44 protein-coding genes and 4 pseudogenes (2 of these 48 cut by a window edge) are annotated in these 57,671 nt (G+C 58.5%); 39 read left to right on the forward strand and 9 right to left on the reverse strand.

The features are described from left to right. From EN851_RS32020 to EN851_RS32060, 10 genes and pseudogenes are all read left to right on the forward strand, one after another. Positions 1-253 carry the final stretch of an ABC transporter permease gene (locus EN851_RS32020; protein WP_189521979.1) on the forward strand. It extends 686 nt beyond the left edge of the window, so only the last 253 of its 939 coding nucleotides appear in the window; its start codon lies off the left edge, out of view; its stop codon occupies positions 251-253. A 15-nt stretch (positions 254-268) separates the two neighbouring features. Further along, positions 269-2,329 carry a hydantoinase/oxoprolinase family protein gene (locus EN851_RS32025; protein ID WP_135930816.1) on the forward strand — a complete coding sequence of 687 codons (2,061 nt, stop codon included), beginning with the start codon at positions 269-271 and terminating at the stop codon, positions 2,327-2,329. 361 nt (positions 2,330-2,690) lie between these two features. After that, positions 2,691-3,437: a 3-oxoacyl-ACP reductase family protein gene (locus EN851_RS32030; RefSeq protein WP_135930817.1), complete on the forward strand. Its 747-nt coding sequence runs from the start codon at positions 2,691-2,693 to the stop codon at positions 3,435-3,437. A gap of 489 nt (positions 3,438-3,926) precedes the next feature. Beyond that, entirely contained in the window at positions 3,927-5,426 is a 1,500-nt protein-coding gene (locus EN851_RS32035; protein WP_135930818.1) for a malonyl-CoA synthase, read from the forward strand. Between the two features lie 115 nt (positions 5,427-5,541). Further along, positions 5,542-6,972 (forward strand): amidase family protein, encoded by a 1,431-nt coding sequence (locus EN851_RS32040; protein WP_245520852.1) that lies wholly within the window; start codon positions 5,542-5,544, stop codon positions 6,970-6,972. Positions 6,973-7,104: 132 nt separating this feature from the next. Then, positions 7,105-7,406, forward strand: a pseudogene (locus EN851_RS37440) (IS21 family transposase); the annotation flags it as partial. A gap of 193 nt (positions 7,407-7,599) precedes the next feature. Continuing rightward, the gene (locus EN851_RS32045) at positions 7,600-7,953 is read left to right on the forward strand and encodes a transposase (protein WP_135930819.1); all 354 of its coding nucleotides are present in this window, start codon (positions 7,600-7,602) and stop codon (positions 7,951-7,953) included. A gap of 29 nt (positions 7,954-7,982) precedes the next feature. Beyond that, positions 7,983-8,297 (forward strand): IS66 family insertion sequence element accessory protein TnpB, encoded by a 315-nt coding sequence (gene tnpB, locus EN851_RS32050; protein WP_348630746.1) that lies wholly within the window; start codon positions 7,983-7,985, stop codon positions 8,295-8,297. Positions 8,298-8,361: 64 nt separating this feature from the next. Next, positions 8,362-10,037 (forward strand): IS66 family transposase gene (locus EN851_RS32055; RefSeq protein ID WP_135930821.1). Its coding sequence is split into 2 segments (ribosomal slippage): positions 8,362-9,766 and positions 9,766-10,037, totalling 1,677 coding nucleotides; the frame shifts between segments, so codons are not numbered across the junction. After that, positions 9,989-10,273 carry a hypothetical protein gene (locus EN851_RS32060; protein ID WP_245520853.1) on the forward strand — a complete coding sequence of 95 codons (285 nt, stop codon included), beginning with the start codon at positions 9,989-9,991 and terminating at the stop codon, positions 10,271-10,273. The genes EN851_RS32055 and EN851_RS32060 overlap by 49 nt, the downstream gene beginning before the upstream one ends. 153 nt (positions 10,274-10,426) lie before the next feature. Here the strand turns inward: EN851_RS32060 and EN851_RS32065 are convergent, their stop codons facing one another. Both EN851_RS32065 and EN851_RS32070 read right to left on the reverse strand, forming a co-directional pair. Continuing rightward, positions 10,427-12,217, reverse strand: a complete 1,791-nt coding sequence (locus EN851_RS32065) for a CocE/NonD family hydrolase (RefSeq protein ID WP_245520854.1) — start codon at positions 12,215-12,217, stop codon at positions 10,427-10,429. Between the two features lie 262 nt (positions 12,218-12,479). After that, positions 12,480-13,634, reverse strand: a complete 1,155-nt coding sequence (locus tag EN851_RS32070; RefSeq protein WP_135930822.1) for a serine hydrolase domain-containing protein — start codon at positions 13,632-13,634, stop codon at positions 12,480-12,482. Positions 13,635-14,029: 395 nt separating this feature from the next. On the opposite strand from EN851_RS32070, the gene EN851_RS32075 reads away from it, so the two are divergent. The 14 genes from EN851_RS32075 to EN851_RS32135 all read left to right on the forward strand — a co-directional run bounded on the left by EN851_RS32075 (position 14,030) and on the right by EN851_RS32135 (position 29,109). Further along, positions 14,030-15,715, forward strand: a complete 1,686-nt coding sequence (locus tag EN851_RS32075; RefSeq protein WP_135930823.1) for an ABC transporter substrate-binding protein — start codon at positions 14,030-14,032, stop codon at positions 15,713-15,715. Then, the gene (locus tag EN851_RS32080; RefSeq protein ID WP_135930824.1) at positions 15,712-16,701 is read left to right on the forward strand and encodes an ABC transporter permease; all 990 of its coding nucleotides are present in this window, start codon (positions 15,712-15,714) and stop codon (positions 16,699-16,701) included. Before EN851_RS32075 ends, EN851_RS32080 begins: the two co-directional genes overlap by 4 nt. Beyond that, a complete protein-coding gene (locus EN851_RS32085; protein WP_135930825.1) occupies positions 16,698-17,630 on the forward strand; it encodes an ABC transporter permease in 933 nt (310 codons plus the stop codon). The genes EN851_RS32080 and EN851_RS32085 overlap by 4 nt, the downstream gene beginning before the upstream one ends. Continuing rightward, positions 17,627-18,634, forward strand: a complete 1,008-nt coding sequence (locus EN851_RS32090) for an ABC transporter ATP-binding protein (RefSeq protein ID WP_135930826.1) — start codon at positions 17,627-17,629, stop codon at positions 18,632-18,634. Before EN851_RS32085 ends, EN851_RS32090 begins: the two co-directional genes overlap by 4 nt. After that, positions 18,627-19,628 (forward strand): ABC transporter ATP-binding protein, encoded by a 1,002-nt coding sequence (locus tag EN851_RS32095; protein ID WP_135930827.1) that lies wholly within the window; start codon positions 18,627-18,629, stop codon positions 19,626-19,628. Before EN851_RS32090 ends, EN851_RS32095 begins: the two co-directional genes overlap by 8 nt. A gap of 515 nt (positions 19,629-20,143) precedes the next feature. Next, on the forward strand, positions 20,144-20,392 hold the full coding sequence (locus EN851_RS36560; RefSeq protein WP_189521980.1) for a hypothetical protein: 249 nt from the start codon (positions 20,144-20,146) through the stop codon (positions 20,390-20,392). Then, positions 20,358-21,320 (forward strand): serine hydrolase, encoded by a 963-nt coding sequence (locus tag EN851_RS32100; protein WP_189521981.1) that lies wholly within the window; start codon positions 20,358-20,360, stop codon positions 21,318-21,320. Before EN851_RS36560 ends, EN851_RS32100 begins: the two co-directional genes overlap by 35 nt. Further along, positions 21,317-22,876 (forward strand): ABC transporter substrate-binding protein, encoded by a 1,560-nt coding sequence (locus tag EN851_RS32105; protein ID WP_135930829.1) that lies wholly within the window; start codon positions 21,317-21,319, stop codon positions 22,874-22,876. Before EN851_RS32100 ends, EN851_RS32105 begins: the two co-directional genes overlap by 4 nt. Positions 22,877-22,919: 43 nt before the next feature. Then, positions 22,920-23,936, forward strand: coding sequence for an ABC transporter permease (locus EN851_RS32110; RefSeq protein WP_135930830.1), 1,017 nt, complete (start codon positions 22,920-22,922; stop codon positions 23,934-23,936). Positions 23,937-23,947: 11 nt separating this feature from the next. After that, positions 23,948-24,817, forward strand: a complete 870-nt coding sequence (locus EN851_RS32115) for an ABC transporter permease (protein WP_245520855.1) — start codon at positions 23,948-23,950, stop codon at positions 24,815-24,817. Beyond that, a complete protein-coding gene (locus EN851_RS32120; protein WP_135930832.1) occupies positions 24,814-25,803 on the forward strand; it encodes an ABC transporter ATP-binding protein in 990 nt (329 codons plus the stop codon). Before EN851_RS32115 ends, EN851_RS32120 begins: the two co-directional genes overlap by 4 nt. Further along, positions 25,800-26,783 (forward strand): ABC transporter ATP-binding protein, encoded by a 984-nt coding sequence (locus EN851_RS32125; protein WP_135930833.1) that lies wholly within the window; start codon positions 25,800-25,802, stop codon positions 26,781-26,783. Before EN851_RS32120 ends, EN851_RS32125 begins: the two co-directional genes overlap by 4 nt. Before the next feature lie 112 nt (positions 26,784-26,895). Then, complete coding sequence (locus EN851_RS32130) at positions 26,896-28,047, forward strand: serine hydrolase (protein WP_189521982.1); 1,152 nt, start codon at positions 26,896-26,898, stop codon at positions 28,045-28,047. Between the two features lie 90 nt (positions 28,048-28,137). Beyond that, on the forward strand, positions 28,138-29,109 hold the full coding sequence (locus EN851_RS32135; protein WP_210234947.1) for a polysaccharide deacetylase: 972 nt from the start codon (positions 28,138-28,140) through the stop codon (positions 29,107-29,109). Between the two features lie 381 nt (positions 29,110-29,490). On the opposite strand, the pseudogene EN851_RS32140 reads toward EN851_RS32135, so the two are convergent. Further along, positions 29,491-30,432, reverse strand: a pseudogene (locus EN851_RS32140) (IS110 family transposase). Between EN851_RS32140 and EN851_RS37445 the strand changes: the two are divergent. Together EN851_RS37445 and EN851_RS37770 are read left to right on the forward strand one after the other, a co-directional pair. Then, positions 30,352-30,549 (forward strand): hypothetical protein, encoded by a 198-nt coding sequence (locus tag EN851_RS37445; RefSeq protein ID WP_245520862.1) that lies wholly within the window; start codon positions 30,352-30,354, stop codon positions 30,547-30,549. The pseudogene EN851_RS32140 and the gene EN851_RS37445 overlap by 81 nt on opposite strands. A gap of 544 nt (positions 30,550-31,093) precedes the next feature. After that, positions 31,094-31,219, forward strand: coding sequence for a hypothetical protein (locus EN851_RS37770; RefSeq protein ID WP_281041109.1), 126 nt, complete (start codon positions 31,094-31,096; stop codon positions 31,217-31,219). A 127-nt stretch (positions 31,220-31,346) separates the two neighbouring features. On the opposite strand, the gene EN851_RS32145 is transcribed toward EN851_RS37770, so the two are convergent. Continuing rightward, positions 31,347-33,137, reverse strand: a complete 1,791-nt coding sequence (locus EN851_RS32145) for a CocE/NonD family hydrolase (RefSeq protein WP_135930836.1) — start codon at positions 33,135-33,137, stop codon at positions 31,347-31,349. 540 nt (positions 33,138-33,677) lie between these two features. Here EN851_RS32145 and EN851_RS32150 point away from each other — a divergent pair. The 4 genes and pseudogenes from EN851_RS32150 to EN851_RS32165 all read left to right on the forward strand — a co-directional run. Continuing rightward, complete coding sequence (locus EN851_RS32150; protein WP_135930837.1) at positions 33,678-35,345, forward strand: hydantoinase B/oxoprolinase family protein; 1,668 nt, start codon at positions 33,678-33,680, stop codon at positions 35,343-35,345. 68 nt (positions 35,346-35,413) lie between these two features. Continuing rightward, positions 35,414-36,790 (forward strand): aminotransferase, encoded by a 1,377-nt coding sequence (locus tag EN851_RS32155; protein WP_135930838.1) that lies wholly within the window; start codon positions 35,414-35,416, stop codon positions 36,788-36,790. Further along, a complete protein-coding gene (locus EN851_RS32160; RefSeq protein WP_135930839.1) occupies positions 36,783-38,267 on the forward strand; it encodes an aldehyde dehydrogenase family protein in 1,485 nt (494 codons plus the stop codon). The genes EN851_RS32155 and EN851_RS32160 overlap by 8 nt, the downstream gene beginning before the upstream one ends. A 308-nt stretch (positions 38,268-38,575) precedes the next feature. Further along, positions 38,576-39,498: pseudogene (locus EN851_RS32165) on the forward strand (IS110 family transposase); the annotation flags it as partial. A 75-nt stretch (positions 39,499-39,573) separates the two neighbouring features. On the opposite strand, the pseudogene EN851_RS32170 reads toward EN851_RS32165, so the two are convergent. The 5 genes and pseudogenes from EN851_RS32170 to EN851_RS32185 form a co-directional block, all read right to left on the reverse strand. Continuing rightward, positions 39,574-40,490 (reverse strand): annotated as a pseudogene (locus tag EN851_RS32170) (tyrosine-type recombinase/integrase). After that, on the reverse strand, positions 40,487-40,717 hold the full coding sequence (locus tag EN851_RS37775) for a tyrosine-type recombinase/integrase (protein WP_281041111.1): 231 nt from the start codon (positions 40,715-40,717) through the stop codon (positions 40,487-40,489). The pseudogene EN851_RS32170 and the gene EN851_RS37775 overlap by 4 nt, the downstream one beginning before the upstream one ends. Beyond that, positions 40,714-41,418, reverse strand: coding sequence for a tyrosine-type recombinase/integrase (locus EN851_RS37780; RefSeq protein ID WP_281041112.1), 705 nt, complete (start codon positions 41,416-41,418; stop codon positions 40,714-40,716). The genes EN851_RS37775 and EN851_RS37780 overlap by 4 nt, the downstream gene beginning before the upstream one ends. Positions 41,419-42,114: 696 nt before the next feature. After that, positions 42,115-43,260, reverse strand: coding sequence for a M20 family metallopeptidase (locus EN851_RS32180; protein ID WP_135930840.1), 1,146 nt, complete (start codon positions 43,258-43,260; stop codon positions 42,115-42,117). A 38-nt stretch (positions 43,261-43,298) separates the two neighbouring features. Further along, entirely contained in the window at positions 43,299-44,489 is a 1,191-nt protein-coding gene (locus EN851_RS32185) for an aminotransferase class V-fold PLP-dependent enzyme (RefSeq protein WP_245520856.1), read from the reverse strand. A gap of 283 nt (positions 44,490-44,772) precedes the next feature. Between EN851_RS32185 and EN851_RS32190 the strand changes: the two genes are divergently transcribed. From EN851_RS32190 to EN851_RS32230, 9 genes are all read left to right on the forward strand, one after another. Then, positions 44,773-45,234: an Lrp/AsnC family transcriptional regulator gene (locus EN851_RS32190; protein ID WP_126057703.1), complete on the forward strand. Its 462-nt coding sequence runs from the start codon at positions 44,773-44,775 to the stop codon at positions 45,232-45,234. Positions 45,235-46,016: 782 nt separating this feature from the next. Continuing rightward, the gene (locus tag EN851_RS32195; RefSeq protein ID WP_135930841.1) at positions 46,017-47,411 is read left to right on the forward strand and encodes an MmgE/PrpD family protein; all 1,395 of its coding nucleotides are present in this window, start codon (positions 46,017-46,019) and stop codon (positions 47,409-47,411) included. Between the two features lie 54 nt (positions 47,412-47,465). Further along, on the forward strand, positions 47,466-48,860 hold the full coding sequence (locus tag EN851_RS32200; protein ID WP_135930842.1) for an MmgE/PrpD family protein: 1,395 nt from the start codon (positions 47,466-47,468) through the stop codon (positions 48,858-48,860). A 376-nt stretch (positions 48,861-49,236) separates the two neighbouring features. Then, a complete protein-coding gene (locus tag EN851_RS32205) occupies positions 49,237-50,820 on the forward strand; it encodes an ABC transporter substrate-binding protein (RefSeq protein WP_135930843.1) in 1,584 nt (527 codons plus the stop codon). Between the two features lie 673 nt (positions 50,821-51,493). Beyond that, the gene (locus EN851_RS32210; RefSeq protein WP_135930844.1) at positions 51,494-52,606 is read left to right on the forward strand and encodes a succinylglutamate desuccinylase/aspartoacylase family protein; all 1,113 of its coding nucleotides are present in this window, start codon (positions 51,494-51,496) and stop codon (positions 52,604-52,606) included. Between the two features lie 564 nt (positions 52,607-53,170). Next, on the forward strand, positions 53,171-54,754 hold the full coding sequence (locus EN851_RS32215; RefSeq protein ID WP_135930845.1) for an ABC transporter substrate-binding protein: 1,584 nt from the start codon (positions 53,171-53,173) through the stop codon (positions 54,752-54,754). A gap of 11 nt (positions 54,755-54,765) precedes the next feature. Then, complete coding sequence (locus EN851_RS32220; protein WP_135930859.1) at positions 54,766-55,725, forward strand: ABC transporter permease; 960 nt, start codon at positions 54,766-54,768, stop codon at positions 55,723-55,725. Between the two features lie 9 nt (positions 55,726-55,734). Then, entirely contained in the window at positions 55,735-56,559 is an 825-nt protein-coding gene (locus EN851_RS32225; RefSeq protein ID WP_135930846.1) for an ABC transporter permease, read from the forward strand. Further along, on the forward strand, positions 56,556-57,671 hold the 5' portion of the coding sequence (locus EN851_RS32230; RefSeq protein WP_135930847.1) for an ABC transporter ATP-binding protein. Its footprint extends 555 nt past the window's final position; only the first 1,116 of its 1,671 coding nucleotides appear in the window; it begins with the start codon at positions 56,556-56,558; its stop codon lies beyond the right edge, outside the window. The genes EN851_RS32225 and EN851_RS32230 overlap by 4 nt, the downstream gene beginning before the upstream one ends.

The following is a 57,671-nucleotide window of genomic DNA, read 5'->3' on the forward strand; positions in this document are numbered from 1 at the left end:
AAAGGTTTCCACCGGCATACCCAACAGCGGTTCCGGGATCGAGCTGCAGGCTATCGCCGCGGTTGTTCTCGGAGGGACCTCGATTGGTGGCGGCGCGGGCGCCATCTGGCGCACGGTGGTCGGCGTGTTTCTGTTGGCGATCGTCAACAACGCCTTCAACATTATGAACCTCGAACCATATCTCCGGGAGATAGTAACCGGAACCATCATCATTCTAGCGGTGATTGCAAATACGCTCACCGGTCGCAAGTAATCCGAGGCAGGCTAAATGACTAAAATCAGCATCAATGTCAAAAAAGGCCGGTACAGGATTGCCGCCGACATAGGCGGAACTTTTACGGATGTAGTCGTTCAAAATACGAGTACAGGTGAAGTACTTGCGGCAAAATATCCGACCACGCCCAGTGATCTATCGGACGGAATATTGCGTGCTTTCGGCCAGGTCATCGACGATTTCGCCGAGGTCGAGTTTGCTGTACACGGGACGACGCAAGGATTGAACGCGCTGCTATCTCACTCTGGCGGCAGGATTATGCTCTTGACGACCACCGGCGCTCGCGACAGCTTCTTCATCATGCGGGGATCGCGACCGCGAAGGGAAATGTACAACAACAAGTTCCAGCGTCCCGAACAGTTCGTGCGCCGGCGGGATACATTGGAGATAGGGGGTCGCCTTGACTACGAAGGCAACGAAATAGCGGAAATAAATTTGGACGACCTGCAAGCCGCGGCCGAACACGCTAGGCTGAACGGGATCCAATCGGTGGCGGTCTGCTTCCTGTTCAGTTACAAAAATCCCGAGCACGAGATTGCCGCTCGCGAATTTCTGGAGCGGAACGTCCCAGAAATTTCGGTGTCACTTTCGCACGAAGTCGCACGTGAGTGGCGCGAGGCGGAGCGAGCGGCGTCGACCGTGGCGGATGCCTATATCAGCCCTCTGGTTCGGCAATATCTTGGGGTCGTAGAATCGCGCCTGAAAAAAAGAGGACTTACAGTACCGCTTTATGTAACGCGGTCCAGCGGCGGCCTGATGTCTGTCAAACAGGCGAGTAAACAGCCTATTCAAACCCTCTTTTCTGGCCCGGTCGGCGGCATCATAGGAGCGGCGGAGATGACAAAGCTTTTCCGCACGGATAACGTCATTTGCGCGGATGTTGGAGGGACCAGCTTCGATGTCAGTCTCGTAGTTAACGGTAAGCCTCGGGTCGTCAATCAGACGACGCTCTCTGGCATGGACATTATCATGCCGGTTGTTGAAATTGAATCAATTGGTGCTGGCGCCGGTTCTTTGGCCTATATCGAAGCGGGCGGCCTTCGCGTGGGCCCTGAGAGTGCAGGAGCCGAACCGGGGCCGGCATGTTACGGGAAGGGCGGCACAGCACCCACGGTTACCGACGCACAAGTGTTTTTGAATCGCTTCTTGCCACGAGCAGAGCTGGGCGGAACAGTTCGGATCCACCGTGCAAAGGCGGAGGCCGCGCTAACGAAGGTAGCAAAGTCGCTTGGAATAAATACGGAAACGCTTGCAGAAGGCATACTGGACATCACGAATGCCAAAATGGCCGATGCTATCCGTAGGATTACCGTCGAACAGGGTATCGAACCGCGGGACTTCTCTATCGTCGCGTTTGGTGGCGCCGGCGCTATGCACGCCGCCTTTCTGGCAGAAGCGTTGGAAATAACTGAGGTCGTAGTGCCCCCCCACGCGGGCGTATTCTCCGCCTGGGGGATGCTGCATTCGCCCATGCGCCACGATATCGCGATTCCATTCAACAAATTTATAAACGACGTGGAGGAATGCGAGATTTCTCGCAGATTTGAAAAACAGTCAGAATCGGCAAAAGCGCATTTGGACTCCGAAACGGGCGGTAACGCCGAGATACACTTTCAGTACCTTCTCGATCTGCGATATGACGGGCAGGAATATACTGTCACGGTGGAACTCCCGCAGAACAGGACGTCCGTTCACCAAATTTCCGAGATTTTCCATCAAGCCTATAACCAGCGTTACGGTCTTTCCCATCCTGATGCGTCGATAGAGATCGTCGCATTGCGCTTGGTGGCGACCGCTCCGATGGGAAATGGCGTTGCCCCGGACACATCCAGCACGCGAACGACAGAACTGGAATTTTCCGAACGCGATGTGATGTTCGGCGGCAAGTGGCTGAAAACACGGATCTTCAACAGCGAAGACCTGTACCAAGGGGACGAGCTGGATGGCCCGCTTATTGTCGACGCCGGTCTTTCCACCACTGTCGTTCCTCCCGGATCGCGTCTCGTTATCGAAGCGCGGAAGGTTATGCGCATCGTTGTAGGCTCGATGCGTTGAGTGTCGTCCGCCACGTGCCTGTGCCTTGAAGGTATCCTCAAGCCTCCATGGTAGGTCGGTATGTCCGTTCGAACGGAGGCAGTTCGCCATATCAATTTCGAGGTGGCTGCTGAAGGTTTGATATTAGCGTGTTTTGGGACCAGTGCTAAGCTCAAGGAAAATATAATGGATCTAAGGCAGAGGGGCGAAGATCGCACGGCGTAGTTAACGTGATCGGCGCCAATATCTGGAAGGCATGGAACAGTTGCTCGCGAATTACTGTGTCCACATTGATGCGATTCCAGGTGTTTGCCTAACAGCTAAACACGGCGTCCGCCGGCCTTGCCGACGCCTACCATCAGCAAGAAGTGGGAGAAGACCCATGCAACGTAGGCTGGCGGGCAAGACGGCCGTCGTAACGGGAGGTGCAAACGGCATCGGGCGAGCGTGCTGCGAACGGCTGGCCGTTGAAGGTGCGAACATTGTGATTGCCGATATTGCCGCAGCAGATGAGACTATTTTCGATGTGGAGCGCGCGGGCGGCAAAGCCGTCGCCCAACGCTGCGATCTATCGTCAGCCGAGAACGTTGCGCGGCTGCGGGAAAAGGTGGACGAAAGATTCGGCGGCTGCGACGTCCTTGTCCACAATGCCGGGATCTATCCGAATACGCCCGTCGAGGAGATTGCGTTTGACGAGTGGCGAAAAGTCCTGACTATCAACCTCGACTCCATGTTTCACCTTACCAAGGCCTTCTTGCCGAACATGAAGTCGAAGGCCTGGGGGCGCATCATCGCCATGTCGTCCGCGGTCTTCCATTCCGGCATCCCCGGCTACTGCCACTATTCGGCAAGTAAGGCGGGGCTTATCGGCTTCGTGCGGTCTCTAGCGTCTGAGGTCGGCCAGTTCGGAATAACCGCCAATGCCATTGCGCCGGGTCTGGTGCGCACCGGGACCACTGAGGCCGGCCTCGAAACCCGATGGTTCGACCAGACAGTCGAGCAGCAGGCGATTAAGCGCACAGGGGAGCCGGCCGATCTTGTGGGGCCGCTCGCCTTCCTCGCTTCGGACGACGCAGCGTTCGTCACTGGGCAAACGCTCCTCGTCGATGGCGGGTGGCGTTTCGTATAAGCACGGTTGGCGGGCCACGGAATTATGGCGCAAAACATAGCCGAGAAAAGCAGACCCCGTCACCCGCGCCACAATTCCTCATGCTCTCCGGTAAGGAGAACGATAGCCGATCGGCCGAGTCATTCGAATGGCATCAAGTGGTCCGAGAAAATCGTGCCTGCGGACATGAAGGCCGCACCCGAAGTTAATACCCCCGAGCAGTTCAAGGCAGCCGGTTCGTTCAGCACCGCCTGTCCGGCGGACGTGCAGAACACTCCATACCAAGATTTGGACAGATTTGCTGAAGTTAGTGGCTGCGGCGAGCTGGCATTCAGGTGGGGCGCGCCAGCTTATTCCCAATGTTGCGTCGGAAGTCGGCGACATTGTGGCAATCCTGTTCGAATGCCGCACATACCACTGGTAGATCCGGCGATCCCCACAGCCATTACGACCTCTGCCGGATAACATCGAAATCTCCCCTAATACTATCCATGTCGCTAGAGAGTCCTTATGAGTAACCTTTTCGACGCTTTCAGGCTAACGGATCGAGCGGAACGCGTTGCTCTCGTCCTTCAGAAGGACACCAATGTTACATATGTCGATCTGGCTACGCTTGCCGGACGAATCGCCCGCCGTCTTGATGACATAGGGGTAGCGCCCGGTGACCGGATCGTGGTTCAGGTCGACAAGTCACACTTCGCCCTCGCCCTCTTTCTCGCGTGCCTCCAACGCGGGGCCGTCTTCGTGCCGTTGAATACCGGGTACACCCTGCAGGAAGTCAGCTATTTCATCGAAGACGCCCAACCAAGACTGGTTGTCTGCCATCCGGAAAGACTCGGGGCCATTACGACCGCAGCAGTGTCTCTGGGCACCACAGTGCTGACGCTCGACAGCGACGGCAGCGGCTCCCTAACAGATCGGCTCAGCACGCCGACGTTCGATGTCGTTTCGCGAGACCCAGACGATTTGGCGGCCATCCTCTACACCTCCGGCACCACCGGCAAACCCAAGGGGGCAATGCTGAGCCACGCCAATCTCAGCTCGAATGCTCACGTTCTGAAGGATCGGTGGCGCTTCACGCACGAAGACCTCCTGCTCCATGCTCTGCCCATCTACCATGCTCATGGACTTTTCGTCGCCTGCAACGTGCTGCTTCTTGCCGGTGGGTGTATGATTTTCCTGCCCAAGTTCGAGATCGAGAACGTGCTCGAAGCCCTGCCCAACGCAACGACGATGATGGGAATTCCCACCTTCTATACGCGGCTTCTGGCGGAGGATCGTCTGACGCCCGATCTCGTCCGCCATATGCGCCTGTTCACATCTGGTTCTGCCCCGCTGCTGGCCGAGACACACATCGCGTGGCAGCGACGCACCGGCCACGTCCTCCTTGAACGATACGGCATGACGGAAACCGGCATGATTACATCGAATCCCTATAATGGCGACCGCATAGCCGGCACGGTGGGCATCGCTTTACCAGGAACGGAGTTGCGTGTGGTCGATCACGAGAGCGGCACTGAGCTGCCGCGCGGCAAAATCGGCATGGTTGAAGTAAGGGGCGATAATGTCTTCAAGGGATACTGGCGATTGCCAGAAAAAACCGCGACAGAATTTAAGGGCGACGCCTTCTTCATAACCGGCGACTTGGGAACCATTGATGACCGGGGATATGTGCGCATTGTTGGCCGCGGTAAAGACCTAATCATATCCGGCGGCCTCAACGTCAACCCAAAGGAGGTGGAGACGGAAATCGATTCTCTCGACGGTGTCGTCGAAAGCGCGGTCTTCGGCGTTCCCCACCCGGATTTTGGAGAGGCCGTCACAGCAGTCGTCGTAACCGAAAAAGACTTCTCCATGAGCCAGGCAGAGATGCTCAAGGTGTTGGCGAGTCGCCTTGCAAAGTTCAAGCTGCCGAAACACATTCTCGTTGTTCCAGAACTACCCCGGAACGCGATGGGCAAGGTGCAGAAAGCCGAACTTCGCCAACAGTATCGAGGCCTTCACGGTTAGCAACTGCCAAAGTGGAGGTAGATCTCCCGAACCACCTGAATTTGAGGCTCGGCGGATCGGCGGAAATCCCGTCGGTGATGTGGCCAAGCGCTACGGAGAAATTGGAGAAACTAAAGTGAGCCAACAGGAATTGATCCGGGAAAGTGCCTGCGGAATCGTCATGAAGCTAACACGCGGTGAGGTGACGCCACTCGACCTGCTAGATGTGTTGGAGAAGCGGATCTCGGACGTCGACGGCGAAGTCAATGCTTTACCGATCCTATGCTTCGACCGGGCGCGGCAGTCAGCAACGCAACTCATGAAAAAGCCCATAGCCGAGCGCGGCCATTTGGCGGGGCTGCCGGTGCCCATTAAGGATCTCACGGACGTCTCTGGCGTGCGAAACACCTTAGGCTCACCGATCTTCCAGGACAACATTCCGGCGCGATCAGATATCTTGGTCGAGCGTCTGGAGGAAAATGGCGCTTTGATTTATGCCAAATCGAACACGCCAGAATTCGGTTCCGGCGCCAATACTTTCAATGAGGTGTTCGGCGCAACACTGAACCCCTGGAATACATCACGTTCCGCTGCCGGGTCCTCCGGCGGTGCGGCAGTAGCGCTCGCCACTGGCATGGCATGGCTTGCACATGGCTCAGATATGGGGGGCTCGTTGCGGAATCCTGCTAGTTTTTGCGGGGTAGTGGGTCTGCGGCCTAGCATTGGTCGGGTGGCGCGTACGCCAATGGGTAAGGTCGACGCTACACTTGGCTTGCCCGGACCGATGGCGCGCAACGTTGAAGATGTTGCTTTGATGCTTGATGCAATGAGCGGCCAGCACCCCGGTGACCCACTGTCGCTACCGAAGCTGGCCGACTCGTTCCTTTCGGCCGCACGCTCAGATAAAAAGCCCAAACGCGTCGCCTATTCGCCTGATCTGGGGATCACGCCTGTTGCCCCGCAAGTCGCTGCAATCACACGCGCGGCAGCAGAGCGATTTGGAGAGGCCGGCGCGATCGTCGAGGAAGCGCATCCGGATTTTAGCGAAGCGCATGAATGCTTCCACGTACTGCGAGCGTTCGACTACGCGATGAGCATGGGAGCGCTGTTGCGTAAGCATCGCGAACTAATGAAACCAGAGGTCATCTGGAACATCGAGGAGGGTTTGAGGCTCACTGTCGAACAGGTTGAGCGGGCCGAGATGCAGCGTGTGGCTATGACTGCGCGTGCGGTGCAATTTTTCGAGACATACGATTTGCTCCTGACGCCCGCCACCATCGTCGAGCCGTTTCCTTTACAAAATCGGTATGTTAGCGAATGTGCCGGCAAAACGTTTGATAACTACGTGCAATGGCTCGGCATCGCCTATGCGATTACGCTGGCCTGCTGTCCGGCGCTGTCGTTGCCGTGCGGCTTCACTGAGTCTGGCCTGCCCGTCGGATTACAAATCGTGGCCTCGCCTGGTTGCGAGGCTCAGTTACTTGCTGGCGCCAAAGTTCTGGAGGATGTTCTGGACGTGAGCCGTACGACACCGATCGATCCGCGGGGGACCGAATCTGGTTACTGAAGCGGTCTCAGTTTTGCTCTCTCAGCTTCGACTTTCTTTCGCAAGACAGCTACGGGGCACCGAGGGTAGGACGAGGAAGCGCCTGCAATTTACATTGGATGAATGGCCAGTTCTTGGCCCGACGATTCCGGTGGCGTCGGCTACGTGAAGAAGAACGCGGTCGCCGACCGACGTGCGAAAATGATGCCGGACAGTGATTCCGAAACTCGCGGGCCCCGCGCCGTTCGAGCAGTTGCGCGATCTGGTTTGTCGGGTCCAAGCCGACTGCGCTATCGATTTCGACACCAACAGCCACCCGATGCCCTGACGGCTGATCTGCGAGACAGTGGGTTGCCGATCTGCGCAGGTCACATCGTCATCCGCCACGCCGACGAGGTCGTCGCCGACCATGAGGTCTGCCCGGCCGCCGTCAGCGCATCACCGATCGGACCCATCTTGCCGGCGAGGCGGAGTTGAGGAAATTCGCGAGCGGCTTCGGCGCGCCCTTGCTGTCCACCACCGGCAGACTTCCGCACGTAACGTTCGTTTTCCCGTACGCCTCCGGCGAGGGCCGCCTTGCGCGAGCATGTTACGATAGCGAGGCTGCGCTCTTAAGGTCGTCCTTACGAGCGTAGTTAGCAGCACAGCATGAGCCATGTGACGTTATTGACCGGGCCGGAGCGGCGGCGTCGTTGGAGTGAAGCGGATCAGCGCCGGATACTGGCCGCGGCATTCGCGCCCGGGGCCACAGTGGTGGCGGTGGCGCGTCAGTACGATGTCGCGACCAGCCTGATCTATAAGTGGCGCCGCGCGGTGAGAGCCCGCGAGACGGGCTTTGCCGAAGTTGTCGTGGCTCCCGATGAGCCTGTCGCCGTTTCGCGACCGCCGGCATCCCCAGCGGTGATCGAGCTGGAGATCGCCGGCAAGGTGCGGTTGCGGATTCCACTGAGCACACCGCCGACACTGGCGGCGGCGATGGTGAAGGCGCTGGGCGTTTCATGATCCCGGTTCCGAGCCAGATGCGGATCTGGTTGGCGGTCGGCCGGACCGATATGCGTCGCGGGATGCAAGGCCTCGCTCTGCAGGTTCAGGAGACGCTGGGCCGGGATCCGCATGCCGGCGATCTTTATGTCTTCCGCGGCCGCAGCGGCAATCTGATCAAGATTATCTGGCATGATGGGCTCGGCATGTCGCTGTATGCGAAACGGCTCGAGAAGGGCCGGTTTCTATGGCCGTCGCCGGCGGACGGTACGGTTTCCATATCACCGGCGCAGCTCGCCTACCTGCTCGACGGCATCGATTGGCGCAACCCGCGTCACACGTTCCGCCCCCAGCGCGCGGGCTGAGTTTTTCTTTGAGTTTGCCATTTTTCGCGAGTCAGCGGACGCATTTTATGATTCACTCCAGGGCATGGTTGCCACCGCCCAGGATGCTGTTCCGGACGATATCGGCGCGCTGAGAGCAGCGCTGACCGCGGCGTTGGCCAGAGCCGAAGACGAGGCGGCGCGCGCTGCGCTGGTCGAGGCCGAACTGGCGGTCGCCAGGGCCAAGGCATCGGATGATGCGGCGCTGATCGCGCATCAGCATCTGACGATCCGGAAGCTGCAGCGGGCGCTGCATGGTCAGAGTTCTGAACGCTCAGCCCGCCTGCACGACCAAATGGAGCTCACCTTCGAGGAGCTCGAGAGCACGGCGACGGAAGACGAGATCGCCGCCGAACAGGCCGCGGCCCGCACCACCGAGGTGGCGCCTTATGTGCGCAAACGACCGGCGCGCCAGCCATTTCCCGAGCATCTGCCGCGCGAACGCGTGGTCGAGCCGGCGCCGACCGCTTGCCACTGCTGCGGCGGTCATCGGCTGCGCAAGCTGGGTGAGGACATCACCGAGACGCTGGAGGTGGTGCCGCGGCAATGGAAGGTGATCCAACATGTGCGGGAGAAGTTCACCTGCCGCGACTGCGAGGCGATCAGCCAGGCTCCGGCGCCGTTCCACGCCACCCCGCGCGGCTGGGCCGGTCCCGGCCTGCTGGCGATGATCCTGTTCGAGAAGTTCGGACAGCATCAGCCGCTCAACCGCCAGGCCGAACGCTATGCCCGCGAAGGTGTGCCGCTCAGCCTGTCGACGCTCGCCGACGAGGTCGGCGCCGGCGCCGCGGCGCTGATGCCGCTGTTCAAGCGGCTCGAAGCCCATGTGCTGGCCGCTTCACGTCTGCACGGCGACGACACGACGGTGCCGGTCCTGGCCACGGGCAAGACCGATACCGGCCGATTATGGACGTATGTGCGCGATGACCGACCGTTCGGCGGCGCCGATCCGCCGGCGGCGGTGTTCTACTATTCCCGCGATCGTCGAGGCGAACATCCCGCGGCGCATCTCGCCGGCTGGAGCGGCATTCTGCAGGCCGATGCCTTTGGCGGTTATGGCGAGCTCTATGCGACGGGTCGTCAGCCGACGCCTGTTCTGGAAGCCAGCTGTTGGGCTCACAGCCGGCGCAAAGTGCTCGAGCTGGCTGATATCGAAGCGGCGGCGCGCAAGAAGGCGCGCGGCGACAAGCCCAACCTGGTCTACCCGCTAGCGGTTGAAGCCGTGAAGCGCATCGATGCCCTGTTCGATATCGAGCGCGCGATCAACGGCCTGTCGCCGGCCCAACGCCACGCCGTGCGCCAGGAGCGGAGCGCGCCGCTGGTCACCGAGCTCGAGCGCTGGATGATCGAGACGCGCGACAAGCTCTCGCGCGGGCACGACCTGACCAAGGCCTTCAACTACATGCTGCGCCGCTGGTCATCCTTCACCCGGTTCCTCGACGATGGCCGGATTGCCTATCGAACAATGCAGCCGAGCGAGCCCTGCGCGGCATCGCTCTCGGAAGAAAGTCCTGGCTGTTCTGCGGTTCCGATTGCGGCGGACAGCGCGCTGCCATTCTCTACAGCCTGATCGTCAGCGCCAAGATGAACGATATCGACCCGCAGGCCTGGCTCGCCGACGTCCTCGCCCGACTGCCCGCCTATCCGGCCCATCGGATCGATGATTTGCTGCCGTGGAATTGGAGATCCGCAAAACTTCGGCCCCAACCAGCTGCGGCCTGATCATGCAGCGCAATAAGGTGCATCACGTCTACACCGTCGAACCTGTCGCCAGGGACCTCGGCGTCAGCGAAGCGCTCATCCAGGAACTGACCCTCGGTCTCGAGCCCGAGGACGGCGTCATCTGGGTGTACGGCGCCAATGATGACGATGGGATCTTGGCCTTCACCGATGAAGGCATCGAGGAGGTCAAACTCCTCCTCGAAGAATATCATCGCGTCTCCCCATCAAAAACTTGACGCCAGCACTCCGGTGCTCAGGTGCTCATGGCCGCCGGATACGCACGTCTGCGATCTTCACCGGACGCGTACGTTTTCCCATACCATCTTGCCTACTATCTCCCTGGTTGGCGTGGCCTACCGGATGGGTGCCAGACTGCATCTCAGTTGGAGCTACCGAATCGGCATTCCTCCGGGCACAAACTCAGTTTGCTTTCGAGAAGGCTGCCCTCGCAGCGTGAGAGGTTCAGGCGCGGGCGCTTGGGCCACTGCCCCCGGAAGAACGGGGAGCAGGATTTTCGAAGGATACTTCTTCGAGTGATAGACTCTGTTGATGGACGGGCCACCGGCTGGGATGCTGCCGTAATGGTTGTGCGGATATCGATCGGGGGCCGATGTCCCGTCCAGAACAGGATTGGGAGCGCCGATGGTTAGTTCGAGGCGGTGCCCTTGCCGGACGACGTGCGCGATCGGGTTCAGCAACGACATCCGTATCTCGTAGATTTCACCCGGTACGAGCTTTTCACTTTTGCGGAATGAATGAACCACCTCGTCAGCATATGTCCGCGCTTCATCGACCGCTCGGAGCGAAGCCCTCAGCAAGCCTCCCTGTACAAAGAGTACATTGCCTTCGGCATCGACGTCTTTGAGTGTTAATCCGAGGTCGGCGTCATCTCCATGGTCAATACTCAGATAGAGTGTAACTTCAGGATTCCCAAGCAGTACAATATCCGAACCGGCCGAGGCCGTTCGGTAATTCAACACGCCTCCGGAATATGGCTGGACTGCGAACTGCTGAGTGCTGCCGACAAGTTCTGTCCCCGTGGGATAAAGGTAGGCGCGAACGCCTTCGGCTGGACCAACTGGCTCGCCAGGGGAGAGCACAGAGTCCGCCGTGAGGTAGAAGGGACGACGCTCAATGGTTGGTTCTGGCCAAGTCTCGTGCTTTGTAGTCCAACCAGCAACAGCCTTCTTGGCGTCCCCATCAGGCACCCGAACGTCCCAAAACACGGTGACCGGCGATGTGTCTTCCACTCCATTCTTGACGCCCTTCACCCAACGGTCCAGAAACTTCATCTCCTCAGTATCTACAAAGCCATAGCTTCGTGCATCGGGACCGGCGATATTGTGATCCCCGTTCATCAGGAAAAGTTTCTTGTGCTTCACACCTGTGAGTTGTTGAGTAAATAGCCGGGTGCTCAGCCTCGCGGCGCCGCCGAATTCGTCATGCCACGCGGCAACAAGCATCGTGGGCACGTTGACCTTGCCGGCAACCTCATCGCGATCCAAATGGACTGAATCCCACCATTCATCCTTGAGGGGACGCTCTCTCACCTCATCGAGAAATGAACGTTTGACGACCTGCCTCTCGCTCCCACGGATTGCGGCGCACTGGTTATCGCCCGCGCTTATCCGCCATTCTGCACCGGCTGCCTGCGAGGCCTCAGTCGTAAGCGCCCACGCCGCGGTGCCCATTTGGAACATTCCGCCAACGTTCCAACAATTTTCGTAACCATCCTCCACGCCGCTCGCGACGATGGCTCTTAAGTGAGGAGGTCGTTCTGATGCAACCCAGAATTGAATCGAGCCGGGAGTTGAATTACCGATCATTCCAACATTGCCGTCACTCCAGGACTGTTGGGCAATCCATTCGACCACTTCGGCACCGTAAATTCCTTCCTTGCGGTCGTACCAATATTCGATGAGACCTTCCGAGCAACCCGTTGCCGGAAAGTTGGCACCAACGAAAGCGTAGCCGGCTTCCAGAAATTGCTTTGCCATTTCAAAAGGAGCGGCACTTGCTTCATAATGGCAATACCAAAACACGGTTGGATAGCGGCCACATTTCAAGCGATATGAAATATAAGCGATGCGTGTTCCGTCCTTCATAGGTACGTAGCCGATATCGCGTACGACGTCAGCTTCGGCGAGAGGGGTTTTAATTGCGTTCATCTTGACCTCCATGTCGAAATTTCCACGCTGCGACACGCGTTGCACAAAACAGGAATGAGCCACAGCATCCCGCCTGGCGAAAAGCGGCAAACAACCAATGGGAACGCCTGACACCGCCATGATGCGATCAGCTACTTGAGCCCCCGGAACATCTTTATACTTTTGAATAGAACCCAGCGTGATCAGAAGGATGCGCGTATGAAGTGCAGCAGGTTCAACGCAACGTTGACCAGAATTGGTAGTAGAGCGACCATACTGCCGGACAACGGGCTCCTCATTCCGCAGCGAGCTCGGCCATCATCTTCACCAGAGGAACTAGAAAGTTGGGGTCGGGGTCGGGGTCGCCCGTGTTCTCGAGCACGCCGAAGTAGACGACGGTGATGCCGGTGTCAGGGTTCGCGAGCATGAACTGGCCGCCGTAGCCGCTGTGGCCCAGCCAGGCGCCGTCGGTCTCCATCTGGTGGATATAATGGTAGCGCATCAAGTCACGCGTATCTTCGAAGGGAAGGCCCGGGTTGCGGCGCGTTTGTTCGATGAAGGCGGCATCGCCGACGTGGCGGCCATCGATGCCCTCGCCCTTGCGCGCGAACAGCAGCCCGTAGCGCGCGAGATCGCGGGCAGAGAGGCACGCGCCGCCATCGATCAGCGGCACCCCCTCGCGGTCGCAGGTGATATGGAAGCATCCCTCGAGGCCCGCCGCCTCGATGATCTCGATCAGCCAGTCGCGTAGAGGCCGGCCGCTGACGCGCTCGATGATCCAGCCAAGGACATCGCTATTGGTCGACTTGTAGAGCGCATAGCCAGTGCGATTTACCAGGTCGCAGCCAGTAATGTCGCAGACGAAGGAGCGGGTCGTCTCCTCCTTCTGATCCTTCTGACCCTCCGGCGGCAGGCGCCAGCCGACGGCCGCCTCCATGGCAAACCACGACGCGTTGGGGTTGGTGTAGTCTTCGCTGAAGTCGTTGTCGACGTTCATGTCGGCGACGTCCTTGATGGTCGCCTGGGCGTAGCCCGTCCCGATCTCCGGCAGATAAGTGCCTACTCGCTCATCAAGATTGATGAGGCCATCAGCGACGCAGCGGCCGAGCATCAGGTTGAGTGTCGTCTTGGTGATAGACATGATGGGATGCGGCCTGTCGGGCCCGAAGTCCGGCGCATAGCGCTCGTAGAGGATGCGTTCGCCGCATACCACGACGAAGGCCGAGAAATGCGGCATGGCAAGGAAGCGTGCGACGTCGGGCCGGTCCCCGATGGTCCAGTCGATCTGCTTCCTGAGCGGCAGGACGCGGGGGGCGCGCAACGACATGGCATAGCGCATCGTAGTGTGGAGGTTGTGGAAGCCGCGGCGGCGGTAGTCGGGCAGGTTCCAGCGCGGTTGGTTGGCGAACAGGATGTCGAGGTCGGGATTGGCGATCGAGGGGATCGTCATGCGTCGGGCCTTCCAAGGATGGGTTTCTTCGTAACGTGCAGCTAATTGGGAGCGCTCTGTGACGCGTGCGCTCGCAGCTTTCCATGTTGGCAATTCCGAATTGGTTGATTGCCGATTTGTAGCATTAAAAGACCAGAACCGGGGCGGGACGGCTCATATCAATTTTACTGGGGCTACCAAAACTTTGGTATTAGGGAACCTTGGGGCTACGGCTATCGTCAGCGTGCCGTTGCAAGTCATCCGCTGCGGAAGAGATGAACGCGATGCCGTTGCCGCAGCTTGCGCCGGTATTTAGCAACTGGGAACTGAGCTTCGCATCACGGCGCTTCGCATTACGGCACTGCCGGGTTGGGATTGCAGAAAAAAACGAAACCTAGCTTAGAAGGGAGGATAGAATGAACAAGTGGACGCTCAGTCGCCGTGCGGTAATGAAGGGGATGCTGCTAGGGTCGGCTGCACCTTGGGTCATGACCTCCAGGGCGTTCGCCTCGTCGTCGTGCGACGATCACATCGTGCGTCTTGGCTCCATCATCGCTCCCGACTCGATGAACCCGTTTGTCACCTGGGGCTCGTTCTGGCCGATCACCTTCACCTATGACCTTCTAGTCGGCCCGGATGCGCTGCGCCACCCCGACTGGAAGGCGTCGTTTGCCAAAGGGTGGTCCGTTGCTCACGACAACGTCACATGGACCTTCAAGATCTGGCCTGGCATGAAGTGGTCGGACGGCCAGCCCGCTACAGCCAGAGATGCCGCATTCACCTACAACTACCTGCTTGGCTCCATAGGCAAGCCCGACGAACTTAACATCGGCTTTAACAACACGGGCGGCTTTGAACGGTTCAAGTCCATCACGGCCCTCGACGACGAGACCTTGCAGATCGTGACCAAGGCCCCTACCCGCCTGCCGCTTCACAAGAATGTAATGATTGTTCCTGAGCATATCTGGAAGGACATCAGCTACGCCGATGCGCGCAGCACCTTCCGCAACGACCCGCCGCTGGTGGGCACGGGCCCGATGATCGTTGCGGAGTTTCAGCAGGGCCAGTTTGCCCGTCTCGTGCCGAACGAATATTTCCGCACGGGAAAGCCGAAGACGTCCGGCATAATCATACGCTTCTTCGATTCGGCAGATCCCCTAGCACAGGGCCTAAAGAGCGGAAGCCTCGATTACGGCAGCCCCCCGACGGCTGCCCAATGGGCCGACCTCTCGAAGGATCCGAACATCGTGGTCGGTGAAGTGCGCGTCGAGCAGCGGAATTACCTGGCCTTCAACACCCTGACCGGTGACGGGGCAGGCAGCACGAAGGCCCTGCAGGATCCGGCGTTTCGCGATGCGATCGGCTATGCGATTGACCAGAAGACGATCGTCGATCGTGCCTTCCGTGGGCATGCCGATCCCGGAGTGGGATTGGTCATGCCGTTGGCCGCCGACTACTACTCGGACCTTGGGGACATCAGACGCCATTTCGATCTCGCAGAGGCCGGCCGCAGGCTCGATGCCGCGGGGTATCGGGACACGAACGGCGACGGTGTTCGCGAGGATAAGGAGGGAAAACGCTTCCAGCTCGAGCTGATCACTGGAACCGACTCAGGTGAACTCGAAATACCGATCGCGGCCGTGCAACTCGTCGCAGGCTGGTTGGGACAAATCGGCATTCCCGTATCGGTGACCCAGTTCGATTCCGGTGCGCTCGGCGCCCGCACGGCAGCGCCAGCGAATGGCGGCGGAGGCTGGGATCTGCTCGTTCGTGGGGGCTGGTTGTCTCCCTCGCCTCACGACCTACTCGCCTTGGGCGACAGCAAACGCATTGGCATCGACAACACCTCCTACTGGAAGAATGATAAGTTCGAAGAGCTCGTGTCGGAGGTCGACGTCACCGTCGATCGTAAAAAGAGCCAGGAACTAGTCGATCAGGCGGCACGCCTCATCTACACAGAAGCGCCCTATATCGTGCTGTGTTACCCCTTTATGCTTGACGCTCATCGCAAGGATTGTTTCGAGGGCTGGGGATCGCCGGACAGTATAGCCGCGTGGAGCTACTTTCCGCTTGATCGCCTGAAGCCGGTGCCAGCCCCATGAATAGAGGCGGGACAACCCGACACATCGCCCGTATTCTCATCAGGGCCATTATAACCCTCCTGATGGTGGCCACGCTGAACTTCATCCTGTTCCGGGTCATTCCAGGCGACCCTGCATCGCTTTTGCTCGGCGGGGCACGCGCCAGCGTGACCGCTGAGCAGATCGAGGCCCAGCGCCAGAACTGGGGGCTTGACCGGCCACTGTTCCCGGACCAGATGGTCGACTACTTGTCGGCAACTCTCCACGGCGATCTGGGCTACAGCTTCAAGTTCAGGGGCAGGCGTGTCGATGACCTCATTTTGGAGCGGTTGCCGGCCACCATCGCCCTAGTTGGTCTAGCCCAATTCATCGCCATTCTATGCGGGGTTATGCTTGGCCTATACGCGGGTTGGCGCAGAGGAGGAGCCATCGACCATATCGCCACTGGAGCCTCCCTTGCGCTCTATTCGACGCCTTCTTTCTGGCTGGCCATGATCCTGGTTGTGATTTTCAGCACAGCGTTGGGTTGGTTTCCGGGCTACGGTGCATACTCTCCCGGCGCGATCCCCGGCTCCCTTAATTCGTTGCTCGATTACTTGCGGCATCTCGCGCTTCCGGTTACCGCGGTGGCACTTGGGCTAATCGGACAATACGTCGTGGTCGCTCGGGCAGCGATGAGCGACGTTGTCACCGAGGATTACATGGTGACCGCACGGGCCAAGGGACTCACCAATGGTCAGATGCTCATGCGTCATGCATTTCGCAATGCGATGCTGCCGGTCGTGACCTTGATTACCCTCAATCTTGGCTATGTGGTGGCAGGCGCTATCACGGTCGAGGCCGTATTCGCCTGGCCAGGCATCGGCGGCCTGACGGTGGAGGCCCTCAACGCTCGGGACTATCCAGTCCTTCAAGGAATATTCCTGTTGCTTGGTGCCTCGATAGTTGCCGCAAACCTCGTAGCCGATCTTGCCTATGGCCTTCTCGATCCAAGAGTTCGACAATGAGCGAAAGTATTGTTCAATATCTCCCGCGACGCCGTGCGCGCGCGATAAAAGTCTTTCTGCGTCAATTTCTCAGCTCCGGCGGTGCTCAGGCGGGCCTCGTATGTCTGGTGTTCTTTGTTGTTGTGGCAGCAGTCCCAAATATTCTGGTGGGGCCGCTCCAGACTGCGATCAATGCTATGGGCGATTTCCTCGCGCCACCATCAAGCCAGCATCTGCTGGGGACCGATGAGGTGGGGAGGGACGTCCTCAATCTCGTCGTTCATGGTGCCCGGATATCGCTAACGATCGCGCTGCTGGCGACTGTGATCAGCCTCGTCGTCGGCACTACGGTTGGCATAACCTCAGGCTACTTTGGTGGTTGGGTGGACGTCTGGCTGATGCGCCTGACGGATTTCTTTTTTGTTATGCCGTCCTTCGTGTTGGCACTGGTCATTACACCCGTGGTCCTTGAGGTGATGGGGCGGGGCGGAGAGATCCTCGGCTTCCGTCCTTCTCTTTTCGTGATCATTGTCGTCATCGGCCTGACGAGCTGGTCTTTTGTCGCACGTATCGTTCGCAGCCAGACACTGTCGCTTAAAGAGCGAACATTCATTGATCGTGCGCGCGTTGCGGGTAGCAGTAATTTCAGCATCATGGTGCGGCACATCCTGCCCAATCTCGTGCCGCAAATCGCAGCGAACGGTGCGCTGGTCGTAGCCGGGGCAATCTATGTCGAGACATCGCTCTCGTTCCTTGGGCTTGGCGATCCGTTGCAGCCTTCATGGGGCACTTTGCTGTCGCTCGCTCAACGCGCTGGAGCCGCTAGCGCCGGAGCCTGGTGGTACCTTGGCGCACCCGGAGTGTGCGTGCTCACGGTCTCGCTTAGCTTTGTCCTAATTGGCAATGCCCTCGACGACACTTTCAATCCGCGGCGGAGGGTGATCCCATGACAAACTCCTCCCAAGACAAGGCTCCGCTGCTGGAAATCAACCTGCTCTCTGTCGACTATGGACTCAAGGGCATTTCATCGCGCGCGCTCGACAGCGTAAGTTTCGCGCTCCGGGCCGGAGAGGCCGTTGGCCTCGTCGGAGAATCAGGCAGCGGGAAGACCACGACCGCAATGGCGATCGCGGGTTTGCTATCACCCAACGCACGTGTCAGCAGCGGCGAGGTGCGTTATCGCGGTAACCGACTGCCGATCGACGACGATGCGGCGATGCGGTCACATCGCTGGAGCGAGACGTCCGTTGTCTTCCAGGGGGCGATGAATGCGCTTAATCCTGTTCACCGCATCATCAACCAGATCGCCGAGCCATGCATGCTGAAGCTCGGCATGTCGCGTGGCGAGGCGACGGGGCGGGCAAGGGAGCTGCTCGAGCTCGTCGGCATTCCGGCTGATCGCGGCACTGCCTATCCGCACGAGTTGTCGGGCGGCATGCGTCAAAGGGTGATGATTGCCATGGCGCTCGCATGTCGCCCCTCGATCGTAATTGGCGATGAGCCGACCACGGCGCTCGATGTCATCACACAGGCTCAGATCCTCAAGCTGCTGGGTGAATTGCGATCGAGGCTTAGCCTTGCCCTCATTTTGATCACCCACGACCTTTCAGTAGTGGCTGAGTGTTGTGATCGCGTCATGATCATGTACGCGGGCCGAATCGTCGAGGATGGCACTGTCGCCGACATCTTCACTCAGCCTAAGCACCCGTACACGAGACTGCTGATTGACTCGATTCCGAACCCGGCGAGTGGGAAACGGATCATTAGGCCCATCCCTGGTGATCCGCCCAACCTGGTGAATCGACCCTCAGGCTGTGCCTTCCATCCACGTTGCCCGTCGGCCATGGCGGTTTGCGCGACCGAAGTTCCCAGCCTCGATCAGTTCGGTCTGGGCCGAGTCGCCTGTCACCTTCACCGGTCCCCGCAAGAAGACAGGGTTGCAGCTCATGCCTGACACCTCCCATATCCTGCGCCTTGAGAGCCTGCAGGTCCTTTTTCCTATCCAGGGCGGGCTTTTCGATCGTGTACTGGGCCGCCCTGCCGGCGCCATGCGCGCGGTGGACGGCATCGACCTCAACGTTGGACGGGGCGAGATCGTCGCCCTAGTTGGGGAATCGGGAAGCGGCAAAACCACTGTAGGTCGCGTCATCACCAAGCTTGCCCAGCCCACCGGCGGCAGGTTGTTGTTCGAGGGTCGCGACATGACCTCGGAGCGAGGCTCCTCGGCCCTGCGTCCTTACCGGCATCGCGTGCAGATGATCTTCCAGGACGCTTATCAGGCACTCAACCCGCGACACACAATCTTTGATATCGTGGCGGAGCCCTTGCGGTCACTGCGGCTGGTCGACAACGCCACCCAACTCGCCGAACGGGTCGGTGAAGCGCTTGCGTCCGCCGGGCTCAATCCTCCCGGCGATTTCTTCTCCCGCTTTCCACATGAACTGTCTGGGGGGCAGCGCCAGCGGGTTGTGATTGCCGGAGCCCTTGCCGTGAAGCCGGAGCTCATCGTCGCCGACGAACCTGTGTCGATGCTCGATGTCTCCATACGCGCACAGATTCTCCAAGTCCTGGTTGACCTGCGCTCCAAGCACAACATGGCGCTGCTGTTTATCACCCACGACTTGCCTCTCGCCTGGTTGATCGCCGACAGAATTGCCGTCCTGTATCTCGGAAAATTGGTCGAGATCGGCACCGCCGACGAGATCACATTCAACCCCCGCCATCCGTACACCGTCGCCTTGCGCAACGCCACACCGCAGGTTGACGCCAATGCAGGTCGCGCCGAGTTGCCGGCCCTGCAGGGCGAGGTTCCAAGTGCCGCCCGTGTGCCGAAAGGCTGCCGTTTCCATACGCGTTGCCCACTGGCCTTCGACCGCTGCCGGCAATACGAGCCGCCGGCCGTCGAAGTCGGGCCGCAGCACATGTCCGCATGCTGGTTGGCGAAGTGAAGGCGGAGATTGTTTTGCGACTGCTGGGGTCGTCAGACTGCGGCCCAGGTCGTCGCATTGACGAGCATCGGAATGTGTGAATCAGCGGCCTGAACCAACCGAATCGATTTGGGTGAAAATGCAGGCAGTTCCTCATATCAGTTTCGAGGTGGCCACCGAAGATTTGATATTAGCCGGTTTCGGGACCATCGCTATGCTAAGAAATTATGGATCTAAGGACGGATCCCGAAGCAGGGGCGAAATCAATCACGACGTAGTCACGTGATTGACGCCAATATCTGCAAGGCTCGAACGGCGTGGTCGCGGAATGCTGCATCTACATGGATGCGCTAGCCTTGCCGACGCCAGCCATCAGGCACAAGTTGCAGATATCGATGGAACGTAGAACGGAAGGCAAGACGGCCATCGCAGCGGGAAGCGCAACGGTTGTGAACGGCCGCCGTAAAAGGTGCCAACGTAATGAGGGCCGAGTCGTGAGTCCCACGAAAGGATCCGAACTTGGAAATGTCCGCCGCATGAAGATCCCCTCGATCGCCAATCCTGACCTCGTTACCGTGGCCGACAACAGGCCACGCTGGAACCAGGCCGACCACCGGCGCCTCGGCTTTCACAACTTTCACACCACGGCGCGCTATGCCATGTCGCTGTGCGCGCCCCGAGTCCTGCTGCTCAGGAAGCAGATTGACTGGACCATCGGCGAGCGGCCCGAGGTCGCACCGCTACCTCGCCATGCCGCATTTCTCGGCCTTCGTCGTGGTGCGTGATGAACGTATCCTCTACGAGCGCTATGCGCCGGACTTCGGGCCCGACAGGCCGCAGCCCATCATGTCTATCACGAAGACAACACTCAGCTTGATGCTTGGCCGTGCGGTGGCCGACGGCCTCGTAAATCTGCCGGAGATCGGTACAGGCTACGCCGAGGCGACCGTCAGCGCGGTCGCCGACATGGACAACAACGATATCTTTGACCCCTTTTTCTTGTCCGTGTCCCGCTATGACGAGGAGGCCGTCACGGGCTGGCGCCTGCCGCGGGAGGGTGCAAAGGAGAGGACTTACCGCTCTTTCGTCTGCGGCATCACCGGCGGCGACCTGACTAATCGCACCGGCTATGCGCTCTACAAGACAGGCAACCCCGATGTCATCGGCTGGATTATCGAGCGCGCCAGCGGTCGGGCGCTGCGCGACTGGCTGATTGAGATCGTCGAGGCCGCGGGCCTCGAGGGATGCTTCCACATCATCTTCGACCGCGAGGGCGTGCCGCTGGTCGGCGACGGCGCCTGCCTCACCGCCCGGGATCTCGCGCGCCACGGCCTGCTCTTCGCGCGCAAGGGCGAGGGCATAGACGGCCGCCGCGTCGGCGATGTCACCTTTATCGCAGACACCCGCCGCAATCTCGGCCCCTCCATGCCGGAGCCGCGCGACTGGATGCGCTATAGCCGCATGGTGAAGACCGATGGCACTTGGCTCGGTCACGGCGGCTACGGTGGCCAGTACATGCTCGCGAATCCTCATACCGGCACCGTTGTCGTCTACTTCGGCGTGATGGAGAACACGAGCGCACCTGACCCCGATCCCAAGTTCCAAGGTCCACTGGTGAAGTGGCCGAGCTTGCCGCGGAAGTTTGAGCGGGTTGTCGGCCTGCTGGAGCATTTACCTAGAAACGAACAACAAAGCAAAGGGGAAATACAATGACCATGAATCGACGTGATATTCTCAAGGGTGCCGCAGGTTCGTCCGTTGCCATTGCTGGACTGAGCTGGTCCAGCCTACAGGCGGTCGCGCAGCAGGCGACTCAGAACACGCTTACCTGGATTTGGGACATAGCGTACCAGAACATGAACCCAGCCATTGCCAATGCGGCCGAACTCTATGTGCTAGGCAGCGTTTACGAGACCCTCTTTGCCTACAAGGATGGGAAGGTCCTGCCGAAACTGGCGACCGCTTGGGAGGGCGCGGACGGTGGCAAGGCCTGGACCGTCAAATTGCGCGAAGGGGTAAAGTTTCACGACGGCTCGCCGCTGAATTCGGGGGCTGTCAAGAAGTCGTTCGAATATACGCGTGATCTTGGGAAGGGCGCGAGCTACCTGTATGCGGGCTTGGAACATGTAGAGACGCCGGACGAACATACCGTCGTTTTCCGGTTCAAAGACGCCATCGCCTTCGATCTCGTGGCCGGTGCACAATCCGGTGGCTACGTGATCGGCCGGGCAGGCATCGACAAGGGCGACGAATGGCTGAACCAAGGCAATGCGATCGGCACTGGGCCCTATAAGTTGACAGAGTTCCAGCAGGCGAAGCTAATCGTCCTCGACAAATTCGAAGATTACTGGGGCGGATGGAAAAGCGGCCAGATCGACCGTGTCCTTCATCCTTATGTGGCCGAAGTGTCGACGCGCATTCAGATGATCCGCTCCGGCGAAGCAAACATGTGCCCTCGTATTCCCGCTTCGCAGATCGAGAGCCTCAAGGCGCTGCAAAATGTTTCCGTCGCGGATATTCCGAGCTGGCGCACACAATTCTATATGATTAACACCCAAAAATATCCCACCGACAATCTGAAATTCCGGCAAGCTCTGTTGTCTCTTTGGGATCACGAGTCGGTACTGAAGGACATCTTTCATGGCACCGCCAAAAAGCCGGTGGGTCCCGTCGTTTCGACTTTGTGGGGTCACGGATCATACGACGTGGGCACGTATGATCCACAAAAGGCGCTGTCACTCCTTGAAGGATCAGGCATTCCTAAGAAGGATTGGAAGATAAAGGCGCTGTACTACGCCGGCAATCAAGAGCAGATTGATGCAATAGAGCTGTTCCGGGCCAACGCCGAGGCTGTCGGTCTTGAGGTCGAGCTTGAGCTTGAGGCGGTTGCCACCACCTACAACACCAAGGCGCGGTCTCCTGAAACCACCGGTAACCTGAACGCTATGGTAAATTGGCCAGGTTATCCCTCTCCACAGGACTTTTTGGGAATCTTTAAGAGCGAAGAGAAACCTGTCTGGAACTTTTCCTATTACCACGATGAAGAGTACGACCGCCTAGTGGGGGAGGGCTTCAAATTGGAGGGTGTCGACAAGGACGCTGCGGCCAAGGCCTATATCGCCGCCCAGGACAGGGTGATGCAGAACGCCGTCGCCATCTTCTATGCCGATGTTGACCGGGTCCTCGCCTATTCTTCCGATATCAAAGGAATGGAACAAGCCAACAATCCCGCCTACGAATGGATCTCCCTTTACAGCCTGAGCAGATAAGAGACCTTGCTTAGGCGGAAAATAACGGGAGGATATTACGGATATGGCAGTGCACTTGGCTCAGCGACTGTTGATGATCATTGGCGTCGTACTTGGCGTCGTCACTATAATGTTCGTCCTGAGCCGAGTGCTTGCCCCCTCGCCGGCAGAGCTGATGCTGGGGCAGCGGCCTTCCGCTGAGATGACCGCCAAGATGAACGACGAACTGGGACTCAATAGGCCGCTCGCGGTTCAATATCTGAGTTTCATTGGCAATGTGCTGCGTGGAGAGTTGGGCAATAGCCTGCTAACCAAACGGCCCGTGCTGTTGGAGGTACGCGAGCGGTTTGGCGCGACGCTCGAACTCACCACCTTGGCGATGGTGCTCGTTCTGCTCATTGGCATTCCGATCGGAATTCTTTCCGCTGTAAGGCAGAACTCGATCGTGGATAATGTCGTCCGGACCGTCTCGGTTGCCGGGGTCGCCATACCCTCTTTCATCCTGGCGATGTCACTGCAGCTCCTCTTTTACGGCGCGCTCGGATGGCTACCGCTCCAGGGTCGCGTGGATACTTCAATCCTTTTGGGTGACCCGATCAGGCCGATCACCGGCCTGTTCCTTATCGATGCCCCTCTTACCGGCAATTGGGAGGGTTTCACGAGCGCTCTAGCACACATCGCCCTACCACTTCTCACCTTGACCATCCTGCTACTTGCTACCGTGACACGCATCACGCGCAACATGATGATTGAGGTTCTGAAGGAGGAATATATTCGGACGGCGTTTGCCTATGGTCTGCCGAAGTCCGTGATCTATTATCGATATGCGTTGAAGGCCACACTCATACCAATCCTGACGGTCGTAGGGTTGACCTATGGATACCTTCTGGGCGGAGCCGTTGTGGTCGAGTCTGTCTTCGACTGGCCAGGGCTGGGTGCCTTTGTGGTTTCATCGATCGCGCAGAACGACTACCCCGCCTCGCTCGGCGCCACACTCTTTCTTGCCGGCACATACCTTCTGGTCAATCTGATTGTCGACCTCCTGTATGCGGTTGTCGATCCCCGCCTCAAAACAGCGTGATGGAGACGATGATGCAAACCGACGTCATCGAGTGGCCCGACCGGCTGATCCGCGCAAGAGCATTCTTCGGACAGCACCGGCTGTTCGTTTTTGGCGTGGCCATCCTCTTGGTGGTGGCTTCAGGTGCCGTGCTGGCCACCTGGATTGCGCCCTATGAGCCGACCAAGATCATGATGTCGGAGCGGCTTTCACCACCCAGTACCGAACACCTGATGGGCACGGATCGGTTCGGCAGGGACATCTTCGCCAGGGTGCTTCATGGAGGAAGGGTATCGCTGCTCGTCGGTCTTTGCGTTGTCCTTCTCGCCTTAGTCATCGGCGTTCCCATCGGACTTGTGGCCGGGTATTTCGGTGGCAGGACCGACCTTCTTTTGATGCGTGTAGCAGATGTCTTCTTGGCTTTTCCGCCGCTGCTTCTGCCGATCGCCATCATTGCTGCACTTGGTCCGGGCATCTGGAGCGCTGTGATCGCGCTCGGCGTCTCATGGTTCCCAGGAACCGCGCGCATCATGCGCGGCGCGGTTCTGCGGGTCCGCGAAGAACTTTACATCGGCGCCGCGCGAACGATCGGTTTGGGGCATCCGAGCATTCTGGTTCGCCACGTCCTGCCAAACTCGCTGACGCCGGTGATCGTTGCGGCCTCGGCGGATTTTGGCTACGCGATCCTGGCCGGGGCATCGCTGAGCTTTATCGGCTTGGGCGCAAGGGCTCCGGCTGTCGAGTGGGGACTGATGGCGGCTGATTCCCGGGTCGACTTCCTCGATCACTGGTGGACTGCGCTGTTTCCGGGTCTTTCCATCTTCGTGACAGTACTTGCGCTCAATCTCGTTGGCGACGGCCTCCGCGATATTCTGGACCCAAAGCAGGGCCGACGGGAATGAGCGACGCGGTTCTTCAGGTGAGCGGCCTCGGAGTGACTTTTCCCGGCCTTTTCCGATCGACTTCGATCCTGCGCGGCGTTGATTTCGAAGTTGCTGCAGGCGAAGTGCTCGGCTTGGTGGGCGAGTCGGGCTGCGGGAAGTCCATGACCGCGAGCGCTTGTCTTGGCATGGTGCCGCCGCCCGGCTGCGTCACCGGCAGCATCAGGATCGACGGGCAGGAGGTCATTGGGCGGCCCGAGTCCGAACTGCGTGCGATGCGCGGCAGCCGCGTTGCGATGATCTTCCAAAATCCGATGCGTTCCATGAACCCGTTCTTCACGCTTGGGCGGCAGATGATCGATGTCATCTGTTGCCACCGACCGGTCGGCCGGCTGGAAGCGCGTTCCGTGGCCGTGAGCGAGCTCAAGGCCGTGCGCATCCCTGACCCGGAGCTTGCACTTGAGAAGTACCCGCACCAGCTTTCGGGCGGGCAGATCCAGCGTGCCCTGATCGCGCTCGCTCTCGCCTGCCAGCCGCGCCTTTTGATCGCCGATGAGCCGACGACGGCGCTCGACGTGACCATCCAGGCACAAATCGTCTGGCTCCTGCGGCGCCTGGCCGATGAGAAGGGCCTTGCCGTCGTGTTCATCACTCACGATCTTGGCATCGTTTCGCATCTTTGCGACCGCGTGGCCGTCATGTATGCGGGCCGGATCGTTGAGATGGGCAGCGTGGAGGCGGTGATGGACCAGCCTCGCCATCCCTACACGGCAAAGCTGCTAGGTACGGTTCCCGCAGTTGGCCGCGGTACCCGCGATCTCGTCTCAATACCCGGCCATGTGCCCGATCCTGGCGTGATACCGACGGGCTGCGCGTTTCACGACCGGTGCGACCGGGCGACTGGCATCTGCGCAGAGGCGGATCCGCCGGCCCGGACCTTTGGCGAGGACCACCTGGCGCTATGCCATCATGCCGTTCGCCAGCAGCAGGTCACGGAGGCACCATGAACGCCGCACTGCCAGTTCGCCTGGTCTCCGTGGAGGGCCTGTGCAAAGTCTATCCCACGCGACACGGCGCCATAAAGGCCTTGGACAACATCAGCTTTCAGATCGCGCCGGGCGAGACGCTAGCACTCGTCGGCGAGTCGGGCTGCGGCAAGAGCACGCTCGCCTCCGCACTCCTGGGGCTTGTGGAATTCGATGCAGGCACAATCGCGATCGGCGGCAATATAGTCACCGCTCACCTTCACGGGACCACAATGCCCCCACGCCGCGACGTCGGCGTGGTGTTCCAGAACCCGCATTCCTCCCTCGATCCGAGGATGAAGGTGCGCTCGCTCGTCGGCGAACCGCTGAGCGGTATTCTAGGCATGCGCGGCGAAGCCGTCACCCGGCGCGCCGGCGAACTGCTGAGACAAGTTGGACTCGGCGTGGATTACCTTAACCGCTATCCCCATCAGCTCTCGGGCGGGCAGATGCAGCGCGTCGCCATCGCACGAGCGTTGGCACTTGAACCACGGCTGCTTGTGCTTGATGAGCCTACCGCGGCGCTCGATGTCTCCGTGCAAGCCCAGATTCTGAAGCTCCTTAAGGCTCTCCAGGCCCGATCAAACGTCAGCTACCTGTTCATCACGCACGATCTTGGTGTCGTCGACTACATCGCCCACCGCGTCGCCGTCATGTATCTTGGCCGGATCGTTGAGAGCGGGTCCGTTGATGAGGTCTTCGCCGATCCGCGCCACCCCTACACGCGGGCTTTGCTCGACGCCGTGCCGGTCATCGATCCTCGGCGACGGCGCCAGTCCCCACCGCTCGACGGCGAAGTCCCAAGCCCTCTCAACCGCCTTCCCGGCTGCGCCTTCGCACCGCGTTGCGGTTGGGCGGTGAACGAGTGTCGCTCATCGGAGCCCGCGCTTTGCGAAGAAAAGCCAGGACGACGGGCTTACGCATGCTTCCGTCCATTAGCGCCCGAAAAACGTCCCCCATAAAGAGACCTGCATGAAGCTGCGTGAATATGCAGGCAGCCGTAAAAGGTGCCACCATTATGGTTGCCGGGTCGTGAGTCTCATGAATCAAACCCAACTTGGAAATGCCCGTCACATGACGATCCCCTCGATCGCCAATCCCGACCTCGACATATTGTTCGACAACCAACCGCGCTGGAACTTGCCCGACTACCGCCGCCGCGGCTTCCACAACCTCCACACTACGATGCGCTACGCCATGTCGCTGCGCGCCCCCCGCGTTCTGCCGTTCAGGAAGCAGATCGAGTGGACCATTGGGGACCGGCCCGACGTCGCACGCTTCCTTGCGATGCCGCATTTCTCGGCCTTCGTCGTGGTGCGCGGCGAGCGCATCCTCTACGAGCGCTATGCGCCGGACTTCGGCCCCGAGAGGCCGCATCCCATCATGTCTATCACCAAGACGACACTCAACCTGATGCTCGGCCGCGCGGTGGCCGACGGTCTCGTCAATCTCGACGAGCGAATAGGCACCTATCTGTCGGAGATCGGGACGGGCTACGCCCAGGCGACCGTCAAGGACGTCGCCGACATGAACGTCGCCAACGACTTCTCAGAGGACTACAGCGACCCCCATGCGACGGTCTACGACTTGGATGCCGCCAACGGGTGGCGCCTGCCGCGGGAGGGTCAGAAGGATCAGAAGGAGGAGACGACCCGCTCCTTCGTCTGCGGCATTACCGGCGGCGATCTGGCAAACCGCACTGGCCACGCGCCCTACAAGTCGACCAACAGCGATGTCATCGGCTGGATCATCGAGCGCGTCAGCGGCCGGCCGTTGCGCGACTGGCTGATCGAGATCGTCGAAGCGGCCGGTATCGAAGGATGCTTCCATATCACCTGCGACCGCGAGGGGGTGCCGCTGATCGATGGCGGCGCGTGCCTCTCTGCCCGCGATCTCGCGCGTTATGGCCTGCTCTTCGCGCGCAAGGGCGAAGGCATCGATGGCCGTCGCGTCGGCGATGCCGCCTTCATCGAACAAAGCGCCGTAATCCGGGCCCTCCAATGCCGAAGCCGCGCGACTGGATACGCTATAGCAACCAGATGGCGACTGACGGCACCTGGCTCGGCCACGGCGGCTACGGCGGCCAGTTCATGCTCGCGAACCCCTGACACTGGCATCGCCGTCGTCGACTTCGGCGTGCTCGAGAACACGGGCGACCCCGACCCCGACCCCAACTTTCTAGTTCCTCTGGTGAAGATGATGGCCGAGCTCGCTGCGGAAGTTTGAGCGGGTTGTCGGCGGAATTATCATCGCTTCAACCTGCGCGGCAATCCGCCTGCGGCGTGCCGTTGATCGATCATCGAGGCCTCACGCTCGATGAATTTCGCGAACAGTCCACAGCCCGAAAAGGACAAACCAATGGGGAAACTTAACCTGCCGCACGGCAAAAAGATTGCCGTAAATTTAGGTGTCGATTTCGATGCTCAGGCACTGTGGCTGGGCGGCTTCAACCGCCCGACCCCGTCCTCCATGTCCCGCGGTGAGTTTTGCGCCGCCGTCGGCGTGCCGCGAATTCTTGACCTTTTCAAGCGGGCAGGTATTAAATCCACGTTCTTCACCCCCGCTCATACTATTGACACTTTCCCAGAAGTCAGCAGGCGGATCTGCGACGAGGGCCATGAGATAGGTCATCATGGTTACTACCATGAGAATCCAACCCTCATTTCCAGAGAGACGGAGAAGCGCTTAATGGATCTTGCATTGAAGACTTACAAAAGCGTGCTCAGCCTTCGGCCGGAGGGCTATCGTTCTCCATATTGGGACTATAGTGAAAGCACCCTCGATCTGATCGAGGAAGCAGGTTTCAAGTACGACAGCAGCTTGATGGCGCGGGATCTCGTTCCTTACCGTCCGCAGCGCTGGCAGGTACGTTGGGAAAACGGTAATGTCGCCGGTGCAGCTAGCAAGGTACTCGAGATCCCCGTAAGTTGGTATTTGGACGATTTCCCCCCATTGGCTTACACCGGCGCTAACGAAACTATGGGCGATACAGAAATCGTTCTCCGCCGCTGGAAGGACATCTTCGACTACTGCTATAAAAACCAGCCCAATGGTATCTACGTAATGGCACTGCACCCGCAGGTCATCGGCCAGGCACATCACATGATCATGTTGGAGCGTCTCATTGAATACTTCAAGTCTCATGAGGGCGTTTGGTTCGCGACCTGCGAGGAGATCACAGGGTGCTGGCAGGACGACGACGAAGACCGTCGCCTAATGGCACTACCCGATGCCCGTGGAGTAGAGCCAATGCCTGCTGATTATAACTGGCCAAGACGACACCCGTGATTGCACGCCATGCATCTGCAATGGGCGTATGCTCGCCACGTCCCCTTCGAGTAGTCATCTTTGCCAAGATCATACTTCTGTCCGTAGTCAGCACGAAAACTGCACCTTATGCCATCAGATCCTTTAGCGGCATGTATGGACGGCCTCCGCGTGGCAAGGGGCTTTCTGACATTGATGACAGGTTGGTCGGGTGCAGGCATGTATTCGGCCTTTGAGTGCGGCCTGTTCATGCCGCTGGCCTTGATGAAGTCCGCGGATCGGATCCCAGACAGGTCAACGCGCTTTTTGAGCGGCACCCACTGAGCGGGTTCTTCCGATCCCGGTTCGACCGTCCGTCATCACACCATCAGCACCTCACCAACCTCTGTGCATCCTCTGCGACTACGTCACTACGCCGGTGAATCCGCGAAGCGCTTGCCCGTAGCCCGTAGTCATCAGCGCCCAGACGATCCGGGCCATCTTGTTTGCCAAGGCCACCGCAACGACGTTGTACGGCTTTTTCGCCAGAAGCTCGGCAGCCCAGCGAGTGGGTGCCGCTTTGCCCTTACGACAGAAGCGAAGCACGGCATGGGCTCCCACAACAAGAAGGCGACGGATGTACGGATCGCCTTGTTTGCTGATCCGCCCAAGCCGATCCTTTCCTCCGGATGAGTTCTGTCGCGGCACCAGGCCAAGCCAAGCCGCGAGTTGCCGGCCGGATTTGAACAGGGAAGCATCTGTCACGGTCGCAACGATTGCGCTGGCGGTGATCGGACCGATGCCGGGGATCGTTTCGAGGCGACGGCTCAACTCGTGCGAACGATGCCAGATGTGAATCTGTCGGTCCAGCTCACCGACCTTCTCGTGCACCTCACGCAATTGCTGTACCAAAAGAAAGAGGGCCGATCGGGCAAGCGGGGGAATGAGGTCGTGCCCCTCGTCCTCAACCAACGCGACGAGCATGCTCAGCCCTGTAGCACCCTGACGAGTGATGATGCCCAACTCCGCCAAGTGGCCGCGCAAGGCGTTCACCAGCATTGTCCGCTGCCGGATCAAAAGCTCGCGGACGCGATGCAGCATCAACACGCTCTGCTGCTCCTCGCTCTTTGTCGGAACAAAGCGCATCGTCGGTCGCGTGACCGCCTCGCAGATTGCCTCGGCATCCGAAGCATCATTCTTCTACCGCTTCACGTATGGCTTTACGTATGACGCAGGCATCAGGCGAACCTCATGCCCCAGAGCCGTGAGGACACGAGCCCAGTGATGGCTCGTTGCGCAGGCTTCGATGCCGATCAAGCACGCCGGCAAGGACGTAAAGAATGCGACTACATCGTCGCGACGCAACTTCCGGCGGACAACCACTGCGCCCTGCGCGTCAACGCCGTGCACCTGAAACACGTGCTTGGCGACATCCAGACCGATTGTGCTAACCTTCTCCATGGACGGCTCTCCCTCATGTGACTTTCGACAGCCACACTTTGGCACATTGCGATGCCGGGAGCGGAGGCCGTCCACCTCATCAGGTCAAATCCAGGAGGCGTGATTTGCCGCAGGTTTCACGGCGCTACTCCCGACCTTGAAAGTCCTCCAGCGACGGGTCCTTGGAAGAAGCAGTGCCGCTGCCCTCTAACGCCTCCGAGCTGTTCGACTTCAGCGCAGCGCACGGTGGCATCATGCTTGTTGTTCTTGAGGTAGGATCGCACGTGGGATCGGGCGGACCTCGTGTCCCTCGCTTCGTAGCAGCCGATTCCCAGAAATCGCTCACGGGCAAGCCTCCCCAACCAATCAGCTGGAGGGATACGAAAGAAGTGCTTTACGTCACAGCATCAAAGCATCCGAGGTTCCGTCGGAGAATCGCTCTTCCATGCTGGTCGGCCCCGTGCAATGGAAGACTGATTTGGCAATGTCGGCAAGATCCCTCTGTTTGACGACGCCCATGCTTTTCGCTACAGGGCCGATTCGGAAAGAGCGTACGTGCCATCATGTCCGCTGGCGCTTCTAGAGCGTGTCGTGGTCCGGCTCCGCGCCGATCGCCAACGAGGCGCTTCGGCGCATCGCCGAACTCTACCGGATTCAGAACGAGGTCTGCGGCCAATCGGGCGCGCGCCGTGCCGTGCGCCATAAGACCTAGGCCCGTCGTCACCGAGTTCGAGCTCAAGCCGTGGTTGCGCGAGAAGCCCGGCCGATCGCGAGAATACACTCTTGTTTCGATTATTTCGCGCAACTCAGTCACCGATGCTGGCCGGTACGAGCTGGAGCTACAGAATCGGCAGCCCTCCCGGTACAAACTCAGTTTGCTTTCGAGAAGGCTGGCCTCGCAACGTCATGGGGCCAGGCGCGGCCGCTTGGGCTACTGCCCCCGGTATTATGGGAAGCAGGATTTTCGAAGGGTACTTCTTCGAATGATAGACCCTGTTGACGGACGGTCCGCCGATGGGGATGCTGGCGTAAAAATTGTGCGGATATCGATCGGGAGCCGATGTCTGGTCGAGAGTAGAGCTGGGGGCGCAAATAGTCAGCTCGAGGCGATGCCCTTGCCGGACGACGTGAGCAATCGGGTTCAGCAGCGACATCCGTATCTTGTAGATTTCACCGGGCACAAGTTTTTCACTTTTGCGAAAAGAATGAACCACCTCGTCAGCATATGTCCGCGCTTCATCGACGGCTCGCAGCGAAGCCCGCAGCAAGCCTCCCTGCAGAAAGAGTACATTGCCTTCGGCATCGACGTCTTTCAGCGTTAACCCGACGTCTGCTTCATCTCCATAGTCAATACTGAGATATAGCGTAACTTCCGGATTCCCAAGCACCACCATGTCTGATTCGGCCGGGGCAGTTCGGTAATTCAATACCCCTGGGGAATATGGCTGGAGCGCAAACTGCTGGCTGCTGCCGACGAGTTCTGCTGCCGTCGGGTAGAGGTAGGCGCGAACGCCATCGGCTGGGCTGCCAATCGGCTCGTTAGGGGATAGCGCGGCGTCAGCCGTGAGATAGAAGGGACGGCGCTCAACTGTCGGTTCTGGCCAAGTCTTATGCATCGTGGTCCAACCGGCAACCGCCTGCTTAGCGTTTCCATCAATCTCTCGGACATCCCAAAACACGGTGACCGGAGCTTCATTTTCTACACCGTTTTCAACGCCCTTCACCCAACGGTCCATGAATCTCATCTGTTCCGTATCTACAAAGCCATAGCTTCGAACCCCGATAGTCGGGTGAGGGCCGGCGATATTGTGATCTCCGTTCATCAGCAGAAGTTTCTTGTGGTTTACATTTTTGAGGAAGTGAGTAAATAGCCGTGTGCTATACTTAGCGACGCTGCCAAACTCATCCTGCCATGCCGCAACAATCATAGTAGGCACATTAATCTGGCCGGCAACATCCTCGCAGCAAAAAGAGACAGAGTCCCACCAATCATCTTTAAGTGGACGGCTTCTCAGCTCGTCGAGAAATGCGCGTTTGACGGCTTGCTTATCTTTGCGAATTACGACGCACTGGTTATCACCCTCGCTTATCCGCCATTCTGCACCGGCTGCCTGAGTGGACTTAGTCGTGAGTTCCCATGCCACGTTCCCAAGCTGAAACATGCCGCCGGCATAGGGCCCGTCGCCGTAGCCATCGCCTATTCCGCTTGCCACAATGGCTCTCAAATGAGGTGGTCGCTCTGCTGCCACCCAGAATTGAGAATTGCCGGGAGTTGAATTGCCAATCATCCCAACATTGCCGTCGCTCCAGGACTGTTGGGCAATCCATTCGACCACTTCGGCGCCGTAAATTCCCTCCTTACGGTCGCCCCAATAGTCGATGATTCCTTCCGAGCACCCTGTCGCGGGGAAGTTGGCACCAACGAAAGCGTAGCCGGCTTCGAGAAATTGCTTTGCCATTTCGAAAGGGGCGGCACTTGCTTTATAATGGGAATACCAAAACACGCTTGGATAGCGGCCAGATTTCAAGCGATATGAAATGTAAGCGATACGTGTTCCATCCTTCATGGGAACGTAGCCGATATCGCGTACCACGTCAGCTTCAGTAAGAGGGGTTTTAACCAGGTTCATTTTGACCGTCCATGTTGACAAATTTCTACAGTTTCCTCGATGCGAGTGCTCTTTGCACAAGGCATGCATGAGCCACAGCATCCCGCTTGACGAGATGCGGGAATCAACCAAATCGGAATGCCTGACACCGCAAATGACTGGGTGGAACTCCTCCCTCGATACACTCCGGCGCGATGAAAAGGCGAACGTACGAAGCGCGGCAGGTTCAAGGTAACGTTAGAAACCAGAACTGGTGCGGCGTGGCTCATATCAATTTCACTGTGGCTACCAAAACTTTGATATTAGCGAGCCTTTCGGTGACGGTTATCGTTGACGTGATCTTGGAAGTTAAGAGACTGATGGATCCGGGCGGGTCTTTGCACATGCCGCCGTAGGTTAGGCCAAAACTGAATACGCTGCCGACCTATAGCTCGGGGGCCCGGCGCCGTGCCGGAGCCGGCGAGCCTCGAGCGTTCGAAGCGCGCAGCGGACTGAAGCCGATTTGTGGAACTCGAAGGGCGGTGGGGTCATGAGCATCAGAGTTGGGCAATGGGATGGAACATGTTGAACCCTATCACTGTTGAGATCGTCAGGAATGGATTGATATCCGCCGCGGAAGAAATGAACGCGATGCTAATCCGCTCCGCATTCACGCCGATCATCTATGAGATGAAGGATTGCGCTGTTGCGATCCTGGACCGCGACCACGAGGTTCTCGGCCAATCGTCCGGCCTGCCGATATTTCTCGGCAATCTGGAAATCTGTTCGGAATATACGGAGCGCAAATTCGGCAGGCACATTTGGCGCGAAGGCGACATCTGGGCACTAAACGATACTTACGTTGTTGGCACCCATCTCAATGACGTCTCTGTATATGCACCGATCTTTTTCAGGGGCGAGCTCTTTGGTTTCGCCGTTTCCCGAGCCCATTGGCTGGACATTGGCGGCAAGGACCCGGGACAGTCGTTCGATTCGACGGAGATATTCCAGGAGGGCCTACGCCTTCCGCCCACCCGAGTGGCAATAGGGGGCGAAATCAATCACGACGTGGTTGACGTGATCGAGGCCAACACCCGATTACCCAAGGGAGTAATCGGCGATCTCAAGGCGCAGATCGCGGCTGCGTACGTGGGGTCTCGCCGCGTTATTGAACTCCTCGACAAATATGGAGTTGAAGTTGTTAACGACGCCAAGGAGATGATCTTCAATCAGGCCGAAAGCTTTGAGCGGGCAGCCATTGAAGCGATTGCGGATGGAGAATACTCGGCGGAAGGCTATGTCGACGATGACGGATTGGGGAACGGCCCGCTCCATGTGAAAATGCGAGTTACTGTAAAGGGTAGCGATATCGAAATCGATGTAACCGAGGCCAGTGATCAGGCGCCCGGACCGATCAACAGCGGGGCTTCCCAGACAATCTCAGCATGTCGGGTCGGATTCAAATATCTGTTCGCATCGGACAAACCAGTTAACGGTGGCTCGTTTCGATCGCTGTCAGTAAAACTGCGCGAGGGTTCGTTTCTCGCCTGTACCAGTCCCGCACCCGCAAACTGGTACTTTAGTTCCCTGGGGTTGCAAATCGACCTCCTCGCCAAGGCACTGGCCAATGCGATGCCAGACAACGTTACAGCTGCTGATTATGGCGATTCGAATCCGGTGATCATGTCGGGCACGGATCCCCGAAATGAAGGGATTTTTATCGATTTCGAATGCCATGTCGGAGGCTGGGGGGCGTTTCGTGGCCATGATGGGGTCTCCGGACTGATCAACAAAGTGAATGGGGGCCTGAGGGACATTCCCATCGAAGTTTGCGAAACGCGCTATCCGCTCAGGGTCAGAGATTATTCCCTACGCCCAGATTCAGGCGGCGCCGGACAGTGGCGTGGCGGCTGCGGCATAACGAAGACCTACGAGATGTTGTCCGACAATTGCGCTGCCGGTTTCTGGTGGGAAAGGTCTGTCACGCCGGCATGGGGCCTGCTCGGGGGCAGGCATGGGCGTCCTCCGTCGGTAATCGTCAAGTCCTCCGAAGTAGGAGAAATCAGCTGCCTGAAAGCCAACGGCATCAAGCTCAAGTCAGGCGATTTGATCATTTGCCGGTCCGGCGGGGGCGGCGGGTACGGTGACCCCTCGCAACGCGACAGAAACGCAATCGAAAACGACATCGCAGACGGTTTTATTACCGTGGAAGGCGCAATTCAGGATTACGAATACGAACCAACACTGTGATCAGGAGAGTTCGTTTCCGTCCGCAGTTTGTTTGAAACTCTCCCTCAGCCGGGAGTTGTGGAGGAAAAATGCACGATAAAAACAGGTCGCTTATGGATTTGGACAAACAGTCGCTGATCCATCCATACACAAATCTGGCCGACCATCAGCGTTCTGGTCCGCTGATCATCGAGCGTGGCGACGGCATCCACGTCATCGACGAGAATGGCAAGAGCTATATTGAAGGGCTGTCCGGGTTGTGGAGCACCGCGCTTGGTTTCAGTGAACCCGAACTTGCAGCCGCGGCTGCCAAGCAGTTCGACAAGTTGCCCACTTATCATAGCTTCAACGGCATGGCGACTCGGCCAATGATCGAACTCGCCGATCGCCTAAAGGATATGGTTCCCATATCTGACGGACGTGTCTTTTTTGCCAATTCTGGATCTGAAATCAACGACACGGTCATCAAACTGATCTGGTACGCCAACAATATTCTGGGCCGTCCCGAGAAGAAGAAGATCATCACTCGGGAGCGCAGCTACCACGGCGTCACGCTTGCGACCGCTTCCATGACCGGTTTGGAAATGTGTCACGACGGCTTTGACCTACCGCTCGACCGGTTTTTGAAATGCATGTGCCCAGATTACTATCGCGACGGCTTGCCGGGCGAAAGCGAAGAGCAGTTTTCCGAGCGCTGCGCGGACGACCTTAGAAAGTTGATCGAGCGCGAGGGCGCGGGCACAATCGCAGCATTCTACGCCGATCCGGTAATAGCTGGCGGCGGGGTGGTGCCGCCACCCGCCGGCTACTTCGATAGAGTTCAGAAAATCCTCAGGGAAAATCAGATCCTGTTCGTGGCGGACGAGGTTATTTGCGGCTTCGGGCGCACCGGGCACGCATTTGCCAGCGATACCTACCATCTGCAGCCAGATGTTATCACGGTCGCCAAGGCCCTGTCCTCCGCCTATCTGCCGATCTCGGCCGCAATTGTGGCGCCGACTATCTGGGAAACGCTCGTAAGCGGCAGCGAGAAATATGGCGCATTCGCCCACGGCTTTACCTATTCGGGTCATCCAGTGTCCGCGGCGGTCGCGCTCCGGACCCTGGAGATTTATGAAGAACGCTCGATTTTCCAGCACGTCCAGTCTGTCGCAAAACACTTTGCGCAGCGCATTGAATCCTTCGCCGCCAATCCCATGGTTGGGGATATTCGACGGGTCGGTCTGCTCGGCGGGATTGAATTTTCGTCTGACCCAGCCACTAAGGCGCAGTTCGACAAGTCACTGAAAGTAGGCCCATTCTGTAGCCTGCGATGCCAGAACCATGGACTAATTATCAGGAATATCGGGGACATTATCGCTTTTTGCCCTCCGCTGATCATCTCAGATCCCGAAATAGACGAGATGTTCCGACGGTTTGATGTGGCCTTAGCCGAAACCTGGCAAATGGTACAAGCCAATGCATAGCACCGAGGTGACAGGCCAGCATAACTCGATGATTGCGGGAGCAAATTCAGGCTACCCGACGCTCGGGATGTTCATCGATGGTGAATTTGTCGAGTCCAGCTCGGCGGCGCCCAGGGAAGTGATAAACCCAGCTGACGAGACAGTATTAGGTCTTCTGCCTTCGGCCACTCCCCACTTGCTTCAAAAGGCGCTGCATTCGGCTGAGCGCGCGTTTGGGTCCTCGCGCCGATTCTTGCCTGAGAACCGAAAGGAAGTATTGGCACGAGCGGCCGATATCCTTGCGGAAAGGGAAGCCTCGATTTCATTGCGTATAGTTCTGGAACAGGGAAAGCCGCTGGTCCAGGCCCGGGCCGAGGTCGGTCGGGTCGTCGAGCTGTTTCGATATTATGCGCAGCTGGCGCTGGAATTGTGCGATGCCGATCTCGGGAATAACCGACAAGCAATCAGGCGTTCGTCGAAACCGGTGCCGGTCGGTGTGGTTGCAGCTTTTACCGCTTGGAATTTTCCTCTGGTGCTACCGGGACGGAAATTAGCGATGGCAATAGCTGCTGGCTGTCCCGTTATCTTGAAGGCGGCAGAGGAAACGCCTTCGGCGGCAATTGAACTCGCACGGGCCCTTCAGGAAGGCGGCTTGCCCAACGGATATCTTAATCTGGTCTTTGGCAATCCCGCTGAGATTTCAAGACAATTGATCGCATCGCCGGTGGTTCGAAAAATTTCGCTCACTGGCTCGATCCCTGTTGGGAAATCTCTTGCGCGACTGGCGGCGGAGGGAATGAAACCCGCAAGCATGGAATTGGGCGGGCACTCAGCCGCGCTTGTCTTCGCAGATGCCGATATAGATGCAGCAGCAAGTGAACTTGCCTTAGCCAAATTTGCGAACGCCGGCCAAGTCTGTACCGCTCCTAGTCGACTTCTCGTCGAAATGCCGGCTTATGACATGTTCGTGGACGCCTTCTTGAGCAAAGTTAAGAGCTTAAGGATCGGAAATGGGCTGGATCCCGATACAGATATCGGTCCACTCGCGCATTCCCGTAGAATTGATGCCACAGTTGGGGTGGTCGAAGACGCAATAGGTGGTGGAGCTCAGATCATCACCGGTGGCAATAGGGTCAATGGGCCTGGTTATTTCTTTGAACCTACAGTATTGTGCGAAGCGCCCCCTGACAGCCTTATCATGCGCAACGAATATTTCGCGCCGCTCGCGCCGCTCAACGGGTTCAACAATGAGATGCAAGCGGTGAGCATGGCCAACGCCCTGCCTTATGGACTAGCCGCTTACGTCTATACGCAATCACCTGAGCGCGTCGAACGCCTGACTGAGAATTTGGAAGCGGGCGGTGTCTTCGTCAACACTACCGCAACTGTGACCGAATTCACGCCGTTTTGCGGCGTGAAAGAAAGCGGCTACGGCTATGAGGGTGGCCGCAGAGGGCTTGATACATTTGTTCATTACAGGCTGGTTAACACTCGATGACAATGGTCGGACAGAATATCGAAGCCGCGCTTAATGCAGAGCACCATGCCAAGCCAGCAAGTCGAGGTTTTCGGGCGCGCTGACCGCCTTCATCCTGCGCCAATCTCGTGTATTAGACCCATTGGTCGGCATTCGCTCGGCAGCGGTTGATGAATCCCCTCGGTATCGACGCCCCATTCCCGTGCCCCGAGGAGCCAGCGGAGCGTAAGACCGTATGTCCGCTTCTGCCGGTGAGGTGGCTCGCCCTTCTCTATTCGGCGTGTTGAAGTCAAGCGCTTGTCGAGCTTTCCGCTTCGCCGTAAGACCGTATGTCCGCTTCTGCCGGTGAGGTGGCTCGCCCTACACTGCGCGTCCGAGGGTTGCTCGGGCGGGCCGAGCCGATCCTCATCACAGGAGGACGAGCCGTGTCAGATTATAGGGAAGCATTTGTCGGAATCGATGTCGCAAAGCTTAGGAACGCCATCGCGATTGCGGATGCCGGCCGGGAGGGAGAAGTTCGCTTCATCGGCGAGGTCGACGCCTCGGATGAGAGCATGCGCCGAGTTATCCAGCGGATCGGCAACAGGTTCGATCGCGTCCATTTCTGCTACGAGGCCGGCCCGACCGGCTATGGTCTCTATCGGCTGATCCGTTCGCTGGGTCACGATGCACCGTAGTCGCTCCGTCGCTGATTCCGAGGAAGCCCAGCGATCGCGTGAAGACAAACCGCCGGGATGCCCTCGGATTGGCCAGGTTGCTGCGCGCTGGCGAACTGACGGCGGTATGGGTTCCCGATGAAGGCCACGAAGCCATGCGGGATCTCGTCCGCGCCCGGGCGGCCGCAGTTGAGACACTTCGGGTCCACCGGCAGCATGTGAGCGCCTTCATGCTCAAGCACGGACGTATCTTTCCGCGCAAAAAGGCCTGGACGATGCGCTATCTCTGCTGGCTGCAGGCGCAGCAGTTCGATCATCCCGCACATCAGTTTGCACTCCAGGAGATGGTCGAGGCGGTTCGCATCTCGAAAGAGCGGGCCGAGCGGCTTGAGCGTGTGATCGAGGAGTTCGTTCCAGCCTGGTCGCTGGCGCCGGTCGTGCGGGCGCTGCAGACATTACGTGGTGTGGATCTGATCGTTGCCGTGACGTTTGCTACCGAGATTGGCGACGTGCGCCGTTTCGAAAGCCCGCGCCAGCTCATGGGGTATGTTGGCCTTGTTCTTGGTGAGCGGTCGACCGGAGAGACAGTCAGGCGGTGTCGCGATAGGTGGCGATGCTGTTGGAGCTTACGCCTCGATGTCGCATGAGCCGATCGGTGAACCACCGCTCGATCAGCACGGCCAGCAGCGAACCTCCCACCGCTCATCCAGCAGTCGCGCGGCATGGGTCATTAGCTCCGGCGCGGCGGATAGATACCAGTAAGTGTCGCGAACATTGGCGTGGCCGAGAAAGGTCGAGAGGACCGGCAGTTCCCGCTCGACATCTTCGCCCGCACGATACCAGTTGGTCAGGGCCTGGACGGCGAAACGGTGACGAAGATCGTGAATCCGCGGACCATTGCGCTGCCCCCGCTGCCGCAGACCGATCTGTCGCGACAGCTGCCAGAATACCCGGTGCACGTATTGGTGCAGCAATCTGCCGCCCTGCTCGGCGACAAAGAAATAGGGGCTACGAGGCGGGACGAGATGGGCGTCGCGTCGCGCGGCATAGTCCGACAGCACGGCGACCGTCGTGGCATGGAGCGGGACCAGCCGCGACTTGCCGAACTTCGTCTCCCGAATGGTGAGGATACCTTGGTCGAGATCGACGTCCTCTCCGCGCAGGTCGAGCGCTTCGGAATGGCGGAGCCCGGCGACCGCAATGATATGTCCAGCGACGCAGGGCGTTGGCCGGCGGCAGCGACAGTGCCGCCGCCAGAAGCGCCGTGATCTCAGCATCGGTATAGATGTAGGGCTTTGCACGCCGCGCCGGCGGCACAACGTCTTGAGGTGGCACTTCCGTCATGGGGGTCGAAATGAGCGAGGTGCTGAGCGAAGCAGCGCACATCGGTCAGGCGGATGGACCAGCTCGGTTGTCGGCCGATCAAGGTCACCCACTTCATCGCCAGCGCCGTGGTGACGGTCTCGGCGCCGCGAGCCTCCATAAAGGTGACGAAATCCGACAACCGTCGAGCGGGGCCATGATACTTGTATCCCAATCCCTGGCGCATGCCCACATAGCGCTCGAGCGCTGTTCGAAGACGGCTCATTGGACACCTCCCGGCCAGGGCAGGCTCAGTTCGCGCAGCTTCTCGATGTCGAGCTTGGCATAGATCCTTGTGCTGTCGACGCTCCGGTGACGAAGCAACTGGCCGATCTCGGCAAAGCTGGCCCCCGACCGCAGCAGGTCGGTCGCAAGGCTGTGGCGGAAGAGGTGCGCGCCGTGGTGCGCATAGCCGTGAATACCCGCCCGCTCGAGGGCCTCCTTCGCGATCATCGTGATGGCGCAGCCTGAGGCAAAGCCGACGTGCGGAGCAGCATTCGCAGAAATAACCGGCGACACGGTGAAGCCGGTCGGCCATGCCGGATGTAGGCGACGATAGCCGCACCGACGTCGTGGCGTAGCGGCATCATCGCTTGCCGCCGCCTCTTGCCATGGACGAGGACACTGCCCGACTGCCACTCGATATCGTCAAGACTGAGCGCGGCAACCTCGCTGGCGCGCAAGCCGAGCTTAGCCAGCGCCATCAAAACCGCATAGTCGCGAAGCCCCAATGCCGTGGTCCGATCGCAGGCATCGAGAACCACCTGAACCTTCTGTGGTGGCGGGAAGGTTGGTAGGCCTGCAAGCCGCCAGCGACGGATCGACGGCACACAGTCGGCCAAGGCCACCGAAATGAAGCCCTTCAGATGCAAATAGCGCAGGAAGGCGCGCACCACCCCGCACATCGCCTTGCAGCTGTCGGCGGAGCCATCGAGAGCATGTCGCTCGACATAACCGATGACGATCTCCGGGGTGAGCGCCGCAAACCCATCTGCGCCAGCCGGACAGACCTCCTGCAGAAATCGGCGTGAGAGCAGCTTGTGGCTTTCCACCGTCGAGGCGGCGAGCCCTCTCTCTTTCGTGAGGTAAGCCGCGAACACATCAACAATCTGCTCGTACTCCGTGCGCTCAATCGGAAGGGCGGTTGGTATCAAACCTTCTTGCCGTAACGCGGCAAGCAAGCGCCGAAGCGTCGATCGGTCGCCCGAATCGATGCTCCAGTGTTTGGAACGGTGCTCCAGAAACCGCTCAACATGAACTTCGCTTAATCCCGGAGATCGTGCCCGTTACTGACATGCCAGTCTCTCAGCTCACGAAATAGGCTTAGTGATCGCCAGGTGCATTGCCGACCGAAGCCTTCGTCCGACAATCTGCCCGCATAAACGCGTGCAAACTCGCCATATGGCCCGTGGATCAGCTTCCGATACAGCGTGCTGCGTTGCAGATAGTCACTTGCGTTCATGTGTCCTCTCCTTCGCGTCAATTGGGACGGAGAGAGCCTAAGCTATGCCGATCCAGCTACCGCTACGTTGAGGAAAGTGTTGGTAAAAACTTGCTCACTGGGCATAGTTCGCCGGTCGGCATAAGCACCAAGATGAACGATATCGACCCACGCATTGGGACGGATCTGTCGGCTGGGGGCTTCGCAGCCAACATCTGCGGCCTCATGGTCCGATTCAGGTGAAGAGTACGCGCCAGCCTCTTGCCGCATCGGAAGTCAGAAATGATCATCCGGCATCGGCGAGATCATGTGTAAGTGGCTTGATACGGATTGAAAGTCGACCGTTAAGGACGTAGTCCCGCGAAGCCGAAGTCATCGCGGGAGCTATTCGTGATAGTGCCAGTGATCCCTAGTAGGTAAGCATGATCTTTTGGTAAATGTCGACCGCTTTGGCCAATTGATCAATCTCGACGTACTCGTTGGCAGTATGAGCCTGATCAATACTGCCAGGTCCAAGAATAACGCAGGGAATACCTCCCAAGGAGAGCTGACTTGCATCCGTCCCATATGGAACTCCGCGGTGCTGGCCCGTTCCGGCAACTTCAGCACAGGCCTTTGCCGCCACCGCGGCGATTTTTGTGGCTTCCGCACTCGGGGGAGCTGGATCTTCCAGAGCGGGTAGCAGCGAGCGCACCTTGATCTTATCGGGACCCTGGCGCAGGCCCTCCAGGATGTTTTCTACCTCCTGGAGCGCGTCCGCCGGTCGCTCTCCCGGTATGAGCCGCCGGTCGATCCACACCCGGCAGGATGGCGGTACCGTCGCCAATTCCGCCCCCCCTTCGATGAGCGTGATCGTGAGGGTCGGGGGGCTGACCAGGGGGTGCACGCGTTGGGATAAAGTCTCATTAATCTTGTCGAGCGCCAAGATAACCTTGGCCATTCCTGTGATCGCGTTCACTCCGAGATGGGGCTTGGAGCTGTGAGCGGGCACACCCTCCACTTCAACCTGCCAGCGGACCGATCCTTTATGTGCAACGACAAGCTCCAAGTCAGTGGGCTCACCGACCACTGCGGCCTCGTAGGATACACCTGATTGAGCGATTTTTCGCGCCCCCTTCTTTCGGTATTCTTCGTCGACGCTTGCACCCAGGACAATCGTGTATCGTGGCTTACGGTGCCCCAGGGTGCTAAGAGCCATGAGCATTGCCGCGAGCGGACCCTTATCGTCACAACTTCCTCGCCCATAAATCCGACCATCCCGTTCGTCCGGCCAAAAAGGATCTGCCTCCCAATTATCAACCGGCACCGTGTCCATGTGGGATATGAACAGGACACGCTTGTCGGGCTCCTGCCCAGGAACCCAGGTGAAGAAGTTGGCGCGGCCGTCGGTGACTTCCTGATACTCAAAGGGCAGATTACGCTCTCGGCAAAAGGCCTCGAGGAACTCAGCGACCTTTTGTTCACCGCTCCCCTTTGCCGACGCTGAAGGGTTGATGCTCTCAATTTTTATGAGTTGTTTGAGAAGCTCTACCGTTTGTGTGCTGATGGACGACATAAATACTCCTATCCCTCCTTGAGAACGCAAGCTTGCGGCTATGCCAGCCAGTTCTTTGCCAGGCCGACAACTCGGTCAGCCTCGTCTGCTGTGTTGTATAAATGTAGCGAGAAGCGCAGCATTCCCCGGCGTGCTGAGACGATCACCTGGTTTTTCAATAAATGCTCGTGTAGCGACTGAATGCGGCTATCGGCTTTTCCCGAACTAGGTGCTGGATCTCCGAGAGCAACGATACTTCCGGTGTGATCCCCTGGCGTTCCGCCGCAGACCGGTAGCCCGAGGTCTAGGAGGCCCGACGCCAGTCGCCTTGCAACCGATGTTACGCTTTGTTCAATGGCGGGCGTGCCGATTTCCATCAGCTGTCCGATGGAAGCGTGGACCGCTATGACGCCGGGAAAATTGAAATGGCCAATCTCAAAACGGGGCGCGCCGGCGCGCAATTTTACCGAATCGAATATTGGAGCCGACTCTGGTGCGTCGCCCAAATCGACACTAAAGCGGGCGAGGTAGGCAGGGCTTAGGCGATCCGCCCATTCCCGGCGGCAATATAGAAATCCCAACCCATAGAGGCCCATCAACCCCTTGTAAGATGAAGCCACCAAACCGTCGACGCCAAGCAGTTTGACATCGGTATGGAGGATGCCAACTGATTGGGAGGCGTCGGCCAAAAGAAAGGCGCCAAGACGCTTGCAAGCCTCGGCTATAGGCTCCATCACTGTCTTGAAACCTGGCACCATTGTGACAGTCGATACTGTAACGATACGGGTGCGCGAGTCGATTTGATCGATAGTAGCGTCGCACGGGATTGCGCCGTTATCAGATTCTACAATCCGCAGCTCAACTCCGTGCTTGTCCCTGAGTTGCAGCCAAGGAAGGATGTTGTTTGCGTGCTCCAATTGGCGGCACAGGACAACATTGTCTCCGGGCTTCCAAGGAATCGCGTTTCCGATTATGTTAATGCCTTCCGATGCATTCTTCGTAACAGCGATTTCGTCCTTTTCGGCCCCAATGAATTGAGCAAATCTGGAGCGTGTTTGCTCGACAAGCTGCATCATTCCTTCCTCGTCATTCAAGCCGTTCAGTCTATTGTCAAGGTGCTGATCCATGGACGTTCGGGTGGTTCTGGATATGAGCCCCTGATTTGCAACATCCATGTAAATGGCGCTTTTGGTGGCTGGAAATTCCCGCCGAAGGACGTCCAAAGGAAGAAAATGGCTTGTCATGCTCATCATCAGATCCGTGTTCATGGGTAAAGAGCGCAAAACCTACTCAGGACGCCCATTTCTGCAGTTGTGGGCAACGAAAATGCCTTGATTGAGAAGTCGTCGAGCTACTTTGCGGACGATCATACATTCGGCCGAACTTACAAGGACAAGAGGTTCACCACCGGGAGGCAATTGCCTTTCGCTGATCGGATCATTTTATGGCTTGATCCTTGTGGAACTCAGGCTAATATCGGGGGAGCCAAGCAGTTTTTCTGCGCAAATCTCCCTTTTTTGCAGTGATCATCAAATGGACCTGGATCGAGTTGATCGTAAGCTTCTCAACGCAGTGCAGCGCGACAATCGCCTGACGACAGCCGAACTGGGCGAACTTGCGGGCCTTTCTGCGACCGCTTGTCAGCGGCGACTGAAGCGACTGCGTGATGAAGGTGTGATCGAGGCTGACGTTGCGATAGTCTCGCCACAAGCCGTGGGTCGTCCCATGCTCATGCTGGCGTCGATCAGTCTCGAGCGTGAGCGGGTAGATATAATTGATCGGTTCAAGCAAGCGGTCCGGCGCACGCCTGAGATCATGAGTGCGTACTATGTAACGGGTGAAGCCGATTTCGTTCTCTTGATCTCTGTCCAAGACATGGCTGAGTATGAGGCATTTACCCGCCGATTTTTTCATGAGTCCGATATCAAAGCAGTCAAGACGATGGTCGTAATGGATCGGATCAAGGCGTCATTGGCTCTGCCTATTGAAGAATAAGGGCAGTATGCGCCCGCTTCCAGTTTTACGCCGGCACTTTGTGGTCTTAAGCGCATCAACTTGATAGCCATCGCGGTTCGTCGGTCGTGTGCGATCTAGGGCGGCGACGCGTCCTATCTCGACTCTCTCATCAGACTGACCGCAAAAAGTGCCTGTCGGCTGCATCGATGACTTCGCTTTTGCCGGCTACACTTGTAGGCTTAGGAACTGCGCTGAGATCAGTGCCCCAGCTGCGAACATCGTCCGGGGCGATGGCCGCAATTCGGTTGTCTCCGCTGCCGATCAGCACCGGCACACCCGCTTGAGAACTGCATCAGCATGATGTTGCCTTGCGGGCCACACCACGTATGCGGTGAAGCTCCTTCAACCGCGGGTGCTCAGAAAAAACATGCAACGCAAGCACTCGCAAATGCCGGGGCAGCCCGACGAAATCGTTGGATGAACGCTGCGCGTTTGGTCATGCGCCTGCAGCAAGGTCGCGTTCCTGGGGGGCAGCACTACGCGTACTCGGAACCAAAAGCCGGGTATCCGCTGGCGTTCAGCAATCCTCAGTAATCCGGGTTGCGCGCGAGACCATAGAAAAACGCAGCTTTCCTGCTCGAAACAGGCACGATTTATGCAAAGCGCGTCCTTACTGGCCCTACATCTAAACAGCGCTGACAGCTTCAGCTTTGTTGTGGGGACGGATCGACACGAGATCGTCTCTCATCTGCCAGTGTCGAGGCAGCCGATGGACAGCTCGCGCTAGGGCTCTCGATCCAGATCGCTTGGAGGTAATGGCAATGGACGTTACAACGCAACTCATTAGGCATGTTCTCAATTCCAATCTGGAGGCGATACCTGAGCAAGCGATAGTACGTGCGAAGCTTTCAATCCTTGACACGATCGCGTGCGCGATCGGCGGATCGAATGATCCTATCGCCCGCTTCTCTCGCGACTTGGGTGCGTTGTCGGGCGGCAGGCCAGAATGTACGGTTTGGATTTCCGGAGAGAAGCTCCCCGCCAGCCTGGCGGCCCTGGTCAATGCGACGACGGCCAGAGCCCTTGATTTTGATGAGACATATGAGCTCTGTATCAACGGCTGCCACGCAAGCGCCTATGACGTGCCGCCGGCGCTCGCACTCGCCGAACGTGACCCTTCCATTACCGGAAGCGAATTGCTCTCCGCAGTCGCGACGGCTATCGATTTGCATATTCGCCTTGCCCGCAGCGTGACGACCAATGCCATAGAGACAGGACGCGACAATATGGTCGCGGTCTGGGGCGCAACTGCAGTCAGCACCAGGTTGCTGAGGCTTGACGAAGAAAAAACCCGCAATGCGTTCGGAATCGCTTACGCGCACGCTGCTGGAGAATTGCAAATGTACGAAGAGGCTGCCCACACCGTCTCGCTGCAGCAGGGATTGCGGGCACGTGCTGGACTGGAGTCAGCCCTATCAGCAATGGTGGGCTTAAACGGACCGCGGGATCCGTTTTTGGGGAGGTATGGCTTCTACAAGGCTTTCGAACCCGCCTACGATCTTGATTTGCTTATGGACAAACTCGGGAATGAGTATGTGAACGCTTCCATCAGCTTCAAGCCGTGGCCGGCCTGCAAATGCGTACATCCTGCGATCGACGGACTTCTGCAATTGCGGCAGAAGTACAAATTCACTGGCGATGAAATTGTCTCAATCGAGCTCGGACTGAATCGTCTCGCCGAGGATTTTGTGGTGCAGCCGCGCGATCAAAAATGGGATCCGAAGGATCCGGTCGTCGCGCGTTTCAGCCTGCCATACGCCACTGCTGTCGCGGCCCAACGCGGCGAAGTTGTAATTCGCGATTTCCTTCCTGATATGCTCGGGGACCAGGCCGTTCGCCGGATCATGGCGCTCACTAAAATTGAAGTTGATCCGGAGATTGAACGCACGCACGGCCTCTATTCCAATTCGCCGGTGACGGTCAAAGTGAGGCTAAAAGCCGGAGCGGAACATTTCATCCGAGTCGACAAGGCATTCGGACACCCGGAAAATCCGGCTTCGCTCGCTGATGGTGTGCGGAAATTAAAAGCTTGCGCCGAGATGTCCATGGTTCCGTTCTCCGAGAGACAACTCGGGTCGATCGGCGACTTCATCAAACACCTCGATGAACAACCCACTTTGGCACCGCTATTCGAGCTGTTGGTGGGCGGCAGGTAGCTCCCGAGCGAAATTGATCACTGAGAAGAGCTGATAACGAAATAGGCAATCCTTATGAACTCGAATGTTAACGGTGCTGCCTCTCTGTCTATGGCCATAGGAAGGTTTGTCAGCGGGCTGGAATTTGGCGCCCTCTCGCCAACCGACATTACAACTCTGAAATTCGGGATCATGGACTGCTTGGCCTGCGTGATTGCGGGTGCAAGGGAGCCGGTAACCCGGATGGTGCTCGACACCATAGTGCCCGAAGCCGGTGAGGATAAAAGAGCAACAGTTCTTGCCCATTCCGTTCAAAGCTCCGCGCTCGGCGCGGCGCTCGCCAACGGCGTGATGGCACACGCTTGCGATTTTGACGACGTAAGCGACCCGATGTGCGGGCACCCTACTGCGCCCGCGCTCCCGGCCATTTTGGCGGCTGCTGAACTGACAGATCGGTCGGGCAGAGATGTCCTTCTCGCCTATGCCGCTGCCATTGAAGTGATGACAAAGCTCGGCCGCGTTGCTGGTTACGAGCTTTATCAATCCGGTTGGCACGCCACCGCAGCACTCGGGGTATTTGGCGCTGCCGCCGGAGCCGCTAAGATACTCGGACTCGACGCAGAACATACAGCTACCGCCATCGGCATTGCCGCCTCCCGTGTAGCCGGAATACGTGTGAATATCGGCTCGATGGTAAAGCCGATGCATTGCGGTTTTGCAGCGAGGGACGGCTTGGAGGCGGCGCTTTTGGCTGCAGCAGGGGCAACCGCAAGTCCCAATGCGGTCGAAGGCACAAACGGCTTTCTTCACACGTACATATTGCAGGGGGGGCGTTCCACCGACGTCACTTCGCTCCTCGGCAATCCGTTTGATATCCGAGAGCCAGGTATTGTCTTCAAAAAGTATCCGTCCTGCCTCGACACCCATTCGGCCATCGACGCTATTCTCGAATTACGCGATCGCCACAACATCCAACCTGAACACGTGAGGTCTATCCGATGTGTGTTTGCTCCGGGAGTGGGTGGTGACCTGGCGTACCATGCCCCTCAAACGCCTATGGAGGGCAAGTTCAGTATGGAGTTTTGTTCTGCGGTCGCGCTGGCGTGGGGGCGCGTGTCTCTCGCCGAATTCTCTCAAGAAGTGGTCGATGATCCAATCATCCAGCGGCTGATGAACATTTCAAAGCTCGACTTCGATCCCGAATTGACCAGCCCCAACCCGAGAAGCTTCTGCGCTGCCGCCCGGGTTGAAATCTCGCTCGAGGACGGGCGGGTGATCGATAAAACGGTGCAATACATGCGGGGCCATCCGAAGAACCCGATGGAGGAAGATGAGTTTGTGTCCAAATTCAAGGACTGCGCAAGATCCGTGCTGAGTCCCGCCAACACCGCCCGCGCGCTTGCTACGATTAAGCAGTTAGACCAGCTATCGGATCTGCGTATTCTCATGTCAACTCTCGTCGCAGACTGAAGACATAGCCACTGCGGCTAAGCCGTGCTTGATCGGCCGGAGTCGACAGGGGGCATAAACCCCTCCAGAGCCGCTGGGTCTCCAGCGCCACTGCCACATCGCAGATAGCCCAAAACGTCGACGAGGCGCCGTCGTGACAGGCTTTCCCGGCCAGCAACCAAGATCAAGGCCGGAGCTTCTTCCAAAGAGACAGAGCGATAATTAGATCGCCACTCTGCCCTGTCACAGGCCGCTATTCTGCGTAGGGCGAGGGCAAAACGCCAGGTACCTGCGTCAAGGGCATTGGAATCGCGCAAGTCGCTCCATGCTCAGTGATACCGTCGAACAGTGGTCATGTCCTCGGCTGCGAGGGACGAAAAACACGGAGGAGCATCAAATGTCCCAGGAACTCGACTATCTAAACCGACGCTTCGCGGCGGGCAGGTTGAGCCGACGTGAATTTCTCGGCCGTGCGACGGCGCTCGGCGTCAGTGCTGCCTTCGCCAATTCTCTTATTGCCGGCGCGACAATGGCGCAGACGCCGAAAAGGGGTGGCATTCTGAAAGCCGGCCTCGCAGGCGGCGCGGCAACGGACAGCATCGACCCGGCGAAAGCAATTGAGGTGATGTCCTTCTTCGTCAAATGCTGGGGCGAGTATCTTGTGGCGCTGAGGGCGGATGGAGGACTGGAGTATCGCATTGCCGAGGAGATCGGCTCATCCAAAGACGCCAAAGTATGGACCTTCAAGATCCGCCAGGGCGTCGAATTCCACAACGGAAAGACTGTGACAGCTCAGGATGTTATGGCGACGCTGGCACGCCATTCGGATAAAGACTCTAAGTCGGGCGCACAGGGCATCTTGTCGGGGATCCAGAGCCTCAAAGCCGATGGCCGCGACATCGTCGTCACCCTCAAGGAGCCGAACGCCGAGTTCCCATACCTCATGGTAGACTATCATCTGGTCATTCAGCCAAATGGCGGCAAGGACAACCCTGCCGAAGGCATTAGCGCAGGTCCTTATAAAGTAACTGCCAACCAGCCAGGCGTGCGCCATGGCGGCGAGCGCTTCGCGAATTTTTGGCAGTCCGACAAGGAAGGCTTCGCCGATCAGGTTGAGATCGTCGTCATCAATGACGCCACAGCCCGCATTTCCGCGCTGCAGGGCGGCCAAGTCCATATGATCAACAGGGTCGAGCCCAAGGTCGTCGATCTTATCAAGCGCGTGCCCAACCTGAAGATCGAGACGGTGACGGCTTCGGGCCAATATGTTTTCAACATGTTCTGCGACACCGCGCCATTCGATAACAATGATCTGAGGATGGCGCTCAAGCTGGCGGTGGATCGTCAGGAGATGGTCGACAAGATCCTGCGCGGTTACGGTACGGTCGGCAACGACTTTCCGATTAATGCGTCCCAACCACTCTTTCCCGAGGGCATTGAACAGCGGACCTTCGATCCGGACAAGGCCAAGTTCCATTATCAGAAGTCGAGCCACAGTGGGCCTATCCTACTCAGGACCTCCGACGTTGCTTTTCCCGGCTCCGTCGACGCTGCGCAGCTCTTCCAGCAGAGCGCGAATAAGGCCGGCATCACCATCGAGGTGAAGCGCGAACCGGGCGATGGCTACTGGTCAGATGTCTGGAACAAGCAGCCCTTCAGCGCCTCCAATTGGGGTCCGCGCGCGACGCAGGGCATGATGTACTCGACAGCCTATCGGTCGACGGCACCCTGGAACGACACGCACTTCCACAATCAGAAATTCGACAAGCTGCTCGCCGAAGCGCTGGGCGAACTGGATCAGGAGAAACGCAAGAATTTATACCGTGAGATGGCCGTCATCGTTCGCGATGAAGGAGGGACGATCGTGCCACTGTTCTACCAGGCCATTGACGCAATCTCTGACAAGGTCGGCGGGTACGTCGGGCGGATCGAGTCACTGATGAATGGCTACGCCTTCTCGCAATGCTGGCTCGAGGCTTGACAAAGTCGGTTCGTATCGCATCCCCGCGCTGGGATCGAACATATGGCCCTTGATGCATGCCGCCCCAAAAGCAATCTGAATGAAATGCGCGAGTCCAAAGGACTCAGCGCGTGCTTGAGCCTCGACCGCGACGCGCTCTTGCCGGCAACCTTGGAATCCACCTGCGGTGGACGGGGAAGTGTCGGCCGCGGTTAAAGTAGATAGCCGCGATGTTCCGCACAGCCACTCCGCGTATGTTGCGGATCGCGTGGAGGCGAATGTTTCCGCCAGGGACGCCTCGGCCGGCCTCGTCAGAAGAGCGCCGATCCTCTCCATTATTTTAGGGCCTGAGGCACGGCGGTAGCGCCACTCGACATCACACTGCCGCCCGCAAATTCTTCTCATACTCGGCGAGGGTCGACGTTTTAATTGATCGCACGCTAAGCCGGAGTGCTCGAGGATATTTCACGGGCCGCTGTTCCGGGCTCCTCCAGCACCCACTTCAACCAGCGGCGGACGCGAAGAGATGACTATCGTCGAGACGGCAGGCCACTGAACCCAGGTCAATATAGAAGTTAGATGCGGACCATCTGTAAAATATTCTTGCCACGGGAGCTCGCATGAACCAGAGCTGGCAAGCTAATGCGCAGGGGTTATCCTAGATCACCTCGCCGCCAAACACGACGAGATCGGTATGCATTCTGTTGTAGAAGATATCCCTCTTGTCCCCTCATCGATCGGCACTCGGCGCCAGGTTACCGTTCACCGTTTTGGAGTTGGTCATTCAGGCCCCAAGATATATTTTCAGGCGGGCCTCCACGCTGACGAACTCCCGGGGATGGTGGTCCTCAGCCATCTGGTGAAACTGCTCCAAGAAAGGGAGGGTGAGCCGAACGGAGAGATCATCATAGTCCCTTGTGCCAATCCGATTGGTTTATCTCAGAGAATTCAGGGGTATCATGCTGGCAGGGCTGACTTGGGGCTGGGGGGTAATTTCAACCGCAATTTTCCTGATTTGACCCCTCTGGTGGGGGTGCAGCTCGAAGCACTCCGAAGCGAGGGGCTCGCCATGAATAGGGAGGCTGTAAAACGTGCGATGCTGAAGGCAGTCTCCGCGCTCGTTCCAAAAAACGAACTCGATAGCCTGAAGCAGGTGCTTCTCACGCTCGCTATCGACGCAGATTTTGTCCTGGACGTTCACTGCGCCGACGAAGCGGTCCTTTATGCATATGTTTCCAATCCCGAGCATTCTGCCGCAGACCTGTTGTCTCGCTACATCGGCAGCGTGGCTACCATTGGCGGCGTTCCCGAGCTTACAGATTTTCCTACAGCGTGCCTTCTGCCGTGGCGCGCAGCACAGGAAATTATTCCAGACGTACCGATAACTGAGTGCTTGTCGGCCACGCTCGAGTATCGCGGCTCAAAGGGTCTTCGCGACGATGTTGCGGTCGAAGACGCGCGAGGGTTGATTGGCTTCATGGAGGCAGTTGGCCTTCTGAAGGGAGCGACGCAGCCGCCGTCGCAAGTTGTCACGTGCCACACGACGCTCGACTGCGTTGACTACGTGCGAGCCAATGCCCCTGGGATTGTCATTTTTTCGAAGACCCCCGGTGACCATGTGCAGGCAGGCGAAGAGATTGGGACAATTCTCGATCCTGCGTCCGGCGACCGGAGTTCTTTGAAGGCAAGCGCCTCCGGTGTTATTTTCGGGTATCTCTACAGCCAAGTTGTAATCCCCGGCGGGACTGTCGCCTGGATTGCGGGCAATTCGCCCATCGAACAGCAGACTGGGGACCCCTTTCCGTAAGCAAACGCTGAGACAATGAAAAGCGTCTCAACCTCTGTTGCTCAAGTGCGTTGAGACTGCGCCGCCAGTCGGTTGTGCAGGGCACCTGCAGATCTCACGCACGAGGGCCGGCGGGGCGGCCGCGCGAGTGTCGTTTACTGGGTAAGGCTATCAAGGCTTTGCGGCGCGCCGCTAGCCGTAGCGAGTGAGGCTTCGGCATTTGTCAGACGGCCTGCTCGGTGAGTCCCGTCCTCACCAACACCGACCAGTCCGGCTCATGGCCTGAACCGTAAGCCAGCACGTGAACTCCATTATATCCTGCCAGCGCTTGCGACGCGGGAGCAATCGCTCCGGCAGTCAATCAGCTGTCCGAATGATCCACCGCGGGTCCTCGCTTTGATAATCACAGAGCAGATCTCGTTCAGTCGCCGCAATTCTGCATTAACGCGGTCAAAACGCAGTTTCCGTACCGGAAGGCTGCGCGATTTTGCGTAAAGCGGCGTAAACCCAAATGTATCATCACCAAAACAAAAAGATGCACTTTCAGTGCCCCGGGAACAGATTCAAACGTAGAGGAGCTAATCGATGTCGCAGGAACTTGACAATCTAAGCCGCGGTTTAGCTGCGGGCCGCCTGAGCCGACGTGAATTTCTCGGCCGTGCGACGGCGCTCGGCGTCAGTGCTGCATTCGCCAATTCTCTTCTTGCCGGAGCCGCTATGGCGCAGACGCCGAAAAAGGGCGGCATTCTGAAGGCCGGCCTCGTGGGCGGGGCGGCGACGGACACCCTTGACCCGGCAAAATTCATCGAGTTGATGTCCTATTTCGGCAAATGCTGGGGCGAGTTTCTGGTGGCGCTGAAGGCAGATGGGGGACTGGAAAATCGCCTCGCCGAGGAGATCGGTTCATCCAAAGACGCCAAAGTGTGGACCTTCAAGGTTCGAAAGGACGTCGAATTCCACAACGGCAAGACCGTAACGGCAGAAGACGTCGTCGCGACGCTGCAACGCCATTCCAGCAAGGAGTCACAGTCTGGCGCCCTGGGCATCTTGGCCGGTATCGAAAATATCAGGGCGGATGGGCGCGACGTCATCGTCACTGTGAAAGAGCCGAACGCCGAATTCCCTTACCTCATGGCAGATTACCATCTGGTCATTCAGCCCAATGGCGGCAAGGACGACCCGGCCGAAGGCATTAGTGCGGGTCCTTACAGGATGACCGTCAACCAGCCCGGCGTGCGCCATGGGGGCGAACGATTCGCCAATTTCTGGCAGGCCGACAAGATGGGCTTCGCCGATCAGGTCGAGATCCTGGTGATCAATGACACCACAGCCCGCGTTTCCGCGCTGCAGGGCGGCCAGGTGCACATGATCAACAAGGTCGAGACTAAGGTCGTCGACCTCATCAAGCACTTGCCTAGTCTGAAAATCGAGGCGCTTTCAGGTCCGGGCCACTACTGTTTCAACATGTTCTGCGACACGGCTCCCTTCAATAGCAATGATTTCAGGATGGCTCTCAAGCTTGCCGTGGATCGTCAGGAGATGGTCGACAAGATCCTGCGCGGTTACGGTACGGTCGGCAACGACTTCCCGATCAATGCTGCCTATCCACTCTTCCCCGAAGGCATCGAGCAGCGGTTCTTCGATCCTGATAAGGCCAAATTCCATTATCGGAAGTCGGGCCATAGTGGCTCGATCCTGCTCAGGGCTTCCGACGTTGCCTTTGCCGGCGCAGTCGACGCCGCGCAGCTCTTCCAGCAGAGCGCGGCCAAGGCTGGCATCACCGTCGAGGTCAAGCGGGAGCCGGGAGATGGCTACTGGTCGGGTGTCTGGAACAAGCAGCCCTTCTGCGCCGCCAATTGGCGTGGGCGGGCGACGCAGGGCTGGATGTACTCAACCACCTATCGGTCGACGGCGCCCTGGAACGACACGCACTTCTTCAACGAGAGGTTCGACAAGCTGCTCACCGAAGCGACCGGCGAACTCGACCAGGACAAGCGTAAGAACCTGTATCGCGAGATGGCCCTACTAGTTCGCGATGAAGGAGGGACCATCGTGCCGATGTTCAACCAGTTCATCGACGCGATCTCGGACCAGGTTGGCGGATATGTAGGACGGGTCGACTCGCTGATGAACGGCTACGCCTTGACGCAATGCTGGCTCGAGGCTTGAACGGATTGCTTATCAACTCACCCGTTATGAAGCTGATTGCCCAGCGTGTTGCGCTGGGCATTCTCCTCCTCTTCGCCGTCTCCGTGCTGATTTTCGCGGGCACCCAGATCCTTCCGGGCGATGTGGCACAGTCGATCCTCGGTCAGGCGGCCACGCCCGAGGCGGTCGCCAATCTGCGCCGGGATCTCGGCCTTAACGATCCCGCCATCGTGCGCTACTTCCACTGGCTGGGCGGAATTTTGACCGGCGATCTCGGTACCGCGCTCACCTCGCGGCAGGAGATCACGCTCACCCTGATGCCACGGCTGTGGAACACGCTATTCCTAGCGTTCTGGGCAGCCGTTGTGTCGGTTCCACTGGCTATAATCCTCGGGTTATTGGCGGTGCGCTACCGCGATGGGCCAGTTGACAAGGCTATTTCCGGTTTCGCGCTGGCTTCAACATCGCTGCCTGAATTCTTCGTCGGCTATCTGCTTGTCTTGTTCCTTGCCGTGAAGCTGCAGTGGTTCCCTTCGATATCGACTGTCTATGACGGCATGCCGTTCCTGGAGAAGCTAAAGGCGATTGTGCTGCCGGCGACGGCTCTGGTGTTTAGTGTACTCGCCCACATGATGCGAATGACGCGCGCTGCCATTCTGAACGTGATGCAATCAGCCTACATCGAGAGTGCTGAGCTCAAGGGGCTTTCTGCCTTTAACCTCATACGCAAGCACGCCTTTCCGAATGCCATCGCGCCTATCGTCAATGTTGTGATGCTCAACATGGCCTACCTCGTGGTTGGTGTCGTCGTGATCGAGGTGATCTTCGTCTATCCGGGTATGGGGCAGTATCTCGTCGACCACGTCGTCAAGCGCGATGTGCCAGTGGTTCAGGCGGTAGGTCTCATCTTCGCTGCAGTCTACATCGGGCTCAACATCGTCGCGGACGTTGCGGCGATCGTTGCCAATCCGCGGCTGCGGCATCCCAAGTAGGAAAGAAAAATGCTTTACATCAAACGCATCCCATACGGAGCCTGGCTCGGCCTAATCCTGACCGGGCTATTAATGATCTGCGCGTTTCTTGCCCCATGGATTGCGCCGGCGGGCAAGGGGGAGGTCGTGGGTGACGTATGGGAACCGATGTCGTCCGCGCATTGGTTGGGTACCGACAATTTAGGACGAGACCTGCTCTCGCGCATGATCTATGGCGCACGCACCACCATCTTCATCGCCTCCCTGGCCACCGCCTTGTCCTTCTCGCTGGGCGCCATCCTGGGTTTCATTGCGGCGGTTGTTGGCGGCATGATTGACACGCTGATGTCGCGTATCGCCGATCTTCTAATGGCAATACCGACGCTGATATTCGGCTTGGTGGTGCTGTCGGTGCTGCCCTCCAACAACGTAACGCTCATACTCGTTATGGGAGTTCTGAGTTCAACACGTGTCTACCGCCTTTCTCGCGCCGTTGCGATCGACATCAATGCCATGGATTTCGTCGAAGCAGCTAAGTTGCGCGGTGAGAGTCTCGGCTGGATCATCTTCTACGAGATCCTACCCAACGCACTATCGCCGCTGGTGGCGGAACTTGGCCTGCGTTTCATCTTTTCGGTGCTGTTCCTTTCGGCGCTTTCTTTCCTCGGGCTGGGTGTGCAGCCGCCGGAAGCCGATTGGGGTGGCATGGTGAAAGAGAATAAGGACGGCATTATCTTCGGAATACCTGCCGCCCTCATTCCGGCCGCTGCGATCGCCATTCTGTCGATCTCTGTCAACCTGATAGCCGACTGGGTGCTCACGCGCACCGCCAGCCTCAAGGGGGGACGGGAATGACGGCTAAGGCTCCCGTAAAGCTCCAGAACGACAACGGCGTCCTGCTCGACATCCGAAATCTCAAGGTCCAGGCGACCGTCTATTCGCCTGGCGAGAAGCCGCGCGACGTCACCATTGTGGACGGAGTGTCGCTGCAATTGAAGCGCGGCAAGGTGCTGGGACTGATAGGTGAATCCGGCGCTGGAAAGTCGACCGTCGGTCTTTCCTCCATGGGGTACGGCCGCGGGGGCGTGCGCATCACCGGCGGCGAGGTATTCCTCAACGGGCGCGACATTCTTAAGGGCGGCGTCCGAGATTTACGGAAGGTGCGCGGAAGCGAGGTCTGCTATGTCGCGCAGTCGGCTGCTGCCGCTTTCAACCCAGCCCATCGGCTCATCGACCAGGTGGTGGAAGCAGCGATTCTGCATGGCATTGGGAGCCGAGCGGAGGCAGAGAAGCGCGCGCAGTCCCTGTTCACAAAACTCCGCTTGCCTGACCCCAAGAGCATCGGCTGCCGATATCCACATCAAGTATCCGGCGGCCAGTTGCAGCGCGTAATGACTGCGATGGCGCTTTGCTCCGAACCCGACCTGATTGTGTTCGACGAACCGACCACGGCTCTCGACGTAACCACACAGATTGATGTGCTGGCCGCCATCAAGGACGCAATCCGCGACACCGGCGTCGCTGCCCTCTACATTACCCACGACCTTGCTGTGGTGGCCCAGGTCTCGGACGAGATCATGGTATTGCGAGATGGCAAGATGGTGGAGCACGGCCCAACACGTCAGATCATCGAGGCGCCGCGCATGGATTATACCAAGGCGCTGGTGTCGGTTCGGTCGGTCGAGCATGAGGAGAAGGAACCGACGCCCAGGCCTCTGTTGTCTGCGAAGAACGTCACTGCCGCCTATGGCGGCGGCTCGGTGAAAGTTCTGCAGGACGTCTCGGTCGAGGTTCACCCTGGCCAGACGTTGGCTGTGGTCGGGGAATCCGGCTCGGGCAAATCGACGCTCGCCCGCGTCATCACAGGGCTGCTGCCGCCGATCGCCGGCAGCATCACCTTCGCCGGACGCACGCTTGCGCCCAGGCTCGCCGACCGCTCCAAGGACGACCTGCGTGAATTGCAGATG

Source organism: Mesorhizobium sp. M8A.F.Ca.ET.208.01.1.1 (assembly GCF_004791315.1).
GTDB lineage: Bacteria > Pseudomonadota > Alphaproteobacteria > Rhizobiales > Rhizobiaceae > Mesorhizobium.

Excerpts from the sequence above, each read along its gene's own strand:
- EN851_RS32025 (WP_135930816.1), top strand. The coding sequence starts at position 269 with ATGACTAAAATCAGCATCAATGTCAAAAAAGGCCGGTACAGGATTGCC.
- EN851_RS32030 (WP_135930817.1), top strand. The coding sequence starts at position 2,691 with ATGCAACGTAGGCTGGCGGGCAAGACGGCCGTCGTAACGGGAGGTGCA.
- EN851_RS32035 (WP_135930818.1), top strand. The coding sequence starts at position 3,927 with ATGAGTAACCTTTTCGACGCTTTCAGGCTAACGGATCGAGCGGAACGC.
- EN851_RS32045 (WP_135930819.1), top strand. The coding sequence starts at position 7,600 with ATGAGCCATGTGACGTTATTGACCGGGCCGGAGCGGCGGCGTCGTTGG.
- EN851_RS32065 (WP_245520854.1), bottom strand. The coding sequence starts at position 12,217 with ATGGAGGTCAAGATGAACGCAATTAAAACCCCTCTCGCCGAAGCTGAC.
- EN851_RS32070 (WP_135930822.1), bottom strand. The coding sequence starts at position 13,634 with ATGACGATCCCCTCGATCGCCAATCCCGACCTCGACATCCTGTTCGCC.
- EN851_RS32075 (WP_135930823.1), top strand. The coding sequence starts at position 14,030 with ATGAACAAGTGGACGCTCAGTCGCCGTGCGGTAATGAAGGGGATGCTG.
- EN851_RS32080 (WP_135930824.1), top strand. The coding sequence starts at position 15,712 with ATGAATAGAGGCGGGACAACCCGACACATCGCCCGTATTCTCATCAGG.
- EN851_RS32085 (WP_135930825.1), top strand. The coding sequence starts at position 16,698 with ATGAGCGAAAGTATTGTTCAATATCTCCCGCGACGCCGTGCGCGCGCG.
- EN851_RS32090 (WP_135930826.1), top strand. The coding sequence starts at position 17,627 with ATGACAAACTCCTCCCAAGACAAGGCTCCGCTGCTGGAAATCAACCTG.
- EN851_RS32095 (WP_135930827.1), top strand. The coding sequence starts at position 18,627 with ATGCCTGACACCTCCCATATCCTGCGCCTTGAGAGCCTGCAGGTCCTT.
- EN851_RS36560 (WP_189521980.1), top strand. The coding sequence starts at position 20,144 with ATGAAGATCCCCTCGATCGCCAATCCTGACCTCGTTACCGTGGCCGAC.
- EN851_RS32100 (WP_189521981.1), top strand. The coding sequence starts at position 20,358 with ATGCCGCATTTCTCGGCCTTCGTCGTGGTGCGTGATGAACGTATCCTC.
- EN851_RS32105 (WP_135930829.1), top strand. The coding sequence starts at position 21,317 with ATGACCATGAATCGACGTGATATTCTCAAGGGTGCCGCAGGTTCGTCC.
- EN851_RS32110 (WP_135930830.1), top strand. The coding sequence starts at position 22,920 with ATGGCAGTGCACTTGGCTCAGCGACTGTTGATGATCATTGGCGTCGTA.
- EN851_RS32115 (WP_245520855.1), top strand. The coding sequence starts at position 23,948 with ATGCAAACCGACGTCATCGAGTGGCCCGACCGGCTGATCCGCGCAAGA.
- EN851_RS32120 (WP_135930832.1), top strand. The coding sequence starts at position 24,814 with ATGAGCGACGCGGTTCTTCAGGTGAGCGGCCTCGGAGTGACTTTTCCC.
- EN851_RS32125 (WP_135930833.1), top strand. The coding sequence starts at position 25,800 with ATGAACGCCGCACTGCCAGTTCGCCTGGTCTCCGTGGAGGGCCTGTGC.
- EN851_RS32130 (WP_189521982.1), top strand. The coding sequence starts at position 26,896 with ATGACGATCCCCTCGATCGCCAATCCCGACCTCGACATATTGTTCGAC.
- EN851_RS32135 (WP_210234947.1), top strand. The coding sequence starts at position 28,138 with ATGAATTTCGCGAACAGTCCACAGCCCGAAAAGGACAAACCAATGGGG.
- EN851_RS37445 (WP_245520862.1), top strand. The coding sequence starts at position 30,352 with ATGGCTCGTTGCGCAGGCTTCGATGCCGATCAAGCACGCCGGCAAGGA.
- EN851_RS32145 (WP_135930836.1), bottom strand. The coding sequence starts at position 33,137 with ATGAACCTGGTTAAAACCCCTCTTACTGAAGCTGACGTGGTACGCGAT.
- EN851_RS32150 (WP_135930837.1), top strand. The coding sequence starts at position 33,678 with ATGTTGAACCCTATCACTGTTGAGATCGTCAGGAATGGATTGATATCC.
- EN851_RS32155 (WP_135930838.1), top strand. The coding sequence starts at position 35,414 with ATGCACGATAAAAACAGGTCGCTTATGGATTTGGACAAACAGTCGCTG.
- EN851_RS32160 (WP_135930839.1), top strand. The coding sequence starts at position 36,783 with ATGCATAGCACCGAGGTGACAGGCCAGCATAACTCGATGATTGCGGGA.
- EN851_RS37775 (WP_281041111.1), bottom strand. The coding sequence starts at position 40,717 with ATGATCGCGAAGGAGGCCCTCGAGCGGGCGGGTATTCACGGCTATGCG.
- EN851_RS32180 (WP_135930840.1), bottom strand. The coding sequence starts at position 43,260 with ATGTCGTCCATCAGCACACAAACGGTAGAGCTTCTCAAACAACTCATA.
- EN851_RS32185 (WP_245520856.1), bottom strand. The coding sequence starts at position 44,489 with ATGAGCATGACAAGCCATTTTCTTCCTTTGGACGTCCTTCGGCGGGAA.
- EN851_RS32190 (WP_126057703.1), top strand. The coding sequence starts at position 44,773 with ATGGACCTGGATCGAGTTGATCGTAAGCTTCTCAACGCAGTGCAGCGC.
- EN851_RS32195 (WP_135930841.1), top strand. The coding sequence starts at position 46,017 with ATGGACGTTACAACGCAACTCATTAGGCATGTTCTCAATTCCAATCTG.
- EN851_RS32200 (WP_135930842.1), top strand. The coding sequence starts at position 47,466 with ATGAACTCGAATGTTAACGGTGCTGCCTCTCTGTCTATGGCCATAGGA.
- EN851_RS32205 (WP_135930843.1), top strand. The coding sequence starts at position 49,237 with ATGTCCCAGGAACTCGACTATCTAAACCGACGCTTCGCGGCGGGCAGG.
- EN851_RS32210 (WP_135930844.1), top strand. The coding sequence starts at position 51,494 with ATGCATTCTGTTGTAGAAGATATCCCTCTTGTCCCCTCATCGATCGGC.
- EN851_RS32215 (WP_135930845.1), top strand. The coding sequence starts at position 53,171 with ATGTCGCAGGAACTTGACAATCTAAGCCGCGGTTTAGCTGCGGGCCGC.
- EN851_RS32225 (WP_135930846.1), top strand. The coding sequence starts at position 55,735 with ATGCTTTACATCAAACGCATCCCATACGGAGCCTGGCTCGGCCTAATC.